Origin of the sequence: Streptomyces sp. NPDC090032 (assembly GCF_044748025.1) — a bacterium.
Classification (GTDB): Bacteria; Actinomycetota; Actinomycetes; order Streptomycetales; family Streptomycetaceae; genus Streptomyces.
In genome coordinates this window covers 1-43,287 of sequence record NZ_JBIVFF010000027.1, presented here as the reverse complement: position 1 = coordinate 43,287, position 43,287 = coordinate 1, and the positions used below count along the sequence as shown (strand labels likewise).

Sequence of the window (43,287 nt, the reverse complement as noted above, 5' to 3'; positions counted from 1 at the left end):
CACGAGATGGGCTTCGCACGCGAGGTCGGCGACAGCCTCGTCTTCATGGACGGCGGTGTCGTCGTCGAATCGGGCAACCCGCGCGACGTCCTGACAAACCCGCAGCACGAACGCACACAGTCCTTCCTGTCGAAGGTCCTGTAGCCCCGCGTACGCACAAGGAGGGGGCGGTACGGACACCATGTCCGCACCGCCCCCTCCCGTATGCCCGTATGCCCGTATGCCCGGATGCGCGGGGCTACTTGACCGCGAGCACCAGCGCGTCCGAGGGCGAGCGCCACACGGGGCGGGCCTCGGCGAACCCGGCGGCGCGCAGGGTGCGTGCGTGCCAGTCGGCCGACGGGGTCTCGCCGTCCGCGTGCTCCCCGTAGATCTCGAAGCGCTTCGCGGTGGGCCCGGCGAGCACCGGGTCCTTGGCGGCGAGGGCCCACCACTCGGCCCAGTCGAGCGCGCCGGCCGCCTTGGCGCGGTCCATCTGCGCGTGGCGGTGGGCGCGTTCGGCGGCGTTGATCCGCGGCGTGGTGTCGTCGATCATGTGGTCGGCGTTCATGAAGACCCCGCCGTCGCGGACGAGGCCGGCGATCTGTCCATAGAGGGTGGCGAGCGGTTCGTTGTGCAGCCAGTGCAGGGCGGTGGCGGTGAGGACGGCGTCGTACGAGGTGTGCGGCAGCCGCGCGGCCCAGTGCGGGTCCTTGAGGTCGGCGCTCACGAAGGTGACGCGGTCGTCGTCCGCGAAGGTGCCCTCGGCGATGGCGAGAAGCGCGGGGTCGAGGTCGACGCCGACACTGGTGGCTGCGGGGAACCTCTTCAGGAGCCGGTCCGTAATACTTCCCGTACCGCACGCGAGGTCGAGCACGCGGGGCGTGGGCCCGGCGAAGGCCTCCACCATGTCGAGCATGACCCGCAGCCGCTCCTCGCGGTCGGGCATGTACCACTCCTGCTGCCGGTCCCAGCTGTCCTGCCAGGCGCGCCAGTCGGCCGTGACCGTGGTGGTTTCCGTAGATCCCGTCATCGAGAACCCTCCCGTACGTAATACCCTCTAATCAAGAGCAGCTATTACTCCCGTCACTGAAGAAGATAGACCGCCCCGGTAAGGACTACAAGTGGAACTGGCCTATTACTCGGACTACGCCGTGCGTCTGGTCAACAGCGAGGAGCCGGGGCGCGGCAAGGACTCCCTGACCACGGTCGAGGCGGTGCGCGACCTCTTCGGCGCGAACCAGTCGGCGGCCCGGCGCGCGGCGGACGCCGACCTGACACGCTTCCGCGGCGTACGCGCGCGACTGCGCTCGGTCTTCGAGGCGGCGGACGGCGGCGACGAGACGCTCGCGGTCGACCTGCTGAACTCGCTCCTCCTGGAGTTCCCGGTGAGCCCGCAGATCTCCGGGCACGACCACCGGGACGACGACGACCGCCCGTTGTGGCACATGCACCTCGCGGACCACCCGTCGAACGCGACAGCGGGATACGCGGCGATCGCCGCGATGGGCCTCGCCTTCCACCTCACGGAGTACGGCGTGGACCGCCTCGGCCTGTGCGAGGCGTCGCCGTGCCGCAACGCCTATCTGGACACGTCGACGAACCGCTCCCGGCGCTACTGCTCGGACCGCTGCGCGACCCGGGCGAACGTGGCGGCCTACCGCGCCCGCAAGCGCGCCGAGGCGGACCGGTCGGACAGCACGGGGCGCAGCGCCGAGAGCGCCCACGAGGCCACGGCCGCCACGGACCGCTGACGCTCGCCCTCCACCCACGGCTTGCGGCGGCGCAGGCGCCCGCGCACCTTGGCGAGGACGAGGTCGTCGGGCACCGCGCCGTAGACCTCGCTGTCGCCGCCGGCGTCGGGGTTGTCGCCGAGCACCCACCAACCCCCTTCCCGCCGCCCGGAGATCCGCTTCACCACGAGCAGATCCTGCTGGAAGGGGTGCCGCAGGATGACCACGTCCCCCGGCCGTACCCGGGCGCCGTGCTGCACGAGCATCCAGTCGCCGGGATACAGCGTGGGCACCATCGACGGCCCGTCCACCTCGATGATTTGAAACGGCACCCTGGCCTCCCGCGTCTCCATTGCCGCCTCAGGCATCAGACATCCTCCCCGGTTCCGCCCGCCGGACCTCCGGTCCCATCCTCCATCAGTCCCGGTCCCACCCTGGACTTTTGCCCTAAGCCCATGGGGGCACCCGAGAAAACCCCTCCGCCACGGAGTAATGTCCCACCTGAGAAGACGATCACGAGGAAGGACAGCTACATGCTTTCCCGCCTGTTCGCCCCCAAGGTGAAGGCCAGCGCGCACTGCGACCTGCCCTGCGGCGTGTACGACCCGGCCCAGGCCCGCATCGAGGCCGAGTCGGTCAAGGCCGTCCAGGACAAGATGGCCGCCAACGACGACGCACAGTTCCAGACGCGCGCCATCATCATCAAGGAGCAGCGCGCCGAGCTCGCCAAGCACCACGTTTCGGTGCTCTGGAGCGACTACTTCAAGCCCCCGCACTTCGAGAAGTACCCCCAGCTGAGCCAGCTGGTCAACGACACCCTGAAGGCCCTCTCGGCCGCCAAGGCGTCGAGCGACCCGGCGACGGGCCAGAAGGCTCTGGACCTCATCGCCGAGATCGACAAGATCTTCTGGGAGACGAAGAAGGCCTGATCTTTTGATCAAGCCCTCTGACCTGCGATTCCTTAGGTTGCAGTGTCTCCTGGGTCGCAGTGTCTCCTGGTCCGCACCCGGACCGCGCAGGACGCCGAGAACGGCGTCCATGACGGTCCGGGTGCGGTCTTTTTTTGCGCGGGCCACGGATGGGCGAAGGCGCCTTCCGGCGAAGGCAGTCGAGGGACCGCCGCGAGTGGGTCAGGAGAGCCAGTCGGTGTAGCGGGTCGGGGCCAGGTGAGCGTTCTTGTCGGTGAGGACGTCCCCCTTGACCTCGGCGAACATACCGGCGGTGGGGTCGGTGACGACGGTGCGACCGTCGCCCTTGCGGGACACGGTGACGCGGCCCAGCTCGTCCAGGGTGAAGACATCGGGGCCGCCGATGTTGCGGATGCCGTTCAGCGGGGCACCGGCGGCGACCTGTGCCACCTCCTCGGCCACGTCCTTGGCGGCGATCGGCTGGATCGGTGTGGCGGGCAACCGAACGGTGTCGCCGTCGGTCGTCCACGACATCGTGGCATCCATGAACTCCATGAACTGCGTCGCCCGGACGATCGAGTAGGGAACCGGCCCGTCCACGAGGAGCTTCTCCTGGAGCACCTTGGCCCGGTAGTAGTCCAGCTCCGGCACCTGGTCCACACCGACAATGGACAGGATGACGAAGTGGCCGACGCCGCCCTTCCGGGCCGCGGCGAGGAGGTTGTCCATCGAGGCCTGGAAGAAGGCCGGGGACGCTTCGTCGAAGGTCGGGGAATTCGTCAGGTTGACGACGACGTCGGCCCCCGCCACTGCCTCTTCCAGCCCCTGGCCGCTGATGACGTCGACTCCGCTGGACTTCGAGTGCGGTACCGCCTCGTGCCCGGCGGCGTTCAGGTTCTCGACGACCTGCGAACCGATCAGGCCGGTACCGCCGATGACTGCGATCTTCATGGCTTGCCTTTCGTGGGGAGTACGTCCGCAATGTGGCACATGAAGGCATATATGGGCGCAGCAAGAAACGGCGCCTTGGCCCACTGAGCGCCTCGACCCATTGAGGAGGTGAGGAGGTAGGAGGTGGATGGCTTGAGGAGGTGAGGAGGTGGATGGCTCGAGGAGGCGGACGGCGTCACAGACCGTCGACGAAGGTGACCGTCTCTTCGAGCGGCGCCCGGCCCGTACGGGCGTCACTCACCGTGACGTCCTCGAAGCCGATCGACATGCCGCAGAAGAGCATGAGCTCGTCCGGGGGTGACAGGACCTCCGCAACGGTCCGGTGGAACTTCGCCCATGCCATCTGCGGGCAGCTGTGCAGCCCTTCAGCGCGAAGCAGCACCATGACGGTCTGCAGGTACATCCCGACGTCGGACCATTGAGGCCGCCCCAGGTCGCGGTCGATGTAGCAGAACAAGGCGGCGGGCGCACCGAAGCAGTCCCAGTTCGCGGCAGCCGCCCGCTGGCGCGCCTCCACGTCCTCGCGCGGAATACCGAGTGCCCCGTAACGCTGCTCGCCGAACGCGAACCGGCGCTCGCGATAGGGGGACGCCAGCACGGGCGGGTACATCTCGTACTCCGGCTCGTCCCAGGGGTCACCTGCGGCCAGGCGCTCGCCGGCGCGCTTCTTCAGCTCGGCCAACGGCGCGCCCGTCACCACAAAGGCGTGCCACGGCTGGAGGTTCGAACCGGACGGCGTCCAGGCCGCGGCGGACAGCACGCGCTCCAGCACGTGCCTCGGGACGGGCCGGTCGGTGAATCCACGCACCGCCCGTCGACTCGTGACCGCCTCATAGGCGTCCATGGTCACCCTCCTCCTTCTGCCTTCTGTCCTACGGGATCGCCTTCACTTACTAGTATCAATCGATACCATCTCAAGTGCAACTATCGTCGCGCCTGAATCCCCGACCTTTGATTCCCTGCCTTGGGCACCGTCGATTCCCCGCCTTGGGCGCCGCGTGATGACCCGCCTCGGGCACCGGTGCGCACCGACGCCTCACGGCCCCCTCAGTGCCTGCAACCTCCGACAGTGCGGGCGGCGCTGTGACACCGGGCCGGCCGCAGCACCGCGGTAGTGCCTACGCGTTCCCGCCCTCGGGATAGGTGATCCGGGTCAGCAGATCCGTCAGCTGCGCGGACTCGCCGGGCCCCAGTTCGACGACCAGGCGCTCGGCCAGCGGTTCCGCCGCCGTATGGGCCGCGTCGAAGAGTTCGAGTCCCTGAGGCGTGATCTCCACCGCCCGCGCCCGCCGGTCCCCCGGAACGGCCTTGCGCACGGCCAGTCCCTTGCGCTCCAGGTCGTCCACGACCCGCATGATTCCGGCCTTGTCCGACCCCGTCGCAGCCGCCAGATCCCGCTGCACCGTGGGCCCATGGTTGACCAGCTCGACCAGCACGGCGAAATGCCTCAGCTCGATGCCGAGCGGCCTCAGCGCCTCGGTCATCACCGCGGCCGCGCGCCAGTGCGCCCGGCGCAGCAGCAGGCCGAGAGCGAAGGGGGACGTGTCCCCCGGGCGGTCGGTCGCACGCGAGGCGGCGTTTTGGTGAGGAGCATCAGCGGCCATCAACACAAGATAACGCCATCCACTCATTCGATACGGTATCGCCCGTAACCAAATGCGCTGCGTCGACGAAGAAGGCCTGGCGCCTTCACGTCACCTGTTCCGCCGGCCCCGAAGCAATGCGGCAGCCCCGAAGCACCGACAGCGCAGACAGCGCCCGGCATCCGCGCGGAGCCGGGTGCTGTCGGCGTTCCCGGGGCCTCCGGATACCGTCGGTGGATGGACTCCTCCCGCCCCCGCCTCCTCTACGTCACCGATCTCGCGTATCCGGCCCGTGGCCGTCGGTACTGCGACGAGGACATAGCTCTCTCGGCGCGGCTGCGCGAGGAGTTCGACGTGGCGCTGTGCCATCCGCTGGACGCCGTCGCGCTGATGGACGGCTTCGATGCGGTCGTCGTGCGCAACAGCGGGCCCGTGCTGCACTACCAGGCCGCGTACGACGCGTTCCGCGAGCAGGCTCTCGCGCGCGGGGTGCGGGTCTTCAACGCGCTGTCCGGGAAGGCGGACATGGCGGGCAAGGGGTACCTGCTCGACCTGACCGCGGCCGGGTATCCCGTCATCCCGACGGTCGCCCGCGCGGCCGATCTGCATCTGCTGCCCGCGGCGGACGAGTACGTGGTCAAGCCGCTGCTCGGCGCCGACTCCATCGGCCTTGAGTTCGTCGGCCGCGAGGCGCTGCCCGGCCTGGAGTTCGACGGCATCCTCGTCCAGCCGCGGATCCGCTTCCGGTACGAGGTGTCGTTCTACTTCGTCGACCGCACTCTCCAGTACGCCCTGTACGCGCCCCGGCCGGACGAGCGCTGGGTCCTCGAACCGTACGAACCCACCGTCGCGGACCGGGAGTTCGCGCAGAAGTTCGTCGACTGGAACACCATCGGCCACGGCATCCAGCGTGTGGACGCGTGCCGCACGCCGGAGGGTGAGCTGCTCCTGGTCGAGCTGGAGGACCTCAATCCGTATCTGTCCCTGGACCTGGTCGACGCGGGCACGCGGGATGCGTTCGTGGCGGCGATGGCGGACTCGCTGCGGGGGCTACTGGCCGACCGGGTCTGACGGTGACGCGGGCCCGGTGAAGCGGAGTTTGTCCTTCGACCGTGCTCCCAGGCGCCGGTAGAAGCGGATCGCGCCGTCGTTCCAGACGGGCGTCTGCCACTGGATCTCGGCGATCCCGAGGGCTCGGGCCTCGGCCGCCACGGCGTTCATGAGGAGCGGTCCGAGGCCGAGCCCTCGGTGGCCGGGGCGCAGGTACAGGCAGTCCATGTGCAGGTATTCGTACCCGTCCCAGGTGGAGATCGCGGGCTCGCAGGTGGCGTAGCCGACGAGCGTGGCGTCCACGCGTTCGGCGACCAGGCAGCGCAGGCGGGGCGTGGCGGCGGCGAACAGGAGTGCGTGCAGCCGGTCGGCGAGGCCGGGGGGCGGCGGGTCCGCCTTCTCGAACGCGGCGTGTTCCGCGGCGAGTCGGGCCACTTCGGGCAGGTCGCCGGGGCGGGCGCGGCGCACGCTCGCCTGGGCGCCGGTCACCGGGCGTCCTCTTCGGTGACGTCCGCGGACCAGGCGGCGAGGCGGTCCACGAGGGGGCCTTCGCCGTCGAGGACGTGGCGGGTGAAGGCGGTGCGCTCGTGGGCGAGCACGGCCGCCTCCCAGACGCAGGGGGCGAGGCCGGTGCGTCCGGGCCGCAGCAGTTCCGGGCGTCCTGCCGGTCCGGTGAAGACCGCGAGGTCGGACATGTGGCCCTCGATCCAGGTGTGGACGAGGACGTAGTCGCCGTCTCCCCCGGCGTGCAGCAGGACCACGGCGAGGCCGAGCGAGCCCCGGGCGGCGCCGAGCGCCAGGTGGGCGTCGACGAGCGGCATGACGGCGGCGGCGTCCCGCTCCGTCACCACGCGCCCCGGCGCCTCGACGGCGTACGTCTTGACGACATGACCGGCGCGCTCCCCGCTGCCCAACGGGCGTACCGCACGGGCGTGGTGGCCGTCGGCGAGGGCGAGGAGCGCGCCCTGGTCGACGGCCACCGGGAGGGCCGGTGCTGCGGCTGTGTTCTCCGTCGCGTTCTCCGTGTCATCGGGCATGGCCCCATCATGCAGGGGGTTCAGCCGTCCGCCCTGTCACGCGCTCGCCGGGGCGCGAGGAACAGTGCGGCCAGTACCGAACCGGCGGCCACCAGAAGGGAGTTGACGAGTACGGCCGTGGAGACTCCGGACAGGACCGCGTGCGGACCGGTCGCCCCGCCCATGCGGGCCGTGGCGATCGCGCTCATGACCGGGATGCCGAGGGTGATGCCGACCTGCTGCGTCATGGTCGCGAGGCCGGTGGCGAGGCCCTGCTCCTCGTCGGGCAGTCCGGACGTGGCCGTCACCATGAAGCCGACGATCACCAGCATGTTGCCGACTCCGCCGACGAACGTGGCCGCGAGGAGCAGCCAGATCCAGGCCCCCGACGTGCCGAGGGCCACCAGGGCGAGCGTCGCGACGGCCTGGACGGCGCCGCCGACGACGATCGTGGTCCGGTTGCCGAGGCGTCCGACGGCGCGGCCGCCGAGCGTGCCGCCGATCACGGTGCCGAGCCCGAGGACGCCGAAGGCGAGCCCCGTGGCGAGCGGCGAGTAGCCGAGGACTTCCTGGAGGTAGAGCGTGAGCAGGAAGACGAGGGACGTCTCGGTGACGAAGGCGATGAGTCCGGCCGCGTTGCCCCAGATCACGGTGCGCCGCCGCAGGATGTGGAGCGGGACGAGGGGCGCGGCGGCCCGCTTCTCGACGAACCGGAAGGCGACGAGGAGCGCGGCGCCCGCGAGCAGTGCGGCCAGGGTCGTGGGGGCGCCCCAGCCGGTCTCGCCGGCCTGCGTGAGCCCGTAGACCAGGAGCAGGAGTCCGCCGGTGACGGTCGCGGCGCCGGGGATGTCGAGGCGCGGGCGGTGGTCGGGGCGCGAGTCGGTGATGACGGACGGGGCGAGGACGAGGACGAGAGCGGCGACGGGGACGTTGACGAAGAACGCCCAGCGCCAGGAGAGCAGGTCGGTGAGGAGTCCGCCGAGGATGGCGCCCGCGGTGAAGCCGGCGGACATCAGGGCGCCGTTGAGGCCGAGGGCGCGTTCGCGCAGCGGCCCCTCCTTGAAGGCGGTGGTCAACAGGGCGAGCCCGGCCGGGGTCACGGCCGCGGTCGCGAGTCCCTGCAACACCCGTGCCACGAGCAGGACTTCGGGCGAGGTGGCGAGGCCGCCCAGGAGGGAGGAGGCGCCCAGGACGGCCATGCCGGCGAGGAACAGCCGCTTGCGGCCCACGAGGTCGGCGACGCGGCCGAAGAGGAGCGTGAAACCGGCGGCGGCGAGCGCGAACGCCGTGGCGATCCACTGGAGATGGGAGAGCGAGAAGCCGAGCCCCTCACCGACGACGGGCAGCGCCACGTTCAGGATCGAGAAGTCCACGGCGATCATGAACTGGGCGCCGAGGAGGAGGGTGAGGACGAGCTTCTGACGGGCGGTCATGCGCGGGGGTGGTGCGACGGCCGGGGCGGGGGCGGTCTGCGTGGACGCCGACATGAGGACTCCTTAAATGGTTCTACATTCCCGTTAAGGCACGCCAAACGTAGCAGGGCGGAGCACCTTAAGGGAACTGCAGTCCCATTACTCAGTGGCGAGCACCTCGCGCACGTTGTCCCGCACCGTCTCCTGGCCCCGCCGCGCCGACTCGTAGGCGGACCTGTGGCGCGCGATGTCGGCCCGCTGCGCCTCGGACAGCACGGACCACCACACCCCGGCCGTGTTGTGCTCGCGCTTGCACTCGATGTCGGCGACGGCCGTGCCCCGCTCGCGACGCGAACGCGACGTGTTGCCGCCGTTGTCGCGCTTCCACGCCTTGTCGCGGAAGGCGTCGTCGGGGGCGCCGTACCGCTTGAACCCCTTGTCCACGACGCACTGCGACCAGGCCTTGAGCACCCGCCGCATGCGCTTGTCCCTCATCGCCGCCTGCTGCAGGACGGCCCCCCGCCGCGGGACGTACGCCCAGGTGCGGCGCAAGTCCCGCACACCGCGGTAGAGGCGCTCGTCCGCGCGGCCCAGGCAGCCCTGCTCGGGGACGCGCCTGCCGCGGATGGTCGGCTGCCCGCCGATGCGGTGCCCCCGGTAGACGTACGACTCCTCGGTCGTCATACGGCGTCCCGCGGGCTCGACCGGGACGGCTCGCTTCGGGTCCCAGCCGTACCCCCAGCGCCGCGCCTTCTCCAGGTCGAACTGCCCCGCGACATCCTGGGACACGGCCACCAGAGCGACCGCGCCTGAACCCGGACTCTTCGGGTCGCGCGGGAAGTCGGCGAAGCCGAAGTCCCGCATGCACCGCTGGGCGAGGAGTGCCTGGGCACGATGGAGCGTCCGGTACGCGTTGTCGTCATCGGCAGTGAACTCGTAGCGATGCAGGGGAAGTTCGGGCAGATCCTTCGCCTCACGGACGATCGGGACGCCGTCCGCGGTCCGCTGCCCCCCGGACGGCGAACCGTCGCACCCCACCAGCAGGAACACCGATACCGCCGCCGCGACCCCTAAGAGGCCGCCCCCTCGCCGTACGCGCACCGAACCCCCTCGGCCGGCTCACACCGGCCCGTCCCGTCCGGGGCGAGCCGCCCCAGATCCGAACGCCCGTCCGATTGACGGGCGAACCGAGGGGACTTTAGCGGACCCGGCCGCCGCCCCAGTCCCGCACCTCGGTGACGGCGTCCACCGGCAACGGCCCGTAGATGTGCGGGAATTCGTCGGCGCCCGGCTCCGGCGCCTCGAACCTGATCGGTGCCTGCACCCGCTCGCTGTCGATGACCAGGACCACGATCTCGTCTGGCCCTTCGTACGTGCCGTACAGGAAGTCGGCGACACCCCGCAGCTGGTGCGCCAGCGAGCAGTGGATGAAGCCCTCCTCGGCGAGGGTCTTGCCGCGTGTGGACATCTCGTAGGCGCCGGCCGCACGGGCCGCGTCCCACAGGGAACGCTCGGTGATGTGCAGGAGTTCGGTCATGCACGACAACCTACGAGCCGATCACCCGGGCCCGGAAAAGTTCTAGCCGGGGAGCCCTGGCCTCTTCCTGCTGTACGTCCGCACGATCACGCCGTTGCCGAACGTCCGGTTCTCCTCCAGGGCGAACTCGCCGATCGCGAATCCGGAGCCGAACATCGGCATGCCCGAACCGAAGACCAGCGGATACGTCTTGATCACCAGCTCGTCCACCTCGTCGGCGAGCAGACCGGCGAGCGTCGCGCCGCCGCACAGCCAGATGCCGAACTCGCTGTCTTCCGCCTTGAGTTCGCGGATCTTCCCGACGACGTCATCGGCGACGATCTCCACGTTCGGGTCGGGGGACTTCTCGATCGAGCGCGCCGCCACGTACTCGCGCATGTGCCCGTACGGGCTGGTCAGGCCGACGTCGAGACCGATCTGATAGCTGGCCCGGCCCTGGATGACGGTGTCGAACCGCTTGTTGACCAGGTGCTGAAGGCCGAGGATCCGACGGCCTTCGGCCGAGATGGTCTCGGGATACTCGGCCGTGAGGAACCCGAGGAACTCCTCGTCCACGAAGGGCATGAAGGCGTTCGCGTCCCCGTCGGGACCTCCGATGAAACCGTCGATCGACACGGCGACGAAGTACGTGAGCTTTCGCAAGTGGGTCTCTTTCCGCAGATGACAGGGGTGTTCGGGTGGGCCGTCGCACGGACCTCGGTGCCGTGGCCGCTCGAACAACTACAGTTATAGTGCTTCACTTGTAGTGGTTGCAAGAGGTTTCGGGATTCCGGTCCGGCGGGACTCCCGGATCTCCGGTCAGAAGGAGCGCACAGATGGCACGGAACGCAGAGCGCAGGGTGGCCCTGGTGAACGCCGCGGTGGAGGTGCTCGCGGCCGAGGGCGCGCGTGGCCTGACCTTCCGCGCGGTGGACGCGGCAGCGGGCGTCCCCACGGGCACCTCGTCGAACTACTTCACGAGCCGGGACGACCTGCTGCACCAGATCGACGCATGGCTCCACGAGCGGCTGGCGCCGGACCCGGCGGTGGTCGCCGAACTGCTCGAGCGACCGCGCGACCGCGATCTCGTCGCGGCGTTCATGCACGATCTGCTGGGCCGCGCGCAGCGCGACCGCACCGGCTATCTGGCCATGATGGAGATGCGCCTGGAGGCGGGACGCCGGCCCGAACTGCGCGCGTCCCTCATGAAATCGCTCCGCGGCGACCTGGACTTCGGCATCTCGTTCCACACCGGGTCCGGGCTTCCCGGCGGCGCGGAGACGGTGACCGTCCTCTACCTCGCCACCCTGGGACTCATCCTGGAACACCTGACGATGCCGGGGATGCTCGACGGCGCCGTGCCCGGCGTGAGCGTCCCCGAGGGCCTCATGGACCGGATCGTCCGCACGATCGTGCCGCAGGAGTAGACGCACCCGCCCCTGCGGCGATGGCTCAACTCCCTTGCGGGTTACGCCACATGGGCCACATCGTCGGCCCGTCCGGCAGCGCGATCCCACTGCCGGTGCACGCGAAGCCGAGCCGCTCGTACAGCTCACGGCTACGGGCGCTGCTCGCCTCCAGATACGCCGCCACGCCCTCGCGGTCGCAGCGGTCGAGGACGGGCGCCATCAGCGCCGTACCGAGGCCCTGACCCTGCCGCGCCGGGTCCACGGCGATCATCCACAGGTATTCGTGCGCACGCTCGCGCGGGTGTGCCCCCGAGGTCAACCGGCCGATCTCCTCGACCCGTTCGTTGTCCGGGTCCACGGCGGCGCGCAGCTGCGCGGGCCCGTCGTCATCGCCATCGCCATCGCCCTCGTCCGGGCCGGCAGGCCCGCCCGGCTGAGCCGGTATCGACAGCCAGAGCGCGGCCGCGGCGCCGTCCTCGGTGATGTCGACATATCCCTCGCTCAGCGAGATGTCGATGAAGGCCGCCATGAGAGCGGCGTGCCTGCGGCGGCGGTGCGCCAGGCCGGGGAAGACCCAGCCGCTCACCGGGTCGTCCATGAACGCCTCGTCGAGCAGCCGCACAAGGTCCGCCCGGTCGTGTTCCGTGGCCCTCCGGATCGCCACGCCCATGGCCCCCGCCCCCTCACCTCGCGGCCCGCCTCGACGGGCCGTGTCCCTGCGCCGGTCGGCCGCCACACACCGGCCCGCTGCAGCCTAGGCGATGGGTTCCGTACGCGCGTGCGGGCCCCGCACTCCTCCCGGAGCGCGGAGCCCGCAGATCACTTCAACTCCCCTCCCCTGATGGCGTTTCCCCCTAGTGGCTGCGCCTGGTGACGAACTCGGCGAGCGACAGCAGTCCGCCCGCGGCCTCCGGCGCCGGGACCGCCCGGGACAGCTGGTGCACCGCCCGGGACATCCGGTCGGCCGCGTGCAGCTGCGCCCAGTCGCGCCCCCCGGCGCGCTCGACGACCAGCGCCATGGCCTCCAGCTCCCCCTCCTTCGGCGGGCCGTCGTCCGGTCCCACCACCCCGTAGAGCGCGGCCAGTTCACCGGCTTCGGGCGTGCCCGAGGCCAGCGCCGCCACCACCGGCAGCGACTTCTTGCGTACCGCCAGATCGGCGCCCGCCGCCTTGCCCGTACGGGCCGGATCCCCCCAGATCCCGATGACGTCGTCGATCAGCTGGAACGCGAGCCCGGCCTCCCGGCCGAACCCGTCGAGGGCCGCGACCTCCTCCTGACCGGCCCCCGCGTACAACCCTCCGACCGCGCAGGCGCAGCCGAGCAGCGCGCCCGTCTTCGCCTCCGCCATCACGAGGCACTCGTCCAGCGTGACCTGGTCCGGTTCGCGCCTCTCCAGGGCGACATCGGCGACCTGGCCCTCGCACAGCTCCACCACACAGGCCGCGATCCGGGCCGCCGCCTCCCGGGCCGCCGGGTGCGGATCCTCGGCGAGCAGCCGCTGCGCGAGCGCCTGGAGCGCGTCGCCCGCCAGGATCGCGTCGGCGTCCCCGAAGACGGTCCACGCGGTCGGCCGGTGCCTGCGCGTGGTGTCCCGGTCCATGACGTCGTCGTGCAGGAGCGTGAAGTTGTGGACGAGTTCCACGGCCGCCGCCGCCCGCACCGCGAGCTCCGGAGCGCCCCCCAGCGCCCGCACCGCGGCGAGGACCAGCGCCGGCCTGATGGCCTTGCCCGCGTGCCCCTCGTCCACGGTGCCGTCCGCGTGCTCCCACCCGAAGTGGTAGCGCGCGATGCGGCGCAGCGATCCGGGCAGGGTCTCCACGGCCCTGCGCAGCTCCGGGTCCACCTGCGCCCTGGTCTGCGCCAGGATCACCGCCGCTTCCTGGCCGTCCGCGGCCACCTCCGCGTCCTGTCCGCCCGGCTCCCCCTGCTGCTGCGGCACTATGGACTGCTTCGTCTGCGTCACGAGCTTCAACGCCACCTGCCGATCTCGACGTTCTCCAGGACGCCGAGCGCGTCCGGCACGAGCACCGCCGCCGAGTAGTACGTCGTCACCAGGTAGGAGATGATCGCCTGCTCGCTGATGCCCATGAACCGCACGGACAGGCTGGGCTCGATCTCGTCCGGGATGCCCGCCTGCTGGAGGCCGATGACGCCCTGCTCCTCCTCGCCGGTACGCATGCAGATGATCGACGTCGTGCGCGCGTCGGACACGGGGATCTTGTTGCTCGGGAAGATCGGCACCCCGCGCCAGGTCGGGATCCGGTTGCCCCCTACGTCGATGGACTCCGGGACGAGCCCGCGCCTGTTGCACTCGCGCCCGAACGCGGCGATGGCACGCGGGTGGGCGAGGAACAGCTTCGAGCCCCGGCGGCGGCTGAGCAGCTCGTCCATGTCGTCCGGGCCGGGCACGCCGTCGTGCGGCTGGAGCCGCTGCTCGTACTCGCAGTTGTTGAGCAGGCCGAACTCCCGGTTGTTGATGAGTTCGTGCTCCTGGCGCTCCTTCAACGCCTCGACGGTGAGCCGGAGCTGATGCTCCGTCTGGTTCATCGGCTGGTTGTAGAGGTCCGCCACGCGCGAGTGGATGCGCAGGACGGTCTGGGCGACGCTCAGCTCGTACTCACGCGGCGCCGAGTCGTAGTCGACGTACGTGCCCGGGAGCACCGCCTCACCGACGTGGCCCGCGGAGAGGTCGATCTGCTTCTCGCCGAACTTGTTCGTCCGCTGCGCGGGGATGGTCCGCAGCGCCCCCAGGTGGTCGGCGAGGCTCTCGGAACGCTCCGCGACCTGTTCCAGGTCCTGGCGCGGCAGCGTGAGCACCGTGCACGCGGTCACGGCGCGCGCCGTGTACTCCCAGATGGCGTCCGGGTCGATCAGCGCCTGCTCGCCGAAGTACGCGCCGTCGGCGAGGACCCCGAGGACCGCGTCGTCCCCGTAGGGGCCCGTCCCGACCTTCTCGACCCTGCCGTGGGCGAGGAGGAACACCTCGTCCGCGGAGCTGCCGAAGGAGGCGAGCAGCTCGCCCGGCGCGTACTCCCGCTGCCGGCACCGCACCGCGAGTTCTTCGAGCACCTCCTGGTCCCCGTAGTCCCGCAGCACCGGCAGTTCGCCGAGCTCCGCGGGGATGACCCGCACCTGGTCTCCGGTCTTGACGAACGTCACGCGTCCGTCACCGACCGAGTAGCTGAGCCGCCGGTTCACCCGGTACGTGCCGCCCTGCACATTCACCCAGGGGAGCATCCGCAGCAGCCACCTGGAGCTGATCTCCTGCATCTGTGGCGCGGACTTGGTGGTGGTGGCCAGATTCCGCGCGGCGGATGTGCCGAGACTCTGCTGCGGTCCGGCCTGCTCCGTGCGGACTTCTTCGCCTACCGACATGGGCTTTGCCTCCCGATCAAGAACTGACCTGCGGCGACAAGACTTCCACCACGCATCGTGGCGGCGCCATTACACAAACGAGCGGGGTTGGATGGGAGTGGACGGGGCACGATGCCCGTTTTCCGGGTAGGGAACTTCCGCGCGGCGGAACTTCAAGATCCCGGCGGGCGTTCAACCGGTACACCGAGGCACTGATGACGGGAGACGGCAATGACAGGCTTCCTGGACCGCGCCAAGGAACAGGCGCAGCGCGGGCTCACGCAGGGCAAGCAGAAGCTGGACGAGGTGCAGGCGCAGCGGGCGGGCGGCGACCTCCTGAAGAAGCTGGGCGCCGCGTACTACGCGGAGCGCAAGGGCACCGGCACCCCCGAGGCGACGCAGGCCGCCCTCGGAGCCCTGGAGAATCACATCGTGGAACACGGGGACGGCTTCCTGCGGAGCTGAGACCACCCCGCCTCCTCACGGCCGGGCGCCCGTACGCCTCCCTGGCCGAATCGGCTCGCGATGACCGGAACGGCTCGCACGCGATGCGAACAAGTAGTTCCGGTGGGCCGGTTCGGGTACAAGCGGCGTACGAGACGGACGCGCACCGCTTCCGTCGCACCCGCGAAGGAGGCGGCCATGTCCCCACCCATGTCCGCGAGCAGTTTCCTGGACGCCCTCAAGCGTGAAGGCCTGACGGTGGTCGAGGTCGGCGACTGGAGACACCACAACCGCAACCACAAGGGACCCTGGGGCCCGGTGCACGGCGTGATGATCCACCACACCGTGACGACGGGCAGCAAGCAGACCGTCGACCTGTGCAGGAACGGGCACGCGGACCTGCCGGGCCCGCTGTGCCACGGCGTCATCACGAAGGACGGCCGCGTCCACCTCGTCGGCTACGGCCGTGCCAACCACGCGGGTCTCGGGGACGACGACGTGCTGCGGGCGGTCATCGCGGAGAAGGCACTACCCCACGACAACGAGGCGAACACCGACGGCAACCGCCACTTCTACGGCTTCGAGTGCGAGAACCTCGGCGACGGCAAGGACCCCTGGCCCGCCGTACAGCTGGAGGCGATCGAGCGGGCGGCGGCCGCGCTGTGCCGCCGGCACGGCTGGACGGAGCGGTCGGTGATCGGCCACCTGGAGTGGCAGCCGGGCAAGGTCGACCCGCGCGGCTTCACGATGGCCTCGATGCGGGGGCGCATCCGCGACCGGCTCAAGTAGCCGCCCTCCCGCAGCGGCCCGCGGCTGACCGCTTGCACAATGAGTGGGTGACTGCGCACCCCCGCCCGCTCCTGCACCCCCGGCTGCCCTCGCCGGTGGAGCCGGTCGCCGACGACCGGTTCCACCGTCACGGGGTGCGGCTCCTGGTCAAGCGCGACGACCTCATCCACCCCGACCTGCCCGGCAACAAGTGGCGCAAGCTGGCGCCCAACCTCGAAGCGGCGACCACCGCGGGCCACGGCACGCTGCTCACGTTCGGCGGCGCGTACTCCAACCACCTGCGCGCCACGGCCGCCGCGGGCCGGCTCCTCGGCCTGCGGACCATCGGCGTCGTCAGGGGCCAGGAACTGGCCGGACAGCCTCTGAACGCCTCGCTCGCGCGCTGCGCGGACGACGGCATGCGTCTCCACTTCGTCGACCGGACGACGTACCGGGAGAAGCGGGATCCGGCCACGCTCGCCCGCATCCTGCGCGAGGTGGCGCCGCCCGGCGGGCCGTGGGAGACGCCCTACGTCGTCCCCGAGGGCGGCAGCAACGCCGAGGCCGTGCGCGGCTGCGCGGCGCTCGGGCGGGAACTGCGGGGCGCCGCCGACGTGGTGGGCGTCGCCTGCGGCACCGGCGGCACGCTCGCCGGTCTCGCCGCCGGGCTCGGCGAGGGGCAGCGGGCGCTCGGCATACCCGTCCTCAAGGGCGGCTTCCTCGGCGACGAGATACGCGCCCTCCAGGAGGCCGCGTTCGGCGGGCGGCAGGGCGACTGGTCCCTGGACGAGCGCTTCCACTGCGGCGGCTACGGCCGCACCACCCCCGCCCTCCTCGCTTTCGCCGAGGACTTCGAACAGCGCCACGGCCTGCCGCTGGAGCGCCTCTACGTGGCCAAGCTGCTGTTCGGCCTGCTCACCCTCACCGAGGAGGGCGCGTTCGCGCCGGGCACGCAGCTCATGGCCGTCGTCACGGGACCGCCCTCCCCGTAGCGGACGGTCAGTCGTCGACCTCCCGGTAGGCGGTAGCCTCCTCCAGGTCGAGCTTGCGCAGCAGCGTGCGCATCATCTCGTCGTCGATCCGCCGCTCGTCCCGCATCCGTACGAAGACCTCGCGCTCGGCCGCGATGGCCTCCCGCGTGAGCCTGCGGTAGGTGTCGTCGGCGGACTCCCCCGTCACCGGGTTGGCGTGGCCGAGCCGCTCCCACACGGAGTTGCGGCGGCGCTCCAGCACGGTCCGCAGCCGGTCCTCCAGCGGCTCGGGCAGACAGTTGCGCTCGTCCTCCATCAGCGCGTCCACGCGCTCCTCGGCGGCCTGTGAGGCGGCGTTCTGCGCCTGCGCCTCGGCGAGCGTCTCGGCCTGCGCATCGCGTCCCGGCAGCTTCAGGATCCTGATCAGCCAGGGCAGCGAGAGCCCCTGCACGACGAGGGTGCCGATGACGGTCGTGAACGTCAGGAAGAGGACCAGGTTGCGGGCCGGGAAGGGACTCCCGTCGTCGAGGAACAGCGGGATCGAGAAGGCGATCGCCAGCGACACGACGCCGCGCATCCCGGCCCAGCTCACGATGAGCGGCCGCCGCCAGTCGCTGTCCCGCTCGCGCTCCCTGATCCGCTTCGACAGACACCAGGGCAGATAGGTCGCCGGATACGACCACACGAACCGCATCACCACGACGAGGACGAAGACCGCGACGGCGTACCCGAGGGCCTCCGCGACGCTGTACTCGCCGAGGTCCTTCAGGACGAAGGGCAACTGGAGTCCGATGAGCGCGAAGACCGCCGACTCCAGGATGAAGGCGACCACCCTCCACACGGCGGCCTCCTGCAGGCGCGTCTCGAAGTCGACCTGCCAGGAGCGGTGCCCCAGGTACAGGGCGACCGTGACCACGGCGAGCACTCCGGAGGCACCGACCTGCTCGGCGGCCGCGTAGGCGACGAACGGGATGAGCAGGGAGAGCGTGTTCTGGAGGACCGCTTCCTTCAGGTGCGTGCGCAGCCAGTGCAGCGGCACCATCAGGACCAGGCCCACACCGACCCCGCCGACCGCCGCCACCAGGAACTCCCTGATCCCGCCCGCCCAGCTCGCGCCCTCCCCGACCGCGGCGGCCAGCGCCACCTTGTAGGCGGTGATCGCGGTGGCGTCGTTCACGAGGGACTCGCCCTGGAGGATCGTCGTGATCCGCGCGGGCAGCCCCACCTTGCGCGCGATGGCGGTCGCGGCCACCGCGTCCGGCGGGGCGATCACGGCGCCTAGGACGAGCGCGGCCGTCAGCGGCAGGTCGGGGATCAGCTCGTACGCGAGCCAGCCGACGGCGACGGTCGCGAACAGCACGTACCCGACGGAGAGCAGCGCGACCGGCCTGACGTTGGCCCGCAGGTCGAGGTACGAGCTGTCCAGGGCCGCGGTGTGCAGCAGCGGCGGCAGGATGAGCGGCAGCACGATGTGCGGGTCGAGCGTGTACTGCGGCACCCCGGGCAGGTACGACGCCACGAGCCCCACCGCCACGAGCAGCAGCGGTGCGGGCACCGGGGTCCGGCGCGCCGCCCCCGCGACCGCCGCACTCGCCGCGATCAGTCCCACCAGGGGCAATACGTCCATCAGCCCGTCCCTCCGCCGTCCGCCATGCCGCCGCCCGTCGTAACCTGGCCATCATGAACGAGTGCCCGCACGTCGACGCGCTGCCGCACCCCGAGCCCGCGCCCCTCAGCGACACCTGCCTGGAGTGCCTCGCGGCCGGCAGCCACCCCGTGCAACTGCGGCTCTGTCTGGAATGCGGGCATGTGGGCTGCTGCGACTCCTCGCCCCTCAAGCACGCGACGCAGCACTTCAAGGCGTCGGGCCACTCGGTGATCCGGACGTTCGAGCCCGGCGAGAGCTGGCGCTGGTGTTTCGTGGACAACCTGCTCGTCTGAGGACCGCTCCGGTTTGCGGTTCGACCGGGCAAGGCCTGGGTACGTCAACCCGGCGCCCGCTCTTTCCAATTGAGCCCGCACACCCTCTAGCCACTGTCCGTACTCATAGGCTTACTATGAGTGACACCAACGGGCCGGGGGTCCCCGGGACAGAAGACTTGGGCGCGCGGTAGCGTCACCGCTGAACACATAGCGCGTCACCCGGGGGACGTACCCTCCGGAGCCCGAAAGTGCTTGTACCACCATGGAGGTGAGGGTGTCCCAGATCGCAGGCGAGCCCGGGAATCAGGACTTCGTAGAAGTCCGGCTGCCGGCTGCGGGTGCCTACCTGTCGGTGCTGCGGACGGCCACGGCCGGCCTCGCGGCGCGTTTGGACTTCACCCTCGACGAGATCGAGGACCTCCGCATCGCGGTCGACGAGGCGTGCGCGATCCTGCTCCAGCAGGCCGTGCCCGGCTCGGTACTCAGCTGCATCTTCCGGCTCGTCGACGACTCGCTGGAGGTGACGGTCTCGGCGCCCACCACCGACGGCCGCGCCCCGGAGCGCGACACCTTCGCCTGGACGGTGCTGTCGGCCCTCGCGGGCAAGGTGGACTCCACGGTCGCCGACGACAAGACCGTCTCGATCAGCCTCTACAAACAGCGCGGCGCGGGTCCCGGGCCGGCGTGACGAACGGGGACGGGCCGGTGCGGGACGAGAAGCACGGCACACAGGACCTCCCGGCCGACGGCGGGGAGGGGATGCGGCGGCTTGCCGGCGGCATCCCCGAACAGCAGGCCCGGCCACACCCCGAGGACCCCGCGGACCCCGCGGGCCTCGAACGGCCGGGTCCGTCGGCGGTGGCCGATGCGTCGGAGCAGGCAGAGCCGGCCGGCGGAGAGAAGATCTCTGCAGGACCGGACGCGCGACGGGCGGGATGGATGAGCGAGCACGAGCGACACGGTGACCAGCAGCGCACCCACGATCCGCGGGACCGCAGCGGCGCACGGCTGATGTTCATCGAGCTGCGCACCCTGAAGGACGGCAGCCCGGAGTACGCGAACCTGCGCAATCAGCTGGTCCGCATGCACCTGCCGCTCGTCGAGCACCTGGCCCGCCGCTTCCGCAACCGCGGCGAGCCGCTCGACGACCTGACCCAGGTCGCCACGATCGGCCTGATCAAGTCGGTGGACCGCTTCGACCCGGAGCGCGGCGTGGAGTTCTCCACGTACGCGACGCCGACGGTCGTCGGAGAGATCAAGCGGCACTTCCGCGACAAGGGCTGGGCCGTGCGCGTCCCGCGGCGGCTTCAGGAGCTGCGTCTCGCGCTGACGACGGCGACGGCCGAGCTGTCCCAGCTGCACGGCCGCTCCCCCACGGTCCACGAGCTCGCCGAGAAGCTGGCGATCTCGGAGGAGGAGGTCCTGGAGGGCCTGGAGTCGGCCAACGCGTACTCCACGCTGTCCCTGGACGTCCCCGACACGGACGATGAGTCACCGGCCGTCGCGGACACCCTGGGATCCGAGGACGAGGCCCTGGAGGGCGTCGAGTACCGCGAGTCCCTCAAGCCGCTCCTGGAGGATCTGCCGCCGCGCGAGAAGCGGATCCTGCTCCTGCGCTTCTTCGGGAACATGACGCAGTCGCAGATCGCGCAGGAGGTCGGCATCTCCCAGATGCACGTCTCCCGCCTGCTGGCCCGCACCCTGGCCCAGCTGAGGGAGAAGCTCCTCGTCGAGGAGTGAGATCCAAGGCGTGCGGACCGCCTGCTTCTGGTTCAGGCCGGACTACTTCAGGTTCTGGCCGGCTACTTCTGGTCCTGTACGTCGCCGGGGGCGCCCGGGGTCCTGATGCCGAGCGCCCGGGTGGTGGCCGGGTTCACCAGGAGCACCAGGGCCGTCACCGCGACGACGGCGAGCGCGATCCCGCCGGGGATCATCACGCTGTCGGCCTGGAGCAGTGTGTAGGCGACCGGGAGCGCCAGGATCTGCGTGATGATCGCGGGTCCCCGGCTCCAGCCGCGCCGCTTCAGCAGGCCGCGCGCCGCGATCAGTGGCAGCAGCGCGAGGACGGCGAGCGTGACACCTCCGGTCACGGCCTGCTCGGGGTCGTCGGGGTGACCCGCGAGGCCCATGACGAGCATGTAGACACCGCCGACGAGCAGGGCGGCCCCCTCGAGCCCGGCCAGCGCGGCGGCCGCGGTCAGCCGCCCGGGGCGCGGCCCGTCGTCGGTGGTCGCGGCGGCATCGGGGCTGGGGTTCTGCTCAGAGGTCACCCGAGCAGGGTAGCCCTCGTGCCCTCGGCGGTTGCCTCCCGGCCGCCCCGGGTGGGGCCGGCGGGACCCCTGGTTTCTTACCCGACTCCTACCTCGGTCTGGGCCGAGTACTACCGGGTAGGTACCCTGCAACCCATGCGTGCACTTCTCGTGGTCAATCCGGCGGCAACCACCACCAGTGCGCGCACGCGTGACGTGCTGATCCACGCGCTCGCGAGCGAGATGAAGCTCGAGGCCATCACCACGGAGTACCGCGGGCACGCCCGGGACCTCGGCCGGCAGGCAGCGGAGAGCAAGGACATCGACCTGGTCGTGGCCCTCGGCGGCGACGGCACGGTCAACGAGGTCGTGAACGGCCTGCTGCACCACGGCCCCGACCTGGACCGCCTCCCTCTCCTCGCAGTCGTCCCCGGCGGCTCCACGAATGTCTTCGCGCGCGCCCTCGGCCTGCCGAACGACGCGGTGGAGGCGACGGGCGCCCTGCTCGACGCCCTGCGCGAGGGCCGGGAGCGCACGGTGGGCCTGGGTCTCGCGGCCGGCACGCCGGGCACGGAGGACGAGGCCGTCCCGTCCCGGTGGTTCACGTTCTGTGCCGGTCTCGGCTTCGACGGAGGCGTCATCGGCCGGGTCGAACAGCAACGCGAGCGCGGGAAGCGTTCCACACACGCGCTCTATTTGCGTCAGGTCGTACGCCAGTTCCTCGGCGAGCACGACCGGCGACACGGCGGGATCACACTGGACCGGCCGGGTGAGGACCCCGTCACCGATCTGGTCCTGTCCATAGTCTGCAATACCTCCCCATGGTCATATCTGGGGAACAGGCCGCTCTACGCGTCCCCTCAGGCGTCCTTCGACACCGGCCTTGACGTGCTCGGACTCAAGAAATTGTCCGCCCCTTCGGTGGCCCGTTACGGCACCCAGCTGCTCACCTCGACGCCCGACCGGGGACCCCACGGGAAGAACGCCGTCACCCTGCACGACCTGACCGACTTCACCTTGCAATCGAAGGTCCCCCTGCCCCTCCAGATGGACGGTGACCACCTGGGGCTGCGAACGAGCGTGACGTTCACAGGCGTACGCCGTGCACTGCGTGTGATTGTGTGAGTGGAAGAGCCCAAAGTCCTTTATCTCGAACGTTTGGGCCAGGATCCACCCCATGGAAGTACGGCTGTGACCTAGCCGACACCGAGGAATCAAAAAAAACTTTCCTGAAGGGGTTGTATCCGCCGCCGAGGTTTGCGAATCTCTACATGGCGCTCGGGACGGCCCGCAACATCGGCCCCGCAGAGAGCCCGAACCCCCTCCTCAACACATAGGACATCGTCGCAGATGTGACGGAAGTCCCTTCCGTTGTCGGGGGATTCGTGAAAGCGTTCACATTCACAAGCAACCCGCACGTAATACCAAGGAGAGGTAGCAGCCATGGACTGGCGTCACAACGCCGTTTGCCGCGAGGAAGACCCGGAGCTCTTCTTCCCCATCGGCAACACCGGTCCTGCGCTGCTGCAGATCGAGGAAGCCAAGGCCGTCTGCCGCCGCTGCCCCGTCATGGAGCAGTGCCTGCAGTGGGCGCTCGAGTCCGGCCAGGACTCCGGCGTCTGGGGTGGCCTCAGCGAGGACGAGCGCCGCGCAATGAAGCGTCGCGCCGCCCGCAACCGTGCTCGCCAGGCCAGCGCCTGACGTTCACGCCCCCCACGAGCCTGAGCCCGGCGGCGCGTACAGCGAGTACGCAACTCCCGCCCCCGAGCCGCAGCGCGCAGTACCCCCGAAGCTCCACCCAGGCTCCGCCCGGGATGTAGACCCGGGCAACGCGAACAGTGAGCCCCGGACCCAAGGGTCCGGGGCTCACTGGCGTTTGCGGGTGCGTCGATCCGGTGTTTGCGGCTTTGTCGACGTATCGGCCCGACGCCCTCCGACGCCGGACCGGCTACTTGTCCGCGGTCACCGGGATGTCGAGGACGACCCGGGTGCCGCGACCGGGCGCCGGGACCATGTCGAACGATCCGCTCAACTCGCCCTCGACCAGGGTGCGTACGATCTGCAGGCCCAGGTTGCCGGCGCGCTTCGGGTCGAAGCCCTCGGGCAGGCCGACGCCGTCGTCGGTGACGGTGATCAGCAGGCGGGCGTCCTTCGTGGTGCCGCCGCGCACCGCGGAGACCTCGACCGTGCCGGTGTCGCCCTGCCGGAAGCCGTGTTCCAGGGCGTTCTGCAGAACCTCGGTGAGGACCATCGACAGCGGGGTGGCGACCTCGGCGTCCAGGATGCCGAACCGGCCGGTGCGCCGGCCCGTGACCGCCCCGGGCGAGATCTCCGCGACCATGGCGAGCACCCGGTCGGCGATCTCGTCGAACTCCACGCGCTCGTCGAGGTTCTGGGAGAGCGTCTCGTGGACGATGGCGATGGAGCCGACGCGGCGCACCGCTTCCTCCAGCGCCTCGCGGCCGCTGTCGGAGTCGATGCGGCGGGCCTGGAGGCGCAGCAGGGCCGCGACGGTCTGGAGGTTGTTTTTCACCCGGTGGTGGATCTCCCGGATGGTCGCGTCCTTGGTGATCAACTCCCGTTCGCGGCGGCGCAGTTCGGTGACGTCGCGGAGCAGGACGAGCGAACCGATGCGGGTGCCCTTGGGCTTGAGGGGGATCGCGCGGAGCTGGATCGACCCCTCCTCCCCCTCGATCTCGAACTCGCGCGGAGCCCAGCCGCTGGCGACCTTGGCGAGGGCCTCGTCCACGGGGCCGCGCGACGGGGCGAGTTCGGCCGTCGTCGTGCCGAGGTGGTGCCCGACGAGGTCGGCGGAGAAGCCGAGCCGGTGGTAGGCGGAGAGCGCGTTCGGGGACGCGTACTGGACGACACCGTCGGCGTCGAGCCGGATGAGGCCGTCGCCGACGCGCGGCGACGCGTCCATGTCGACCTGCTGGCCCGGGAACGGGAAGGACCCGGCGGCGATCATCTGGGCCAGGTCGGAGGCCGACTGGAGGTAGGTCAGTTCGAGCCGGGAGGGGGTGCGGACCGTGAGCAGGTTCGTGTTGCGGGCGATCACGCCCAGGACACGGCCCTCCCTGCGTACGGGGATGGACTCGACCCGTACGGGGACCTCCTCGCGCCATTCGGGGTCGCCCTCGCGGACGATGCGGCCCTCGTCGAGGGCGGCGTCCAGGAGAGGGCGGCGGCCGCGTGGGACGAGGTGGCCGACCATGTCGTCCTGGTACGAGGTGGGGCCGGTGTTGGGCCGCATCTGCGCCACGGAGACGTAGCGGGTGCCGTCGAGCGTGGGAACCCACAGCACGAGGTCGGCGAAGGAGAGGTCGGAGAGCAGCTGCCACTCCGAGACCAGCAGGTGCAGCCACTCGAGGTCGGTGTCACCGAGGGCCGTGTGCTGGCGTACGAGGTCGTTCATGGAGGGCACGGAGCCGAGAGTACCTGGCGGGTACGGGCCCAGGGTCTTCCGATCCGAACGAGAGGCCCCGAAGACACCCGCGGGCCGCGGCGCCTGGGAGGGACCCTCAGCCCGCCCGGCACCGCAGCCCGGAGTTGCAACAGCCGTCGGGTGTGCGGTCCCGGCCGGCCATGTGAGGATCCGCCGCAGTCAGGGCAGAGAGCGTCGGCTCCTCGGTCCGTCCTCCTGTGCGGGGAGGGCGGAGGCTTTACCATCGCATTGTGGACTAGACCATTCTGTCATGTCTACGCGTTGGACGATGTTTGTTGTTGTCTCTTCGTGCCCGCTCCCGCGGCGGTCGCCACGGGCCGGCCGCCCCTGCACAGGGTGCCAGAGCCGCCGCGTCCGTGTCGGACGGAAGCTCCCCTTCCGCGAAATCCGCCCGGATTCGGGTCTCAAAAGCGGCGATAAGCCTCCCGGGGGAAGGTGTCCCGGTCAGTGCGTCTCCGTCACCTTCGCCAGCGCCCTCGGGGCGTCCGGGTCCTGGCCGCGGGCGGTGGTGACCTCGTACGCGAGGAGCTGGAGCGGGATGATCTCCAGGACCGGCTGGACCTCCTCCGCGACACCTTCGGTCGGCAGGACGAAGCCGGCCGACGCCTGGTCCACCTGGGCCTTGGGGCCGATGACGACGAGGTCGGCGCCGCGGCCGCGCAGCCGGTCCAGCACAGGCTGGAGCATGAGGCCGCCCTTACCGTCCGTGACGACGGCGATGACCGGTGAGATGTTGTCGACCATGGCGAGCGGGCCGTGCAGCAGATCGGCACCCGAGTAGGACAGGACCGGGATGTAGCTGGTCTCCATGAGTTTGAGGGCGGCCTCCTTGGCCGTCGGGTAGCCGTAGCCGCGCGAGATGATCACCATGCGGTCCGCGAAGCGGTAGCGGGAGGCGAGGGCGCGCACCTCGTCCTGGCGGTCCAGGAGCTGTTGCGCGAGGGCCGGCAGCACCTTGGCGGGCGCACCGTCGCCGCCGCGCAGGCCCTCGACGAAGAGGTAGAGCGCGAGCAGCGCCGCGGTGTACGTCTTCGTGGCCGGGAGCGCCTTCTCGGGGCCCGCCATGATGTCGATGTGGTGCTCGGAGACGGCGGCGAGCGGCGAGTCCGGGTTGTTGGTCACCGCGAGGGTGATCGCGCCGGCCGCGCGGGCCGCCTTCGTGGAGGCCACCAGGTCGGGCGAGCCGCCCGACTGACTGACGGTGACGGCCAGGACGTCCCGCAGGTCGGGCCGGGCGCCGTACGCCGTCGTGGTGGACATGGAGACCAGGCCGCAGGGCATCCCGAGCTGGATCTCCAGGAGGTACTTCGCATAGAGGGCGGCGTTGTCGGAGGCGCCGCGGGCGGTGAGCAGGACGAAGCGGGGCGACTGTGCCGCGACGAGCCGGGCCACCTCGTGGATGCGGTGGGCGCCGGTGTCCAGGATGCGGCGCAGCACCTCGGGCTGCTCGGCCATCTCGCGGGCCATGATCCGGCCCGGCCGCTCGCCCTTCGGGGCCGACGGGGTGGCGCTCATGCGGACTCCTCCCAGGAGGCGGTCGCGGGTCCGGCGGGCGGGGCACGGGCCGGGTCTTCCACCGTCCACGCTTCCTTCCACTCTGGCCGTTGTGGCGGGCGCGCGCCCGGTCGGGGCGGGTCCGAGGTGCCGCCGGGGCGGGGAGCGCCGAGCATGGACAGACGGTGTCGTACGCCCCGTGACCGGCCGGGCCACCTCTGCTAGATTGGTCTATACCACATGCGCAACATCGCACCCTCGACCAGATCGGCAGGCCCAGCGTGGAAGTTGTGATCGTCCCGGACGCCAAGGCAGGCGGCGAGCTCATCGCCGAGGCGATGGCCCAGCTGCTGCGGCGCAAGCCCGACGCCCTGCTCGGCGTGGCCACCGGCTCGACCCCGCTGCCCATCTACGAGGCGCTGGCGGCCAAGGTCCGCGGCGGCGCGGTCGACGCCTCGAAGGCGCGTATCGCGCAGCTCGACGAGTACGTGGGCCTGCCGACCGGGCACCCCGAGTCCTACCGGGCGACGGTGCTGCGCGAGGTCGTCGAGCCGCTCGGCCTGAGCGAGGGCTCCTTCATGGGCCCGGACGGCAGCGCCGAGGACGTGCAGGCGGCCTGCACCGCGTACGACGAGGCGCTCGCGGCGGCGGGCGGCGTGGACCTCCAGCTGCTCGGCATCGGCACGGACGGGCACATCGGGTTCAACGAGCCGTGCTCGTCGATCGCCTCCCGTACGCGGATCAAGACGCTGACGCAGCAGACCATCGCGGACAACGCGCGCTTCTTCGACGGCGACCTCAGCCAGGTGCCGCGCCACGTCATCACGCAGGGCATCGGCACGATCCTGGAGGCGCGGCATCTCGTGCTGCTCGCCACGGGCGAGGGCAAGGCGGACGCGGTGGCGGCGACCGTCGAGGGTCCGGTGGCCTCCGTGGTGCCGGCGTCGGCGCTCCAGCTGCACCCGCACGCGACGATCGTCGTGGACGAGGCGGCGGCGTCGAAGCTGAAGCTCGCCGAATACTTCCGGCACACGTACGCGAACAAGCCCGATTGGCAGGGGCTGTAAGCGAGTTCGGGCCGACATGACGGTGCCGGTCACCCCTCACCAGGGGTGACCGGCACCTTCGCGTAGGGGCGCTCGGCTCACCCGGCGACGATCACCTCGGCGGCGGCCAGGCCGCACACTCGGGCGGCGCCGTGCGTCGCCACGTGGAGGGAGCCTCTCGGTGGCGCCTGCGGTACGCCCATCTCGACCACGACCGTGTCGGGGCGGGCGTCGAGAAGTGCGTCCAGGGAATCCGCCATCCACGCGTGCCGATGGGCGTCGCGGACCACGGCGACGATGCGCCGCTCCCCCGCCGCGGCCAGGGCGGCGGCGCCGGCGTCCGTGCCCGAGAAGCTGCCGGTCTCCGTGCCGGGCAGCAGCCGCTCCAGCTCGGCGGCGACGCCCCACGGTGTCTCGTCGCCGACCGCGATGTTGGCGACGGGCGTGAAGGCGACGACGTACGGCGCCTCGGTGACCGGGGCCGCGTACTCACCGCGCGTGACCGTCACCGCGCGCCGCGCCGCGACCAGTCCGATCCCGGTGTCCGGCGTGCCCCCCGAGTGCTCGGCCGCGCCCGGCACGGAGGTCCACCGGGCGAGCGAACGCACCCGCGCCGCGGCGTCGGCGAGCCGCTCCTCGGGCAGGTCGCCCGAGCGCACCGCCGCGACGAGCGCGTCCCGCAGCCGCAGCACCGTGTCGTCGTCGGCGAGCCCGCCGCCGACACAGATGGCGTCGGCGCCGGCCGCGATAGCGAGGACGCTGCCGCGCTCGATGCCGTACGTGGCGGAGATGGCCTGCATCTCCATGCCGTCGGTGACGATCAGCCCCTCGTAACCCAGCTCCTCGCGGAGCAGTCCGGTGAGGATGCGGGGCGAGAGGGTGGCGGGGCGGTCCGGGTCCAGGGCGGGGACGAGGATGTGGGCGCTCATCACCGCGCGCGTGCCGGCCGCGATCGCCGCGCGGAACGGCTCGAGTTCACGCTCGTACAGCACGTCGAGGCCCACGTCGATACGGGGCATGTCGTGGTGCGAGTCGACCGCGGTGTCGCCGTGGCCCGGGAAGTGCTTGGTGCAGGCGGCGACGCCCGCGGACTGGAGCCCGGTGACGTACGCGGCCGTGTGGCGGGACACGAGGCCGGTGTCGGCGCCGAAGGACCGTACGCCGATGACCGGGTTGGCCGGGTTGGAGTTGACGTCCGCGGACGGGGCCCAGTTGAGGTTGACGCCGCAGGCGGCGAGGCGGCGGCCGAGTTCGGCGGCGACGGACCGGGTGAGCTCCACGTCGTCGACCGCGCCGAGGGCGTGGTTGCCGGGGAACGAGGAGCCGGAGCGCACCTCCAGGCGCGTCACGTCCCCGCCCTCCTCGTCGATGGCGACCAGGACGTCGTCGCGCTCGGCGCGCAACTGGGCTGTCAGGGCGGCGAGTTGCTCGGGGGAGGCGATGTTGCGGCCGAACAGGCCGACGGAGGCGAGGCCTTCGCCGAGCCGGCGCAGGAGCCAGTCCGGGGCGCTGGTGCCGGTGAAGCCGGGCTGGAGGACGGTGAGCGCGTCACGGGTGAGGGTGTCGGTGCCGCGTGCGGTGAGTGTCGTCATCTGGCGGTGTTATCCCTTCACGGCGCCGTCGGTGAGGCCGCTGACGGCCCTGCGCTGCAGGAAGACGAAGAGGATCAGGATCGGGATCGCGAACAGTGAGGACGCGGCCATGGTCGCACCCCAGTCGTCGCCGAACGCGGTCTGGAAGCTGGAGAGCCACAGCGGCAGCGTCTGCGCCTCGGGCGACTTGTTGAGGACGAGGACCATCGGGAACTCGTTCCAGGCGGTGATGAAGCCGAACATCGACGTCGACATCAGGCCGGGTGCGAGCAACGGCAGGATCACCCTGCGGAAGGCCTGCATGCGGGTGCAGCCGTCGACCATCGCGGACTCCTCCAGCTCCCTGGGCACGGCGGCGACGAAGCCGCGCAGCGTGAGCAGGGTGAAGGGCAGGATCATCACCATGTAGAAGAGGGTCAGCGGGACGAGGCTGTTCAGCATCGACGCGTCGCGCACGATCATGTAGATCGCGATGACCATGACTTCCCAGGGCGCCATCTGGGCCAGCATGAACCCGATGATGAAGCCGCGGCGGCCCTTGAACCGCATCCGCGCGAGGGCGAACGCCGCGGCCAGGCCGATGACCAGCGAGAAGACGACGGCGAGCACGGTGACGGTGACCGAGTTGCGCACCAGCGTCCAGAAGTTGTCGGCGTCGACCGCCGTCCTGAAGTGCTCGAACGTGATGTCGGTCGGGAACCAGACGGGGTTCTCGCTGATGATGTCGCCGGTCGGCTTCAGCGCCGTGGCGAACATCCAGTAGACGGGGAAGACGAAGCCGATGAACAGGATCACGGCCGTCACATTGGGCCAGGCGCGGCGGAACGTCGACGAAGCGGAGCGCTTCACTGCTCGTCCTCCTCTTGCTTGAGCACGATCCGGAGGTAGTAGGCGGTCAGCACGAGCAGGATCAGGATCGTCAGGACGGCGATCGCCGCGCCCATGCCGAAGTGCTGGTTGCCGACGCCCTCGATGTACGCATACACGGGCAGGATCTCGGTGAGCCGGTCGGGGCCGCCGCCGTTGATCGTGAAGACCTGGACGAACGCCTTGAAGACCCAGATGATCTCCAGGAACGTCGTCGCGTAGAGGAAGGGCCGCAGATACGGCAGCGTGACCGAGAGGAAGCTCTTCCAGGGGCCGGCGCCGTCCAGGGACGCGGCTTCGTAGAGCTCCTTGGGGATGGTGGTCGTCGCGGCGTAGAGGTTGATCGCGACGAACGGGATCGACATCCAGACGATCAGTACGGTGACGACGAAGAACGTCGACATCTGGCTGCCGGTCCAGCTGTAGTCGGCCATGGAGTGCCAGCCGAGCTTGTCGAGGACCCAGTTGACGACGCCGAAGCGCTCCGCGAACAGCCACTGGTAGACGGTGGTCGCGGCGACGACGGGCATCGCCCAGGCGAGCACGAGCCCGACGAGGAGCAGGACGCGCATGCGCTTGCCGAGCCGGGCGAGGAGCAGGCCGACGAGGGTGCCGATCACCATGATCAGGACAGCGTTGACGAGGGTGAAGACGATGGAGCGTCCGGTGACCCGCCAGAAGTCCGAACTGGTCAGTACCTCTTGGTAGTTGTCGAAGCCGTTCCACTCGGTGACATGCTGGATCAGCTGCCCCATGTTGAGGTTCTGGAACGACAGGAGCCCGTCCTTGAGCAGCGGCCAGCCGAGGAGCAGCACGGTGGCCGCGACCGCGGGAAGCAGCAGCAGATAGGGCGCGAACACCCCGGCCCGTGCGCGGGCCTGCTTTCTCGGTCCGCCGGATCCCCCGCCGTCGGCTTGTCGGACCTCCGCCGGACCGGAGGGCGGCCGTTCGGTCTGCACGGTCATGCTCGCCATCTCTTTTCTGGGCCTGCCGGGACGCCGTGAACCCCGCGGGGCGGAGTGCGTATCGACGCTCTCCGTCCGCGCGGGGTCTGTTGCTGCCTTACTGCTTCTGCGAGAGGCGCTTGTTGAACTCGGCCTCGACCTGCTTGGCGGCAGCGGCCGGGGACTTACCCTTCAGCACCGCGGTCATGTAGGTCTTGACCGGGTTGGGGGCGTTCTCGACCGGGGCCCACTCCGGGATCAGCGGGGTGGTGCCGCCGCCGGCGGCGGCGGGAGCGGCGGCCTCGGCGGCGGCGTTGCCCTTGAGGTTGGACTGCAGCGCCTCCTTGTTGGGGATCACGCCGCCTTCCTTGGCGAGCTGGCCCTCGAACTGGTCGGAGAGCGCGATCTTCAGGAACTCCTTGGCGAGGTCCTGCTTCTTGCTGCCCGCGGCGACGGCGAGGTTGGAGCCGCCGAGGAAGACGCCCTCGGGCTTGTCGGCCGTGGCACCCGGGACCGTGAAGTAGCCGATCTCCTTCTCGATCTTCGGGTTGGCCTTGATGGCGAGGGCGGACTCCCAGCCCATTCCGATGAAGGAGCCGGTCTTGCCCTTGGCGAAGACCTCGGCCTGCTGCGGGGTGGCCTCGTCCTTGTCCTTGGGGGCCTTGGACAGGGCCTGGAACTTCTTGTACGTCTCCATGGCGGCGCCCACCTTGGGGTCGGCCAGGTTGGAGACGTACTTGTCGCCGTCCTTCTTGACGAGCTCGGCGCCCTCACCGATGGTCAGGCCGACGAAGTGGTACCAGTTCTGGCCGGGCAGGTAGATCGGCTCGGCGTCCGTCTTCTTGCCGATGGTCTGGAGGTCCTTGTAGAACTCGTCGCGGGTCTTGGGGAGTTCCTTGATGCCTGCGTCGGCCCAGATCTTCTTGTTGTAGATGACGACGCGGTTCACGACGAACCACGGGGCGGCGTACTGCTTGCCGTCCGAGACCGCGGACTTGTTCATCGACTCGGCCCAGTCGGTGCCGATCGAGGACTTGAGGTCGGAGAGGTCGGCGAGGCCGCCGGTCTTGGCGTAGGCGGGGGTCTGCGTGTTGCCGACCTCGAAGACGTCGGGCGGGTTCTCCTCGGACAGGGCGGTGGTCAGCTTCTGCTGGATGCCGTTCCACTGCTGGATCTCGATCTTCAGCTTCGCGCCGGTCTTCTTCTCGAAGGCCGCCGTGACGTCCTTCTGCCAGGTGTCCGGCGTGGAGCCGTCCATGGCCCACACGGTCAGCGTCTGGCCCTTGTACCCGTCGGCGCCGGCCTTCTTGTCCGTGCCGCCGTCATCACCACTGCCACAAGCCGCGATCGAAACCAACATGCCCGCGACACCGATAGCCGCAATGAGCCTGCGCTTCACGTCACCCTCCTCAGGGATGCCAGCAACCCCCCGCCCACAACGACGGATACGACGAACGCAACGAACTCGACGTGGTACTGCACGTGGGACTGGGACCTGGTCTTTAATGGTGTAGACCAGTACGGGGAGCTTGGCCTAGACCTTTAGGGGTGTCAAGGGTGTATAAGAAGGGCTGTCGCGTCCGTTATCGGACCGACACCTGAGGGAGCACGGCTCCCGCAGGGAGGGCCGTGCCACCATGTGAGCCGCAACAGACGGAGGAGCCGGTGACGGCAGCACCACAGGAGCCGGGAAGGCGGGCCATGGGCACCCATGCGGGCAGCAGCGGAACCGATGCGGGCGGCGCCACGACGGCGGAGGCACCCGCAGCGGGCCGCACCGCGCGTGTGCCCAAGTACTACCGCCTGAAGCGGCACTTGCTGGACATGACCGAGACGCTGCCCCCGGGCACCCCGGTCCCGCCCGAGCGCACCCTCGCCGCCGAGTTCGACACCTCCCGCACGACCGTGCGCCAGGCCCTTCAGGAGCTGGTCGTCGAGGGCCGGCTCGAGCGCATCCAGGGCAAGGGGACGTTCGTCGCCAAGCCCAAGGTCTCGCAGGCGCTGCAACTGACCTCGTACACCGAGGACATGCGCGCCCAGGGCCTGGAACCCACCTCACAGCTTCTGGACATCGGCTATGTGACCGCCGACGACTCCCTCGCCGGGCTCCTCGACATCACGGCGGGCGGGCGCGTCCTGCGCATCGAGCGGCTCCGCCTCGCGAGCGGCGAGCCGATGGCCATCGAGACGACCCATCTGTCGGCCAAGCGTTTCCCCGCGCTGCGCCGCTCCCTGGTCAAGTACACGTCCCTGTACACGGCGCTTGCCGAGGTCTACGGCGTACGCCTGGCCGAGGCCGAGGAGACCATCGAGACCTCGCTGGCCACCCCGCGCGAAGCGGGCCTGCTCGGCACCGACGTGGGTCTGCCCATGCTGATGCTGTCGCGGCACTCCGTGGACGGAACGGGCCAGCCCGTCGAGTGGGTGCGCTCGGTGTACCGGGGCGACCGCTACAAGTTCGTGGCCCGCCTCAAGCGCCCGACGGACTGACGGGCGCCGTACGCGAATCCGCTTGTGCCGACCCGAGAAGTCGGCACATGAACGGCATGTCGGCCACGCTTTGTCCGTTATCCGGACGGGGGTTCCATACGACGAGATCGTCGCCTAGATTTCCGCCACGTTAAGCATGAGATAAGCGGGATCAGCGAGGGGACGGACCGCCGTATGTCGGATGTGCCTGAAGTGAAACGGCCGGTGGTCACACCGGTGCGAGTGGTCATTGCCCTGTGCCTCGTCGCACCGTTCGTGGCGATGCTCTGGGTCGGCTCCTACGCGAAGGTCGACCCGACCTTCATCGGTATTCCGTTCTTCTACTGGTACCAGATGCTGTGGGTCCTCATCTCCACGGCGCTGACGATGATCGCGTACAAGCTGTGGCAGCGTGACCAGCGCGCCCGGAAGACGGGTGGGCAGGCATGAACGGCGGAGTCAACGGCGTCGCGCTCGGCGTCTTCATCTTCTTCTTCATCGCCGTCACGGTCATGGGCTTCCTGGCCGCGCGCTGGCGCAGGTCCGACAACGAGCAGAGCCTCGACGAGTGGGGCCTGGGCGGACGCTCGTTCGGCACCTGGGTCACCTGGTTCCTGCTCGGCGGCGACCTCTACACCGCTTACACCTTCGTGGCCGTCCCTGCGGCGATCTACGCGGCCGGCGCCTCCGGCTTCTTCGCGGTGCCGTACACGATCCTCGTCTACCCGCTGATCTTCACCTTCCTGCCGCGCCTGTGGTCGGTGTCGCACAAGCACGGCTACGTGACGACCTCCGACTTCGTGCGCGGCCGCTTCGGCTCCAAGGGTCTGTCCCTGGCCGTCGCCATCACGGGCATCCTCGCCACGATGCCGTACATCGCGCTCCAACTGGTCGGCATCCAGGCCGTCCTGGACGTGATGGGCGTCGGCGGCGACGAGTCGACCAACTGGTTCATCAAGGACCTGCCGCTGCTGATCGCGTTCGCGGTGCTCGCCGCGTACACGTACTCGTCGGGTCTGCGGGCCCCCGCGCTGATCGCGTTCGTCAAGGACGGTCTGATCTACCTCGTCATCGCCGTCGCGATCATCTACATCCCGATCAAGCTGGGCGGCTTCGACGCCATCTTCCACGCGGCGAACGAGAAGTTCGCGACGCCCAACCCGGCCACGGGCAAGCCGGTCGGATCGCTCGCCCCGGCACCGGCCGGGCAGTGGACGTACGCGACGCTGGCCCTCGGCTCGGCGCTGGCGCTCTTCATGTACCCGCACTCGATCACGGCGACGCTGTCCTCGCGCAGCCGCAACGTGATCCGTCGCAACACCACCATCCTGCCCCTGTACTCCCTGATGCTGGGCCTGCTCGCGCTGCTCGGCTTCATGGCGATCGCGGCCGGGATCAAGGTGCAGAACGGGCAGCTGGCGATCCCGCAGCTCTTCGAGAACATGTTCCCCGACTGGTTCACGGGCGTCGCGTTCGCGGCCATCGGCATCGGTGCGCTGGTGCCCGCGGCGATCATGTCGATCGCGGCGGCGAACCTGTTCACGCGCAACATCTACAAGGACTTCATCAGGCCGAACGCGACGCCCGCGCAGGAGACCAAGGTCTCCAAGCTGGTCTCCCTCCTGGTGAAGGTGGGCGCGCTCGCCTTCGTCCTCACCATGGACAAGACCGTCGCGATCAACTTCCAGCTCCTGGGCGGCATCTGGATCCTCCAGACCATGCCGGCCCTCGTCGGCGGCCTGTTCACCCGCTGGTTCCACCGCTGGGCGCTGCTCGCCGGCTGGGCGGTCGGCATGGTCTACGGCACGCTCGCCGCGTACGGGGTCGCCTCGCCGACGCAGAAGCACTTCGGCGGCAGCGCCAAGGAGATCCCCGGCATCGGCGAGATCGGCTACATCGGCCTCACGGCGTTCGTCCTGAACGTGGTGGTGACCGTGGTCCTCACCTTCGCCCTGAAGGCGTTCAAGGCCCCTGAGGGCATCGACGAGACGTCCCCGGCGGACTACACGGCGGACGCGGGCGACCCCGGCGTCGCGGTCGAACTCCCGCCGGCCACGGCCGGGTCCGCGCACTGACCCAGACCCTCTCCTGATCACCGCCCTCCCGTACCCCGCGTACGGGAGGGCGTCGTGCTGTGGGTCCCTACTGCGTCCGCGTGCCGTAGAGCCGCTCGCCGGCCCGCCGCGCCGCCACGGCCGCCCGCGCCGCGCCCCGCCGCAAGGACGACGACCGCCGCCAGGGCGCCCAACTGCCCTCTCCAGCCCGTCATGCCGCGCTCCCCCGTCGATCCCCGCCAAGCCGGCGCGAGCCTATCCGACACAAGATGTGGGCTTGTGCCAGTCGACCGGCACAAGATGTATGCTCATGCTCGCTGTCGTCGCAGGGGAATCCGGTGCAAGTCCGGAACTGTCCCGCAACGGTGTACGTATGCACGCATACGTGAAGTCCGAGGACCTGTCGACAGCCCTGCCCGAGCCGTCCGGCCCGGGTATGACGACGTCCGGGTCTCGTGGAGTGGGCCGGTGACGCGGGCCCCGCCATGCCCCCGTGCCCTCCTCCCGCCAGGCCCAGAGCCGAGCGAGGGAGAGCTCCACGTGACCATCGCGCCCGCCGAACCGGCCTCAGAGCTGGCAGGGAACCCCGAACAGCACGACGCCCCGGGAACCGCGCTGCTGCGCACCCTGACCGAACTGACCGCCGACCTCCCGGACACCGACCCGGGCAAGGTCGCCGCCGCCGCGCTGCGCGGCAGGTCCGCAGTGGCGGACTCCGGCATCACCGCCGAGCTGCGCTCCCTCGCCACCGAGGCCGCCGCGGGCCTCATCTCCGAGGACCCGGCGTACTCGCGGCTCGCCGCCAGGCTCCTGACGATCAGCATCGCCGACGAGGCCGCCTCGCAGGGCGTCACCTCGTTCACCGAGTCCGTCGCGGTGGGGCACCGCGAGGGCCTGATCGCCGACCGCACCGCCGACTTCGTGGCGCTGCACGCCGAGCGCCTCGACGCGCTCGTCGCCACCTCCGTCGCCGAGGGCGCCGACGACCGCTTCGGCTACTTCGGACTGCGCACCCTGCACAGCCGCTACCTGCTGCGCCACCCGATCACCCGGCAGGTCGTCGAGACCCCGCAGCACTTCATGCTGCGCGTCGCGTGCGGCCTCGCCGAGGACGCCTCGGTCCACGCGCTCGACGAAGTCGCCTCCCTGTACCGGCTGATGAGCCGCCTCGACTACCTGCCGTCGTCGCCGACCCTCTTCAACTCCGGCACCCGCCACCCGCAGATGTCGTCCTGCTACCTCCTCGACTCGCCCCTCGACGAGCTGGACTCCATCTACGACCGCTACCACCAGGTGGCACGCCTGTCCAAGCACGCGGGCGGCATCGGACTCTCGTACTCGCGCATCCGCTCGCGCGGTTCGCTGATCCGCGGCACGAACGGGCACTCCAACGGCATCGTGCCGTTCCTCAAGACCCTCGACGCGTCCGTCGCGGCCGTGAACCAGGGCGGCCGGCGCAAGGGCGCCGCGGCCGTCTACCTGGAGACGTGGCACTCCGACATCGAGGAGTTCCTGGAGCTGCGGGACAACACCGGCGAGGACGCCCGGCGCACCCACAACCTGAACCTCGCGCACTGGATCCCGGACGAGTTCATGCGCCGCGTCGCCGACGACGGCACGTGGTCGCTCTTCTCGCCGTCCGACGTGCCCGACCTCGTCGACCTGTGGGGCGAGGAGTTCGACACCACCTACCGCGCGGCGGAGGCCGCCGGGCTCGCGCAGAAGACGATGCCGGCCCGCGAGCTGTACGGCCGCATGATGCGCACCCTGGCGCAGACCGGCAACGGCTGGCTGACCTTCAAGGACGCCGCCAACCGCACCGCCAACCAGACGGCGGAGCCCGGCAACGTCGTCCACTCCTCGAACCTGTGCACCGAGATCCTTGAGGTCACGGACGACGGCGAGACCGCGGTCTGCAACCTGGGGTCCGTCAATCTCGGCGCATTCGTACAGGACGGGGAGATCGACTGGGAGCGTCTGGACGCGACCGTCCGCACGGCCGTCACGTTCCTCGACCGCGTCGTCGACATCAACTTCTACCCGAGCGAGCAGGCCGGCCGCTCCAACGCCAAGTGGCGCCCGGTGGGCCTCGGCGCGATGGGCCTCCAGGACGTCTTCTTCCAGCTGAAGCTGCCCTTCGACTCCCCCGAGGCGAAGGCCCTGTCCACGCGGATCGCCGAGCGCATCATGCTCGCCGCGTACGAGGCGTCCGCCGACCTCGCCGAGCGCCCCCAAGCGCCTTCGACGAGCTCCGGTGCAGGGGGGACCCCCATCGGCCCGTTCCCCGCCTGGGAGAAGACCCGCACGGCGCGCGGCGTACTGCACCCCGACCACTACGACGTGGAGCTCAACTGGCCCGACCGCTGGGCGGCGCTGCGGGAACGTATCGCCAGGACCGGCATGCGCAACTCCCTGCTGCTCGCCATCGCGCCCACCGCGACGATCGCGTCCATCGCGGGTGTCTACGAGTGCATCGAGCCGCAGGTCTCCAACCTGTTCAAGCGCGAGACGCTCTCCGGCGAGTTCCTCCAGGTCAACTCCTACCTGGTCCAGGAACTCAAGCGGCTCGGCGTGTGGGACGCCCAGAGCCGTGAGGCGCTGCGCGAGTCCAGCGGCTCCGTGCAGGGCTTCGGCTGGATCCCGGCCGAGGTACGCGAGCTGTACCGCACGGCGTGGGAGATCCCGCAGCGCGGCCTCATCGACATGGCGGCGGCCCGCACGCCGTTCCTCGACCAGGCGCAGTCCCTGAACCTGTTCCTGGAGACGCCCACCATCGGCAAGCTCTCGTCGATGTACGCGTACGCCTGGAAGTCGGGTCTGAAGACGACGTACTACCTGCGCTCCCGCCCGGCGACGCGGATCGCGCGCGCGGCGTCCGCCGCCCCGATCCCCGCCCAGCAGGCCGCCGACCCCGACGCCGTCGCCTGCTCCCTGGAAAACCCCGAGTCCTGCGAGGCCTGCCAGTAATGAGCTCCACCACCAACTCCGAGAAGAACCTCCTCGACCCGGGCTTCGAGCTGACCCTGCGTCCCATGCGCTACCCGGACTTCTACGAGCGCTACCGGGACGCGATCAAGAACACCTGGACCGTCGAGGAGGTCGACCTCCACTCGGACGTCGCCGACCTCGCGAAGCTGTCGCCGGGCGAGCAGCACATGATCGGCCGGCTGGTCGCGTTCTTCGCGACGGGTGACTCGATCGTCTCGAACAACCTGGTCCTGACGCTGTACAAGCACATCAACTCCCCCGAGGCGCGCCTGTATCTATCGCGCCAGCTGTTCGAGGAGGCCGTGCACGTCCAGTTCTATCTGACCCTTCTGGACACCTACCTCCCCGACCCGGAGGACCGCGCGGCCGCGTTCGACGCGGTCGAGGAGATCCCCTCCATCCGCGAGAAGGCCCAGTTCTGCTTCAAGTGGATCAACGAGGTCGAGAAGCTGGACCGCCTGGAGTCGAAGGCCGACCGCCGCCGCTTCCTCCTCAACCTGATCTGCTTCGCGGCCTGCATCGAGGGCCTGTTCTTCTACGGCGCCTTCGCGTACGTCTACTGGTTCCGCTCGCGCGGCCTGCTGCACGGCCTGGCGACCGGCACCAACTGGGTCTTCCGCGACGAGACGATGCACATGAACTTCGCGTTCGAGGTCGTCGACACCGTCCGCAAGGAGGAGCCCGACCTCTTCGACGACGAACTCCAGCAGCAGGTCACCGACATGCTGAAGGAGGCCGTCGAGGCGGAGCTCCAGTTCGGCCGCGACCTGTGCGGTGAGGGTCTGCCCGGCATGAACACCGAGTCGATGCGCCAGTACCTGGAGTGCGTCGCCGACCAGCGTCTCCAGCGCCTCGGCTTCCCGCCGGTCTACGGCTCGGAGAACCCGTTCTCCTTCATGGAGCTCCAGGGCGTCCAGGAACTGACGAACTTCTTCGAGCGCAGGCCGTCGGCGTACCAGGTCGCGGTGGAGGGCTCGGTCGGTTTCGACGAGGACTTCTAGGCGACAGTCGTGAACTCGGCTCGGCGGGACGGGTCCTGGGCGTCCCGCCGGGCCTGGCGGATCTGCCGGTCGATCCGGCGGTCGCGGGCGATCCCGTAGAGGGACGGGGCGGCCAGGAGGAGGAAGACGAAGAGGACGGTGAGGGCGTTCATCGCTGTGTTCATGTCCTCTACTTTCGTCCTCCGCGGGCCCATCCGGCAGTGGCAGGACTGTCACTGACCCTCGAATTACTGCCAAGCATGCGGCACACTGGACGGCATGCTGAAGAACGTGGCCGCAGTGCTGCTCGACGGTGTCCACCCCTTCGAACTCGGCGTCGTCTGCGAGGTGTTCGGCCTCGACCGGAGCGAGGCCGGACTCCCCGTGTACGACTTCGCTGTGGCGTCCGCCGACGGGCCGACCCTGTCGACCCACGCGGGCTTCACCGTCTCCACGCCGCACGGCCTGGAGCGCCTGGAGGAGGCCGACCTCATCGCGGTGCCGGCCGCGAGCATGCGCGACAACTACCCGCCCCAGCTGCTCGACGCGCTGCGCCGGGCCGTCGACCGGGGCGCCCGGGTCCTCAGCGTCTGCTCGGGCGTCTTCGTGCTCGGCGCGGCCGGACTGCTCGACGGCCGCCGCTGCGCGGTGCACTGGCGGTACGCGCACGAACTCGCCGTCGCGTTCCCGCGCACCCGGGTCGACCCCGACGTCCTGTACGTCGACGAGGGGCCGGTCATCACCTCGGCGGGCACCGCCGCCGGTATCGACGCCTGTCTGCACATCGTCCGCGAGGAACACGGCGCCGAGGTCGCCAACGCCATCGCCCGCCGCATGGTGGTCCCGCCGCACCGCGACGGCGGCCAGGCCCAGTACGTGGAGCGCCCGCTGCCCGTCACTCCCTGCGACACCGTGGGGGGCGTACTGGCCTGGATGGAGGCGCATCTGGACGAGACGCTCACGGTCGAGGAACTCGCGGCGCGCGCCCATATGTCGCCGCGCACCTTCGCGCGCCGCTTCCACCAGGAGACGGGGACGACGCCGTACCGCTGGCTGCTCCGCCAACGGGTGCTGCTGGCGCAGGAGTTGCTGGAGGGCACGGACGAGACGGTGGAGTCGATCGCCGGCCGCACCGGCTTCGGCAACGCGGCGGCGATGCGTCATCAGTTCATGAAGGCGCTGGGCACGACGCCGAACGCGTTCCGCAGGACGTTCCGGGTACGGTCCGCGGCCTAGGGGCCTGTCGTTCGGATCATGCCGGGTGCGCGGGGCCGATCTGCCCCCGCGCACCCGGCGTGGACTCCTAGGCCGTGCCGCGCTCCTCCACCCGCAGCAGCGCCCGCTTGGGCTGGAGCGTGATCCCGATCCGGGGCGTGCTGTCCGTCTCCGCGGCCGGAACCAGTCGCCAGCGGGGCGTCACCGTGGCCAGGATGATGGCCAGTTCGGCCATGCTGAAGTGATCGCCGGGGCACTTCCGGTTGCCGACGCTGAACGGCATCATCGCGCTCTGCCGGCTTTCCGCGGCGCGCTCCGGCAGCCAGCGGTCGGGGTCGAACTCCAGATGGTCCGGGAAGGACCGCGGATCGCGTTGCATCGCATACGGGCTGTAGACGATGTCGGCACCGGCCGGAATGTGATAGCCGCCGAGCTCGGTATCGACGGCGGCCTGGCGCGTCAATATCCATACGGCGGGCCGTATGCGCATCGCCTCGGTGATGACATTGCGCGTGTGGATTAGGCCCTTGAGGTCGGCGAATGCGACGGGTCGGCCCTCCGTCACGGATTCAACCTCCTCGTGCAACCGGCTTTCCTGCTCGGGGTGTTCCGCGAGGAGCTGGAACGTCCACGTGAGGGTCGACGCGACATTCTCCGCGCCGGCCACGACGAGGGAGACGACTTGGTCGTGCACCTCCTGCTCGCCGACCGTTTCGCCATTCTCGTCCTCGGCCCCGAGCAATGCCGCGAGCAGGTCGCCCGGATTGACGCCGGACGCGCGCCTCTCGGCAATGATCTCGTCCACCAGCCGATGCAAATCGGCCAACGCCCGCTCGAATCGGCGATTGGCCGGAAGTGGCAGCCGGTAGAAGGGTCCGACGGACAGGACCATGCGCCGGTACAGGCCGCTGAAGACCGTGTGCAGCGAGGAGCTGAGCCGGTCGGCGCGCTCGTCGACCGAGTCGACGTGCAGGACGGAGCGGGCGATGATCCGGACCGCGGTGCGGAACACCTCTGCGCCGATGTCGACCGTGTCGCCGGGCTTCCAGCGCGCCGCCATGGCGCGCGCCTCCTCCTCCATCACGGTCGCGTAGCCGGCGATGCGGTCGGTGCGGAACGCGGGCTGGATGGTGCGCCGCTGGCGCCGGTGCTGGGGCCCGTTGCTGGTCGCCACTCCCTTGCCGAGGAGGACTCCGAGGGTGTCCCACAGGGGTCCGCCGACCATGTAGTCGGGGCTCTTGAGGAGGGCGGCCACGAGGTCGGGGTCGCAGACCGCGTACGCCGTCTTCGGGCCGAGCCTGAGGCGGACCAGGTCGCCGTCGCCGCGCAGTCCCGCGACGAAGGCGAGGGGGTCGCGCACGAGGTTCCAGGCGTGCCCGAGGAGGGGCGCGCCGCCGCCGGCGTACGGCGGTGTGCGCCGCTCGCCGGGCTGCGCGACAGCCGGAACCGAGGATTCTGCCGATTCGACGGTCATTCGTCACCTGCCTGGTCGCTGATGTACGGAGGAGTGGCCCGGTCGTCCCAGCTGTCCACCTGATAGCGGCCCGACTCGTGGTGGAACCAGTACACGGAACTGAACCAGTTCCGCATATTGGAGACGCACGACCTGAGTGCCACGGCGAGGCTCTCGCCCGCTAAAGTCCCGTCGGCCGCTTCATCCGCCATCCGGAGAACTTCGGGCTCCGCGTCCAGGAATTCGGAAATGCATCCGCTGACCCTTCGGCGGACTTCTTCCACGGCCTCTTCGAGGGAAAGCCCCTCGTGCTGGATGAGGCTTATCCCGAGGTTGTGGAGTTCATCTCCCGCGAGTTCCTTGGGAAGCGAGCAGAGGTCGTTGTACCAGGCGGCGAAATCTTGGCACGCTAGCGCGGATCGCTGGTATGCAGGGCTTTCGAGCACCCATTCCGGGAGCTCGTACTTCGCGGTCGGCTCAAGGAGATCGAGCCATATCCAGTGCGCGAAGGTGTTCCTTCGGAGTTCGATGTACTCCGCGACCGAGGGCACCGTTCCCGAGGTCCGGTTCTGGAATTCCTGGTCGTACGCGTCGATCACCACGTGGAAGTGGCGGGCGAACCGGGCGTTCCATGAACGGGTGAGGGAGCCGTTCAGTCGGACCATGCTGTCGGCGAACGCCGCAACCAGAGGGTCCTTGTGGTGCAGATGGAGCTGGGGTGCCTCGAGTGCCGCGTGGAGCTGGACGGCGAGGCGCCGCCAGGCACCGCCCCGGCCGTGGATCACGTCGCGGTCATGACGGTCGTCCCAGACGAAGAACCACGCGCTGTAGTCGCAAATCGCGGAGAGGAGGTCGTCGGGGGCTCCTATGTAGTAGCCCGCCATGAGGTCGGTGTAGCAAAGGCCATCGGCATATTTCTCCACCTTGTCGGCCGGCATGAGCCGCTTTTCGAGCAGCCAGGACCGCGTCTTCTCCTGAAGCTTCGGCCAATACGGATGCAGGTTGCGAGGAAACGCCTCCTCGATCACCGGTAGCGCCAGCGCCGGTGGGACCGCTGTCTGCGTCTGTGGCTGTGTCTGCACCCGAGTCCGTGAAGTGCTGTGTGAGAAAGCAGGCACGAACAAACCCCTCTCAGCCGCCTGATGGCGTGCGCCCCCTGTGCTGTGCCGGGCGCGCGCCGTTGCGTATCCCCGCACTTTCCATTCAGCACTACAACTGACCGTTCTGGGAACGGATTTGCCCCCCTCACTCCCCCCACGCGCCGGAAAAGTCCCCTTAGATGACTGATTTTGGATCATCTGGGGCCGATCCGGTTCGTACACCTGACCGTCGGGGCACCCTGGGCCCCGAACACGCGAGCGGCGGGGGGGCCCCGGGGGGCCCGGGCGGGCGCCCCCCCCCCGGGCCAGCGGGGGGGGGGGGGCCCCCCCGGCCCCGCCCCCCCCCGCGGGGGGGGCCGCCCCCGGGGGGCGG

44 protein-coding genes, 1 pseudogene and 1 riboswitch are annotated in these 43,287 nt (G+C 70.1%); of the genes and pseudogenes, 20 read left to right on the top strand and 25 right to left on the bottom strand.

Features of this window, described 5'->3' with window-relative positions; all coding sequences use genetic code 11:
• Positions 1–144: pseudogene (locus tag ACIPWY_RS39425) on the top strand (ectoine/hydroxyectoine ABC transporter ATP-binding protein EhuA); the annotation flags it as partial.
• A gap of 94 nt (positions 145–238) precedes the next feature.
• Here the strand turns inward: ACIPWY_RS39425 and ACIPWY_RS39420 are convergent.
• A complete protein-coding gene (locus ACIPWY_RS39420; protein WP_362903960.1) occupies positions 239–1,012 on the bottom strand; it encodes a class I SAM-dependent methyltransferase in 774 nt (257 codons plus the stop codon).
• Positions 1,013–1,103: 91 nt separating this feature from the next.
• On the opposite strand from ACIPWY_RS39420, the gene ACIPWY_RS39415 reads away from it, so the two are divergent.
• Positions 1,104–1,733 carry a CGNR zinc finger domain-containing protein gene (locus ACIPWY_RS39415; protein ID WP_362903958.1) on the top strand — a complete coding sequence of 210 codons (630 nt, stop codon included), beginning with the start codon at positions 1,104–1,106 and terminating at the stop codon, positions 1,731–1,733.
• Here the strand turns inward: ACIPWY_RS39415 and sodX are convergent.
• Complete coding sequence (sodX, locus tag ACIPWY_RS39410) at positions 1,637–2,080, bottom strand: nickel-type superoxide dismutase maturation protease (protein WP_393705839.1); 444 nt, start codon at positions 2,078–2,080, stop codon at positions 1,637–1,639. The two genes, ACIPWY_RS39415 and sodX, sit on opposite strands and share 97 nt — an antisense overlap.
• Positions 2,081–2,245: 165 nt before the next feature.
• Between sodX and sodN the strand changes: the two genes are divergently transcribed.
• A complete protein-coding gene (gene sodN, locus ACIPWY_RS39405; protein WP_362903954.1) occupies positions 2,246–2,641 on the top strand; it encodes a superoxide dismutase, Ni in 396 nt (131 codons plus the stop codon).
• A 201-nt stretch (positions 2,642–2,842) separates the two neighbouring features.
• Here the strand turns inward: sodN and ACIPWY_RS39400 are convergent, their stop codons facing one another.
• The 3 genes from ACIPWY_RS39400 to ACIPWY_RS39390 form a co-directional block, all read right to left on the bottom strand.
• A complete protein-coding gene (locus ACIPWY_RS39400; protein ID WP_362903952.1) occupies positions 2,843–3,571 on the bottom strand; it encodes an NAD(P)H-binding protein in 729 nt (242 codons plus the stop codon).
• 175 nt (positions 3,572–3,746) lie between these two features.
• Positions 3,747–4,415 (bottom strand): nitroreductase, encoded by a 669-nt coding sequence (locus tag ACIPWY_RS39395; RefSeq protein WP_362903950.1) that lies wholly within the window; start codon positions 4,413–4,415, stop codon positions 3,747–3,749.
• Positions 4,416–4,689: 274 nt separating this feature from the next.
• Entirely contained in the window at positions 4,690–5,175 is a 486-nt protein-coding gene (locus ACIPWY_RS39390; RefSeq protein ID WP_362903948.1) for a MarR family winged helix-turn-helix transcriptional regulator, read from the bottom strand.
• A 216-nt stretch (positions 5,176–5,391) separates the two neighbouring features.
• On the opposite strand from ACIPWY_RS39390, the gene ACIPWY_RS39385 reads away from it, so the two are divergent.
• Positions 5,392–6,225 carry a hypothetical protein gene (locus tag ACIPWY_RS39385; protein WP_401536978.1) on the top strand — a complete coding sequence of 278 codons (834 nt, stop codon included), beginning with the start codon at positions 5,392–5,394 and terminating at the stop codon, positions 6,223–6,225.
• On the opposite strand, the gene ACIPWY_RS39380 is transcribed toward ACIPWY_RS39385, so the two are convergent.
• From ACIPWY_RS39380 to ACIPWY_RS39355, 6 genes are all read right to left on the bottom strand, one after another.
• Complete coding sequence (locus ACIPWY_RS39380; RefSeq protein WP_393705837.1) at positions 6,205–6,693, bottom strand: GNAT family N-acetyltransferase; 489 nt, start codon at positions 6,691–6,693, stop codon at positions 6,205–6,207. The genes ACIPWY_RS39385 and ACIPWY_RS39380 overlap by 21 nt on opposite strands.
• Entirely contained in the window at positions 6,690–7,241 is a 552-nt protein-coding gene (locus ACIPWY_RS39375; protein ID WP_362903942.1) for a hypothetical protein, read from the bottom strand. Before ACIPWY_RS39375 ends, ACIPWY_RS39380 begins: the two co-directional genes overlap by 4 nt.
• Positions 7,242–7,261: 20 nt before the next feature.
• Positions 7,262–8,707, bottom strand: coding sequence for an MFS transporter (locus tag ACIPWY_RS39370; protein ID WP_393705836.1), 1,446 nt, complete (start codon positions 8,705–8,707; stop codon positions 7,262–7,264).
• A gap of 84 nt (positions 8,708–8,791) precedes the next feature.
• A complete protein-coding gene (locus ACIPWY_RS39365) occupies positions 8,792–9,733 on the bottom strand; it encodes a hypothetical protein (protein ID WP_401536976.1) in 942 nt (313 codons plus the stop codon).
• A 97-nt stretch (positions 9,734–9,830) separates the two neighbouring features.
• Positions 9,831–10,169 (bottom strand): DUF952 domain-containing protein, encoded by a 339-nt coding sequence (locus ACIPWY_RS39360; RefSeq protein WP_401536974.1) that lies wholly within the window; start codon positions 10,167–10,169, stop codon positions 9,831–9,833.
• Positions 10,170–10,211: 42 nt separating this feature from the next.
• Positions 10,212–10,811: a dihydrofolate reductase family protein gene (locus tag ACIPWY_RS39355; RefSeq protein ID WP_401536972.1), complete on the bottom strand. Its 600-nt coding sequence runs from the start codon at positions 10,809–10,811 to the stop codon at positions 10,212–10,214.
• 173 nt (positions 10,812–10,984) lie between these two features.
• Between ACIPWY_RS39355 and ACIPWY_RS39350 the strand changes: the two genes are divergently transcribed.
• Positions 10,985–11,575 (top strand): TetR family transcriptional regulator, encoded by a 591-nt coding sequence (locus tag ACIPWY_RS39350; RefSeq protein WP_362903932.1) that lies wholly within the window; start codon positions 10,985–10,987, stop codon positions 11,573–11,575.
• 25 nt (positions 11,576–11,600) lie between these two features.
• Here the strand turns inward: ACIPWY_RS39350 and ACIPWY_RS39345 are convergent, their stop codons facing one another.
• The 3 genes from ACIPWY_RS39345 to ACIPWY_RS39335 all read right to left on the bottom strand — a co-directional run bounded on the left by ACIPWY_RS39345 (position 11,601) and on the right by ACIPWY_RS39335 (position 14,933).
• On the bottom strand, positions 11,601–12,227 hold the full coding sequence (locus tag ACIPWY_RS39345; RefSeq protein WP_401536970.1) for a GNAT family N-acetyltransferase: 627 nt from the start codon (positions 12,225–12,227) through the stop codon (positions 11,601–11,603).
• A 184-nt stretch (positions 12,228–12,411) separates the two neighbouring features.
• Complete coding sequence (locus tag ACIPWY_RS39340; protein ID WP_383887079.1) at positions 12,412–13,497, bottom strand: family 2 encapsulin nanocompartment cargo protein polyprenyl transferase; 1,086 nt, start codon at positions 13,495–13,497, stop codon at positions 12,412–12,414.
• Positions 13,498–13,526: 29 nt separating this feature from the next.
• Positions 13,527–14,933, bottom strand: a complete 1,407-nt coding sequence (locus ACIPWY_RS39335) for a family 2B encapsulin nanocompartment shell protein (RefSeq protein ID WP_362903928.1) — start codon at positions 14,931–14,933, stop codon at positions 13,527–13,529.
• Positions 14,934–15,143: 210 nt separating this feature from the next.
• Here ACIPWY_RS39335 and ACIPWY_RS39330 point away from each other — a divergent pair, with 210 nt between their 5' ends.
• From ACIPWY_RS39330 to ACIPWY_RS39320, 3 genes are all read left to right on the top strand, one after another.
• The gene (locus tag ACIPWY_RS39330) at positions 15,144–15,377 is read left to right on the top strand and encodes a hypothetical protein (RefSeq protein ID WP_362903926.1); all 234 of its coding nucleotides are present in this window, start codon (positions 15,144–15,146) and stop codon (positions 15,375–15,377) included.
• Between the two features lie 177 nt (positions 15,378–15,554).
• The gene (locus ACIPWY_RS39325) at positions 15,555–16,145 is read left to right on the top strand and encodes an N-acetylmuramoyl-L-alanine amidase (protein WP_362903925.1); all 591 of its coding nucleotides are present in this window, start codon (positions 15,555–15,557) and stop codon (positions 16,143–16,145) included.
• Between the two features lie 47 nt (positions 16,146–16,192).
• Positions 16,193–17,116, top strand: coding sequence for a pyridoxal-phosphate dependent enzyme (locus tag ACIPWY_RS39320; RefSeq protein ID WP_362903923.1), 924 nt, complete (start codon positions 16,193–16,195; stop codon positions 17,114–17,116).
• 7 nt (positions 17,117–17,123) lie between these two features.
• On the opposite strand, the gene ACIPWY_RS39315 is transcribed toward ACIPWY_RS39320, so the two are convergent.
• A complete protein-coding gene (locus ACIPWY_RS39315; protein WP_362903921.1) occupies positions 17,124–18,722 on the bottom strand; it encodes a Na+/H+ antiporter in 1,599 nt (532 codons plus the stop codon).
• 53 nt (positions 18,723–18,775) lie between these two features.
• Here ACIPWY_RS39315 and ACIPWY_RS39310 point away from each other — a divergent pair, with 53 nt between their 5' ends.
• The 3 genes from ACIPWY_RS39310 to ACIPWY_RS39300 all read left to right on the top strand — a co-directional run bounded on the left by ACIPWY_RS39310 (position 18,776) and on the right by ACIPWY_RS39300 (position 20,758).
• Positions 18,776–19,036: a UBP-type zinc finger domain-containing protein gene (locus ACIPWY_RS39310; protein WP_362903920.1), complete on the top strand. Its 261-nt coding sequence runs from the start codon at positions 18,776–18,778 to the stop codon at positions 19,034–19,036.
• A gap of 256 nt (positions 19,037–19,292) precedes the next feature.
• A complete protein-coding gene (locus tag ACIPWY_RS39305) occupies positions 19,293–19,706 on the top strand; it encodes an anti-sigma regulatory factor (RefSeq protein ID WP_362903918.1) in 414 nt (137 codons plus the stop codon).
• The gene (locus ACIPWY_RS39300; protein ID WP_362903916.1) at positions 19,703–20,758 is read left to right on the top strand and encodes an RNA polymerase sigma factor SigF; all 1,056 of its coding nucleotides are present in this window, start codon (positions 19,703–19,705) and stop codon (positions 20,756–20,758) included. The genes ACIPWY_RS39305 and ACIPWY_RS39300 overlap by 4 nt, the downstream gene beginning before the upstream one ends.
• A 62-nt stretch (positions 20,759–20,820) precedes the next feature.
• On the opposite strand, the gene ACIPWY_RS39295 is transcribed toward ACIPWY_RS39300, so the two are convergent.
• Positions 20,821–21,288 (bottom strand): hypothetical protein, encoded by a 468-nt coding sequence (locus tag ACIPWY_RS39295; protein WP_362903914.1) that lies wholly within the window; start codon positions 21,286–21,288, stop codon positions 20,821–20,823.
• Between the two features lie 135 nt (positions 21,289–21,423).
• Between ACIPWY_RS39295 and ACIPWY_RS39290 the strand changes: the two genes are divergently transcribed.
• Together ACIPWY_RS39290 and ACIPWY_RS39285 are read left to right on the top strand one after the other, a co-directional pair.
• Positions 21,424–22,392 (top strand): diacylglycerol kinase family protein, encoded by a 969-nt coding sequence (locus ACIPWY_RS39290; protein WP_362903912.1) that lies wholly within the window; start codon positions 21,424–21,426, stop codon positions 22,390–22,392.
• A gap of 318 nt (positions 22,393–22,710) precedes the next feature.
• Positions 22,711–22,968 (top strand): WhiB family transcriptional regulator, encoded by a 258-nt coding sequence (locus ACIPWY_RS39285; protein ID WP_016639615.1) that lies wholly within the window; start codon positions 22,711–22,713, stop codon positions 22,966–22,968.
• A 247-nt stretch (positions 22,969–23,215) separates the two neighbouring features.
• Here the strand turns inward: ACIPWY_RS39285 and ACIPWY_RS39280 are convergent, their stop codons facing one another.
• Together ACIPWY_RS39280 and ACIPWY_RS39275 are read right to left on the bottom strand one after the other, a co-directional pair.
• Entirely contained in the window at positions 23,216–24,682 is a 1,467-nt protein-coding gene (locus ACIPWY_RS39280; protein ID WP_362904001.1) for a PAS domain-containing sensor histidine kinase, read from the bottom strand.
• A gap of 474 nt (positions 24,683–25,156) precedes the next feature.
• Complete coding sequence (locus ACIPWY_RS39275; protein ID WP_393705831.1) at positions 25,157–26,227, bottom strand: SIS domain-containing protein; 1,071 nt, start codon at positions 26,225–26,227, stop codon at positions 25,157–25,159.
• A 260-nt stretch (positions 26,228–26,487) separates the two neighbouring features.
• Here ACIPWY_RS39275 and nagB point away from each other — a divergent pair, with 260 nt between their 5' ends.
• Positions 26,488–27,273: a glucosamine-6-phosphate deaminase gene (gene nagB, locus ACIPWY_RS39270; protein WP_383887020.1), complete on the top strand. Its 786-nt coding sequence runs from the start codon at positions 26,488–26,490 to the stop codon at positions 27,271–27,273.
• Between the two features lie 77 nt (positions 27,274–27,350).
• Here the strand turns inward: nagB and ACIPWY_RS39265 are convergent, their stop codons facing one another.
• From ACIPWY_RS39265 to ACIPWY_RS39250, 4 genes are all read right to left on the bottom strand, one after another.
• A complete protein-coding gene (locus ACIPWY_RS39265) occupies positions 27,351–28,844 on the bottom strand; it encodes a glycoside hydrolase family 3 protein (RefSeq protein WP_362903906.1) in 1,494 nt (497 codons plus the stop codon).
• A 9-nt stretch (positions 28,845–28,853) separates the two neighbouring features.
• On the bottom strand, positions 28,854–29,693 hold the full coding sequence (locus ACIPWY_RS39260) for a carbohydrate ABC transporter permease (RefSeq protein ID WP_393705830.1): 840 nt from the start codon (positions 29,691–29,693) through the stop codon (positions 28,854–28,856).
• The gene (locus ACIPWY_RS39255) at positions 29,690–30,676 is read right to left on the bottom strand and encodes a sugar ABC transporter permease (protein ID WP_362903902.1); all 987 of its coding nucleotides are present in this window, start codon (positions 30,674–30,676) and stop codon (positions 29,690–29,692) included. The genes ACIPWY_RS39260 and ACIPWY_RS39255 overlap by 4 nt, the downstream gene beginning before the upstream one ends.
• A gap of 97 nt (positions 30,677–30,773) precedes the next feature.
• Complete coding sequence (locus ACIPWY_RS39250) at positions 30,774–32,054, bottom strand: extracellular solute-binding protein (RefSeq protein ID WP_362903900.1); 1,281 nt, start codon at positions 32,052–32,054, stop codon at positions 30,774–30,776.
• Positions 32,055–32,356: 302 nt separating this feature from the next.
• On the opposite strand from ACIPWY_RS39250, the gene ACIPWY_RS39245 reads away from it, so the two are divergent.
• The 5 genes from ACIPWY_RS39245 (at position 32,357) to ACIPWY_RS39225 (ending at position 39,167) form a co-directional block, all read left to right on the top strand.
• A complete protein-coding gene (locus ACIPWY_RS39245; RefSeq protein WP_362903999.1) occupies positions 32,357–33,145 on the top strand; it encodes a GntR family transcriptional regulator in 789 nt (262 codons plus the stop codon).
• Between the two features lie 174 nt (positions 33,146–33,319).
• A complete protein-coding gene (locus ACIPWY_RS39240) occupies positions 33,320–33,574 on the top strand; it encodes a DUF3311 domain-containing protein (RefSeq protein WP_116510150.1) in 255 nt (84 codons plus the stop codon).
• The gene (mctP, locus tag ACIPWY_RS39235; RefSeq protein ID WP_362903898.1) at positions 33,571–35,199 is read left to right on the top strand and encodes a monocarboxylate uptake permease MctP; all 1,629 of its coding nucleotides are present in this window, start codon (positions 33,571–33,573) and stop codon (positions 35,197–35,199) included. The genes ACIPWY_RS39240 and mctP overlap by 4 nt, the downstream gene beginning before the upstream one ends.
• Before the next feature lie 251 nt (positions 35,200–35,450).
• A riboswitch (cobalamin riboswitch) is annotated at positions 35,451–35,601 on the top strand.
• Between the two features lie 117 nt (positions 35,602–35,718).
• Positions 35,719–38,145: a ribonucleoside-diphosphate reductase subunit alpha gene (locus ACIPWY_RS39230; protein ID WP_393705829.1), complete on the top strand. Its 2,427-nt coding sequence runs from the start codon at positions 35,719–35,721 to the stop codon at positions 38,143–38,145.
• Positions 38,145–39,167 carry a ribonucleotide-diphosphate reductase subunit beta gene (locus ACIPWY_RS39225; RefSeq protein WP_362903894.1) on the top strand — a complete coding sequence of 341 codons (1,023 nt, stop codon included), beginning with the start codon at positions 38,145–38,147 and terminating at the stop codon, positions 39,165–39,167. The genes ACIPWY_RS39230 and ACIPWY_RS39225 overlap by 1 nt, the downstream gene beginning before the upstream one ends.
• On the opposite strand, the gene ACIPWY_RS39220 is transcribed toward ACIPWY_RS39225, so the two are convergent.
• Positions 39,164–39,331, bottom strand: a complete 168-nt coding sequence (locus tag ACIPWY_RS39220; RefSeq protein ID WP_362903893.1) for a hypothetical protein — start codon at positions 39,329–39,331, stop codon at positions 39,164–39,166. The genes ACIPWY_RS39225 and ACIPWY_RS39220 overlap by 4 nt on opposite strands.
• A 94-nt stretch (positions 39,332–39,425) precedes the next feature.
• Between ACIPWY_RS39220 and ACIPWY_RS39215 the strand changes: the two genes are divergently transcribed.
• Complete coding sequence (locus ACIPWY_RS39215) at positions 39,426–40,382, top strand: helix-turn-helix domain-containing protein (protein WP_362903891.1); 957 nt, start codon at positions 39,426–39,428, stop codon at positions 40,380–40,382.
• A 67-nt stretch (positions 40,383–40,449) separates the two neighbouring features.
• On the opposite strand, the gene ACIPWY_RS39210 is transcribed toward ACIPWY_RS39215, so the two are convergent.
• Together ACIPWY_RS39210 and cyc1 are read right to left on the bottom strand one after the other, a co-directional pair.
• Positions 40,450–41,835 carry a cytochrome P450 gene (locus ACIPWY_RS39210; protein ID WP_362903890.1) on the bottom strand — a complete coding sequence of 462 codons (1,386 nt, stop codon included), beginning with the start codon at positions 41,833–41,835 and terminating at the stop codon, positions 40,450–40,452.
• Positions 41,832–42,932, bottom strand: a complete 1,101-nt coding sequence (gene cyc1, locus ACIPWY_RS39205; RefSeq protein ID WP_393705828.1) for an epi-isozizaene synthase — start codon at positions 42,930–42,932, stop codon at positions 41,832–41,834. The genes ACIPWY_RS39210 and cyc1 overlap by 4 nt, the downstream gene beginning before the upstream one ends.
• Positions 42,933–43,287: the final 355 nt, after the last annotated feature.

Excerpts from the sequence above, each read along its gene's own strand:
- ACIPWY_RS39370 (WP_393705836.1), bottom strand. The coding sequence starts at position 8,707 with ATGTCGGCGTCCACGCAGACCGCCCCCGCCCCGGCCGTCGCACCACCC.
- ACIPWY_RS39385 (WP_401536978.1), top strand. The coding sequence starts at position 5,392 with ATGGACTCCTCCCGCCCCCGCCTCCTCTACGTCACCGATCTCGCGTAT.
- ACIPWY_RS39290 (WP_362903912.1), top strand. The coding sequence starts at position 21,424 with ATGCGTGCACTTCTCGTGGTCAATCCGGCGGCAACCACCACCAGTGCG.
- ACIPWY_RS39220 (WP_362903893.1), bottom strand. The coding sequence starts at position 39,331 with ATGAACACAGCGATGAACGCCCTCACCGTCCTCTTCGTCTTCCTCCTC.
- ACIPWY_RS39400 (WP_362903952.1), bottom strand. The coding sequence starts at position 3,571 with ATGAAGATCGCAGTCATCGGCGGTACCGGCCTGATCGGTTCGCAGGTC.
- ACIPWY_RS39280 (WP_362904001.1), bottom strand. The coding sequence starts at position 24,682 with ATGAACGACCTCGTACGCCAGCACACGGCCCTCGGTGACACCGACCTC.
- ACIPWY_RS39255 (WP_362903902.1), bottom strand. The coding sequence starts at position 30,676 with ATGACCGTGCAGACCGAACGGCCGCCCTCCGGTCCGGCGGAGGTCCGA.
- mctP (WP_362903898.1), top strand. The coding sequence starts at position 33,571 with ATGAACGGCGGAGTCAACGGCGTCGCGCTCGGCGTCTTCATCTTCTTC.
- ACIPWY_RS39345 (WP_401536970.1), bottom strand. The coding sequence starts at position 12,227 with ATGGGCGTGGCGATCCGGAGGGCCACGGAACACGACCGGGCGGACCTT.
- ACIPWY_RS39360 (WP_401536974.1), bottom strand. The coding sequence starts at position 10,169 with ATGACCGAACTCCTGCACATCACCGAGCGTTCCCTGTGGGACGCGGCC.
- ACIPWY_RS39285 (WP_016639615.1), top strand. The coding sequence starts at position 22,711 with ATGGACTGGCGTCACAACGCCGTTTGCCGCGAGGAAGACCCGGAGCTC.
- sodN (WP_362903954.1), top strand. The coding sequence starts at position 2,246 with ATGCTTTCCCGCCTGTTCGCCCCCAAGGTGAAGGCCAGCGCGCACTGC.
- sodX (WP_393705839.1), bottom strand. The coding sequence starts at position 2,080 with ATGCCTGAGGCGGCAATGGAGACGCGGGAGGCCAGGGTGCCGTTTCAA.
- ACIPWY_RS39265 (WP_362903906.1), bottom strand. The coding sequence starts at position 28,844 with ATGACGACACTCACCGCACGCGGCACCGACACCCTCACCCGTGACGCG.
- ACIPWY_RS39420 (WP_362903960.1), bottom strand. The coding sequence starts at position 1,012 with ATGACGGGATCTACGGAAACCACCACGGTCACGGCCGACTGGCGCGCC.
- ACIPWY_RS39275 (WP_393705831.1), bottom strand. The coding sequence starts at position 26,227 with ATGAGCGCCACCCCGTCGGCCCCGAAGGGCGAGCGGCCGGGCCGGATC.
- ACIPWY_RS39350 (WP_362903932.1), top strand. The coding sequence starts at position 10,985 with ATGGCACGGAACGCAGAGCGCAGGGTGGCCCTGGTGAACGCCGCGGTG.
- ACIPWY_RS39325 (WP_362903925.1), top strand. The coding sequence starts at position 15,555 with ATGTCCCCACCCATGTCCGCGAGCAGTTTCCTGGACGCCCTCAAGCGT.
- ACIPWY_RS39335 (WP_362903928.1), bottom strand. The coding sequence starts at position 14,933 with ATGTCGGTAGGCGAAGAAGTCCGCACGGAGCAGGCCGGACCGCAGCAG.
- ACIPWY_RS39240 (WP_116510150.1), top strand. The coding sequence starts at position 33,320 with ATGTCGGATGTGCCTGAAGTGAAACGGCCGGTGGTCACACCGGTGCGA.
- ACIPWY_RS39225 (WP_362903894.1), top strand. The coding sequence starts at position 38,145 with ATGAGCTCCACCACCAACTCCGAGAAGAACCTCCTCGACCCGGGCTTC.
- ACIPWY_RS39245 (WP_362903999.1), top strand. The coding sequence starts at position 32,357 with ATGGGCACCCATGCGGGCAGCAGCGGAACCGATGCGGGCGGCGCCACG.
- ACIPWY_RS39330 (WP_362903926.1), top strand. The coding sequence starts at position 15,144 with ATGACAGGCTTCCTGGACCGCGCCAAGGAACAGGCGCAGCGCGGGCTC.
- ACIPWY_RS39390 (WP_362903948.1), bottom strand. The coding sequence starts at position 5,175 with ATGGCCGCTGATGCTCCTCACCAAAACGCCGCCTCGCGTGCGACCGAC.
- ACIPWY_RS39395 (WP_362903950.1), bottom strand. The coding sequence starts at position 4,415 with ATGGACGCCTATGAGGCGGTCACGAGTCGACGGGCGGTGCGTGGATTC.
- ACIPWY_RS39210 (WP_362903890.1), bottom strand. The coding sequence starts at position 41,835 with ATGACCGTCGAATCGGCAGAATCCTCGGTTCCGGCTGTCGCGCAGCCC.
- ACIPWY_RS39310 (WP_362903920.1), top strand. The coding sequence starts at position 18,776 with ATGAACGAGTGCCCGCACGTCGACGCGCTGCCGCACCCCGAGCCCGCG.
- ACIPWY_RS39215 (WP_362903891.1), top strand. The coding sequence starts at position 39,426 with ATGCTGAAGAACGTGGCCGCAGTGCTGCTCGACGGTGTCCACCCCTTC.
- ACIPWY_RS39315 (WP_362903921.1), bottom strand. The coding sequence starts at position 18,722 with ATGGACGTATTGCCCCTGGTGGGACTGATCGCGGCGAGTGCGGCGGTC.
- ACIPWY_RS39375 (WP_362903942.1), bottom strand. The coding sequence starts at position 7,241 with ATGCCCGATGACACGGAGAACGCGACGGAGAACACAGCCGCAGCACCG.